At 67.5% G+C, this 55,516-nt stretch carries 52 protein-coding genes, 3 pseudogenes and 1 riboswitch (1 of these 56 cut by a window edge); of the genes and pseudogenes, 29 read left to right on the top strand and 26 right to left on the bottom strand.

Annotation, left to right across the window (positions count from 1 at the left end; translation table 11 throughout):
* From mltA to BN1263_RS06185, 7 genes are all read left to right on the top strand, one after another.
* Positions 1-572, top strand: the 3' portion of a protein-coding gene (gene mltA / locus BN1263_RS06215; protein ID WP_058980264.1) for a murein transglycosylase A. The gene continues 604 nt to the left of window position 1, outside the view; only the last 572 of its 1,176 coding nucleotides appear in the window; its start codon lies beyond the left edge, outside the window; it ends in the stop codon at positions 570-572.
* An 84-nt stretch (positions 573-656) separates the two neighbouring features.
* The gene (locus BN1263_RS06210) at positions 657-983 is read left to right on the top strand and encodes a hypothetical protein (RefSeq protein ID WP_058980246.1); all 327 of its coding nucleotides are present in this window, start codon (positions 657-659) and stop codon (positions 981-983) included.
* A gap of 103 nt (positions 984-1,086) precedes the next feature.
* Positions 1,087-3,129 carry a TonB-dependent receptor gene (locus tag BN1263_RS06205; protein ID WP_058980243.1) on the top strand — a complete coding sequence of 681 codons (2,043 nt, stop codon included), beginning with the start codon at positions 1,087-1,089 and terminating at the stop codon, positions 3,127-3,129.
* 115 nt (positions 3,130-3,244) lie between these two features.
* Complete coding sequence (locus BN1263_RS06200; RefSeq protein ID WP_058980241.1) at positions 3,245-4,306, top strand: two-component system sensor histidine kinase NtrB; 1,062 nt, start codon at positions 3,245-3,247, stop codon at positions 4,304-4,306.
* A complete protein-coding gene (ntrC, locus tag BN1263_RS06195) occupies positions 4,299-5,747 on the top strand; it encodes a nitrogen regulation protein NR(I) (RefSeq protein WP_058980239.1) in 1,449 nt (482 codons plus the stop codon). Before BN1263_RS06200 ends, ntrC begins: the two co-directional genes overlap by 8 nt.
* 93 nt (positions 5,748-5,840) lie before the next feature.
* A complete protein-coding gene (locus tag BN1263_RS06190; RefSeq protein WP_058980237.1) occupies positions 5,841-6,410 on the top strand; it encodes a superoxide dismutase family protein in 570 nt (189 codons plus the stop codon).
* Positions 6,411-6,442: 32 nt separating this feature from the next.
* Complete coding sequence (locus BN1263_RS06185; RefSeq protein ID WP_058980236.1) at positions 6,443-7,069, top strand: superoxide dismutase family protein; 627 nt, start codon at positions 6,443-6,445, stop codon at positions 7,067-7,069.
* Between the two features lie 212 nt (positions 7,070-7,281).
* On the opposite strand, the gene BN1263_RS06180 is transcribed toward BN1263_RS06185, so the two are convergent.
* The gene (locus BN1263_RS06180; protein ID WP_058980234.1) at positions 7,282-8,169 is read right to left on the bottom strand and encodes a hypothetical protein; all 888 of its coding nucleotides are present in this window, start codon (positions 8,167-8,169) and stop codon (positions 7,282-7,284) included.
* Between the two features lie 93 nt (positions 8,170-8,262).
* Between BN1263_RS06180 and BN1263_RS06175 the strand changes: the two genes are divergently transcribed.
* Entirely contained in the window at positions 8,263-9,558 is a 1,296-nt protein-coding gene (locus BN1263_RS06175; RefSeq protein WP_026347250.1) for an acetyl-CoA C-acetyltransferase, read from the top strand.
* 92 nt (positions 9,559-9,650) lie between these two features.
* Here the strand turns inward: BN1263_RS06175 and BN1263_RS06170 are convergent, their stop codons facing one another.
* The 3 genes from BN1263_RS06170 to BN1263_RS06160 all read right to left on the bottom strand — a co-directional run bounded on the left by BN1263_RS06170 (position 9,651) and on the right by BN1263_RS06160 (position 12,844).
* Entirely contained in the window at positions 9,651-10,946 is a 1,296-nt protein-coding gene (locus BN1263_RS06170; RefSeq protein WP_019661926.1) for a heme biosynthesis HemY N-terminal domain-containing protein, read from the bottom strand.
* A 6-nt stretch (positions 10,947-10,952) separates the two neighbouring features.
* Complete coding sequence (locus BN1263_RS06165; RefSeq protein WP_058980231.1) at positions 10,953-11,930, bottom strand: uroporphyrinogen-III C-methyltransferase; 978 nt, start codon at positions 11,928-11,930, stop codon at positions 10,953-10,955.
* Between the two features lie 104 nt (positions 11,931-12,034).
* Positions 12,035-12,844 (bottom strand): uroporphyrinogen-III synthase, encoded by an 810-nt coding sequence (locus BN1263_RS06160; RefSeq protein ID WP_058980229.1) that lies wholly within the window; start codon positions 12,842-12,844, stop codon positions 12,035-12,037.
* A gap of 35 nt (positions 12,845-12,879) precedes the next feature.
* Between BN1263_RS06160 and BN1263_RS06155 the strand changes: the two genes are divergently transcribed.
* The 5 genes from BN1263_RS06155 (at position 12,880) to BN1263_RS06135 (ending at position 15,964) form a co-directional block, all read left to right on the top strand.
* A complete protein-coding gene (locus BN1263_RS06155; RefSeq protein ID WP_008266702.1) occupies positions 12,880-13,347 on the top strand; it encodes a YiiD C-terminal domain-containing protein in 468 nt (155 codons plus the stop codon).
* A 32-nt stretch (positions 13,348-13,379) separates the two neighbouring features.
* Entirely contained in the window at positions 13,380-13,805 is a 426-nt protein-coding gene (locus tag BN1263_RS06150) for a hypothetical protein (protein WP_058980224.1), read from the top strand.
* A 57-nt stretch (positions 13,806-13,862) separates the two neighbouring features.
* Positions 13,863-14,300: a rhodanese-like domain-containing protein gene (locus BN1263_RS06145; protein WP_058980222.1), complete on the top strand. Its 438-nt coding sequence runs from the start codon at positions 13,863-13,865 to the stop codon at positions 14,298-14,300.
* A gap of 99 nt (positions 14,301-14,399) precedes the next feature.
* A complete protein-coding gene (secB, locus tag BN1263_RS06140) occupies positions 14,400-14,918 on the top strand; it encodes a protein-export chaperone SecB (RefSeq protein ID WP_005407596.1) in 519 nt (172 codons plus the stop codon).
* A 20-nt stretch (positions 14,919-14,938) separates the two neighbouring features.
* Positions 14,939-15,964, top strand: coding sequence for an NAD(P)H-dependent glycerol-3-phosphate dehydrogenase (locus tag BN1263_RS06135; RefSeq protein WP_058980220.1), 1,026 nt, complete (start codon positions 14,939-14,941; stop codon positions 15,962-15,964).
* Between the two features lie 142 nt (positions 15,965-16,106).
* Here BN1263_RS06135 and BN1263_RS20845 read toward each other — a convergent pair.
* Positions 16,107-16,393: pseudogene (locus BN1263_RS20845) on the bottom strand (YybH family protein); the annotation flags it as partial.
* Between the two features lie 59 nt (positions 16,394-16,452).
* On the opposite strand from BN1263_RS20845, the gene BN1263_RS06125 reads away from it, so the two are divergent.
* Positions 16,453-17,127, top strand: coding sequence for an Ivy family c-type lysozyme inhibitor (locus BN1263_RS06125; protein WP_058980218.1), 675 nt, complete (start codon positions 16,453-16,455; stop codon positions 17,125-17,127).
* Between the two features lie 60 nt (positions 17,128-17,187).
* Here BN1263_RS06125 and BN1263_RS06120 read toward each other — a convergent pair whose 3' ends face one another.
* The 5 genes and pseudogenes from BN1263_RS06120 to BN1263_RS06105 form a co-directional block, all read right to left on the bottom strand.
* Positions 17,188-17,562, bottom strand: coding sequence for a hypothetical protein (locus tag BN1263_RS06120; RefSeq protein ID WP_058980216.1), 375 nt, complete (start codon positions 17,560-17,562; stop codon positions 17,188-17,190).
* 490 nt (positions 17,563-18,052) lie between these two features.
* Positions 18,053-19,084, bottom strand: a complete 1,032-nt coding sequence (gene arsB, locus BN1263_RS06115; RefSeq protein ID WP_058980214.1) for an ACR3 family arsenite efflux transporter — start codon at positions 19,082-19,084, stop codon at positions 18,053-18,055.
* Positions 19,085-19,092: 8 nt separating this feature from the next.
* Positions 19,093-19,596, bottom strand: a complete 504-nt coding sequence (locus tag BN1263_RS20840) for an arsenate reductase/protein-tyrosine-phosphatase family protein (protein WP_058980263.1) — start codon at positions 19,594-19,596, stop codon at positions 19,093-19,095.
* A 36-nt stretch (positions 19,597-19,632) separates the two neighbouring features.
* A pseudogene (gene arsN2 / locus BN1263_RS20835) lies at positions 19,633-20,052 on the bottom strand (arsenic resistance N-acetyltransferase ArsN2); the annotation flags it as partial.
* A 1-nt stretch (position 20,053) separates the two neighbouring features.
* Positions 20,054-20,383: an ArsR/SmtB family transcription factor gene (locus BN1263_RS06105; RefSeq protein ID WP_058980212.1), complete on the bottom strand. Its 330-nt coding sequence runs from the start codon at positions 20,381-20,383 to the stop codon at positions 20,054-20,056.
* A gap of 17 nt (positions 20,384-20,400) precedes the next feature.
* Here BN1263_RS06105 and arsH point away from each other — a divergent pair, with 17 nt between their 5' ends.
* Positions 20,401-21,129 carry an arsenical resistance protein ArsH gene (gene arsH, locus BN1263_RS06100; protein ID WP_058980210.1) on the top strand — a complete coding sequence of 243 codons (729 nt, stop codon included), beginning with the start codon at positions 20,401-20,403 and terminating at the stop codon, positions 21,127-21,129.
* Between the two features lie 21 nt (positions 21,130-21,150).
* Here arsH and BN1263_RS06095 read toward each other — a convergent pair whose 3' ends face one another.
* From BN1263_RS06095 to BN1263_RS06085, 3 genes and pseudogenes are all read right to left on the bottom strand, one after another.
* On the bottom strand, positions 21,151-21,843 hold the full coding sequence (locus BN1263_RS06095) for a L,D-transpeptidase (protein ID WP_021204019.1): 693 nt from the start codon (positions 21,841-21,843) through the stop codon (positions 21,151-21,153).
* A gap of 157 nt (positions 21,844-22,000) precedes the next feature.
* Positions 22,001-22,273 (bottom strand): hypothetical protein, encoded by a 273-nt coding sequence (locus tag BN1263_RS06090; RefSeq protein WP_005407606.1) that lies wholly within the window; start codon positions 22,271-22,273, stop codon positions 22,001-22,003.
* Between the two features lie 274 nt (positions 22,274-22,547).
* A pseudogene (locus tag BN1263_RS06085) lies at positions 22,548-23,132 on the bottom strand (DUF2268 domain-containing putative Zn-dependent protease); the annotation flags it as partial.
* 215 nt (positions 23,133-23,347) lie between these two features.
* Between BN1263_RS06085 and BN1263_RS06080 the strand changes: the two are divergent.
* The 5 genes from BN1263_RS06080 (at position 23,348) to BN1263_RS06060 (ending at position 26,944) form a co-directional block, all read left to right on the top strand.
* Entirely contained in the window at positions 23,348-23,923 is a 576-nt protein-coding gene (locus tag BN1263_RS06080) for an OmpO family porin (protein ID WP_021202106.1), read from the top strand.
* Positions 23,924-24,044: 121 nt separating this feature from the next.
* Positions 24,045-24,812 carry a helix-turn-helix transcriptional regulator gene (locus tag BN1263_RS06075; RefSeq protein WP_058980208.1) on the top strand — a complete coding sequence of 256 codons (768 nt, stop codon included), beginning with the start codon at positions 24,045-24,047 and terminating at the stop codon, positions 24,810-24,812.
* A 67-nt stretch (positions 24,813-24,879) separates the two neighbouring features.
* On the top strand, positions 24,880-25,248 hold the full coding sequence (locus tag BN1263_RS06070; RefSeq protein ID WP_058980206.1) for a VOC family protein: 369 nt from the start codon (positions 24,880-24,882) through the stop codon (positions 25,246-25,248).
* A 121-nt stretch (positions 25,249-25,369) separates the two neighbouring features.
* Positions 25,370-26,344, top strand: a complete 975-nt coding sequence (locus tag BN1263_RS06065) for a Dyp-type peroxidase (RefSeq protein ID WP_058980203.1) — start codon at positions 25,370-25,372, stop codon at positions 26,342-26,344.
* Between the two features lie 180 nt (positions 26,345-26,524).
* Positions 26,525-26,944, top strand: coding sequence for a hypothetical protein (locus BN1263_RS06060; protein ID WP_058980202.1), 420 nt, complete (start codon positions 26,525-26,527; stop codon positions 26,942-26,944).
* A gap of 105 nt (positions 26,945-27,049) precedes the next feature.
* Here the strand turns inward: BN1263_RS06060 and pnuC are convergent, their stop codons facing one another.
* The 7 genes from pnuC to BN1263_RS06025 form a co-directional block, all read right to left on the bottom strand.
* Positions 27,050-27,619 carry a nicotinamide riboside transporter PnuC gene (gene pnuC, locus BN1263_RS06055; RefSeq protein ID WP_058980262.1) on the bottom strand — a complete coding sequence of 190 codons (570 nt, stop codon included), beginning with the start codon at positions 27,617-27,619 and terminating at the stop codon, positions 27,050-27,052.
* A gap of 8 nt (positions 27,620-27,627) precedes the next feature.
* Positions 27,628-29,817, bottom strand: coding sequence for a TonB-dependent receptor (locus BN1263_RS06050; protein ID WP_058980200.1), 2,190 nt, complete (start codon positions 29,815-29,817; stop codon positions 27,628-27,630).
* Positions 29,818-29,887: 70 nt separating this feature from the next.
* A riboswitch (TPP riboswitch) is annotated at positions 29,888-29,983 on the bottom strand.
* 43 nt (positions 29,984-30,026) lie between these two features.
* Positions 30,027-31,151 (bottom strand): phosphotransferase enzyme family protein, encoded by a 1,125-nt coding sequence (locus BN1263_RS06045; protein WP_058980198.1) that lies wholly within the window; start codon positions 31,149-31,151, stop codon positions 30,027-30,029.
* Between the two features lie 128 nt (positions 31,152-31,279).
* On the bottom strand, positions 31,280-31,687 hold the full coding sequence (locus BN1263_RS06040; protein ID WP_049480481.1) for a glycine zipper 2TM domain-containing protein: 408 nt from the start codon (positions 31,685-31,687) through the stop codon (positions 31,280-31,282).
* A gap of 246 nt (positions 31,688-31,933) precedes the next feature.
* The gene (locus tag BN1263_RS06035) at positions 31,934-33,925 is read right to left on the bottom strand and encodes a peptidoglycan-binding protein (RefSeq protein ID WP_058980196.1); all 1,992 of its coding nucleotides are present in this window, start codon (positions 33,923-33,925) and stop codon (positions 31,934-31,936) included.
* A gap of 112 nt (positions 33,926-34,037) precedes the next feature.
* Complete coding sequence (locus tag BN1263_RS06030; RefSeq protein ID WP_058980194.1) at positions 34,038-34,808, bottom strand: hypothetical protein; 771 nt, start codon at positions 34,806-34,808, stop codon at positions 34,038-34,040.
* A 378-nt stretch (positions 34,809-35,186) separates the two neighbouring features.
* Positions 35,187-35,825: a response regulator gene (locus BN1263_RS06025; RefSeq protein ID WP_019661903.1), complete on the bottom strand. Its 639-nt coding sequence runs from the start codon at positions 35,823-35,825 to the stop codon at positions 35,187-35,189.
* Between the two features lie 75 nt (positions 35,826-35,900).
* Here BN1263_RS06025 and BN1263_RS06020 point away from each other — a divergent pair, with 75 nt between their 5' ends.
* The gene (locus BN1263_RS06020) at positions 35,901-39,500 is read left to right on the top strand and encodes an ATP-binding protein (RefSeq protein WP_058980192.1); all 3,600 of its coding nucleotides are present in this window, start codon (positions 35,901-35,903) and stop codon (positions 39,498-39,500) included.
* Here the strand turns inward: BN1263_RS06020 and BN1263_RS06015 are convergent.
* Entirely contained in the window at positions 39,494-39,895 is a 402-nt protein-coding gene (locus tag BN1263_RS06015) for a c-type cytochrome (RefSeq protein ID WP_021202094.1), read from the bottom strand. The genes BN1263_RS06020 and BN1263_RS06015 overlap by 7 nt on opposite strands.
* Before the next feature lie 64 nt (positions 39,896-39,959).
* Positions 39,960-41,636: an electron transfer flavoprotein-ubiquinone oxidoreductase gene (locus tag BN1263_RS06010; protein ID WP_058980190.1), complete on the bottom strand. Its 1,677-nt coding sequence runs from the start codon at positions 41,634-41,636 to the stop codon at positions 39,960-39,962.
* 258 nt (positions 41,637-41,894) lie between these two features.
* Here BN1263_RS06010 and BN1263_RS06005 point away from each other — a divergent pair, with 258 nt between their 5' ends.
* On the top strand, positions 41,895-43,058 hold the full coding sequence (locus BN1263_RS06005) for an acyl-CoA dehydrogenase family protein (RefSeq protein ID WP_058980188.1): 1,164 nt from the start codon (positions 41,895-41,897) through the stop codon (positions 43,056-43,058).
* A gap of 376 nt (positions 43,059-43,434) precedes the next feature.
* Here BN1263_RS06005 and BN1263_RS06000 read toward each other — a convergent pair whose 3' ends face one another.
* Positions 43,435-43,914 carry a tRNA (cytidine(34)-2'-O)-methyltransferase gene (locus tag BN1263_RS06000; RefSeq protein ID WP_058980186.1) on the bottom strand — a complete coding sequence of 160 codons (480 nt, stop codon included), beginning with the start codon at positions 43,912-43,914 and terminating at the stop codon, positions 43,435-43,437.
* Between the two features lie 69 nt (positions 43,915-43,983).
* Positions 43,984-44,460 carry an XAC0231 family protein gene (locus tag BN1263_RS05995; RefSeq protein WP_014035556.1) on the bottom strand — a complete coding sequence of 159 codons (477 nt, stop codon included), beginning with the start codon at positions 44,458-44,460 and terminating at the stop codon, positions 43,984-43,986.
* Positions 44,461-44,875: 415 nt separating this feature from the next.
* On the opposite strand from BN1263_RS05995, the gene BN1263_RS05990 reads away from it, so the two are divergent.
* From BN1263_RS05990 to BN1263_RS05975, 4 genes are all read left to right on the top strand, one after another.
* Positions 44,876-47,725: a M16 family metallopeptidase gene (locus BN1263_RS05990; RefSeq protein ID WP_058980184.1), complete on the top strand. Its 2,850-nt coding sequence runs from the start codon at positions 44,876-44,878 to the stop codon at positions 47,723-47,725.
* Between the two features lie 194 nt (positions 47,726-47,919).
* A complete protein-coding gene (locus BN1263_RS05985) occupies positions 47,920-48,237 on the top strand; it encodes a DUF4156 domain-containing protein (protein ID WP_005407628.1) in 318 nt (105 codons plus the stop codon).
* Positions 48,238-48,339: 102 nt separating this feature from the next.
* Complete coding sequence (locus BN1263_RS05980) at positions 48,340-49,356, top strand: 3-oxoacyl-ACP synthase III (protein WP_014035559.1); 1,017 nt, start codon at positions 48,340-48,342, stop codon at positions 49,354-49,356.
* A 140-nt stretch (positions 49,357-49,496) separates the two neighbouring features.
* Positions 49,497-50,387: an alpha/beta fold hydrolase gene (locus BN1263_RS05975; RefSeq protein ID WP_058980183.1), complete on the top strand. Its 891-nt coding sequence runs from the start codon at positions 49,497-49,499 to the stop codon at positions 50,385-50,387.
* 114 nt (positions 50,388-50,501) lie between these two features.
* On the opposite strand, the gene BN1263_RS05970 is transcribed toward BN1263_RS05975, so the two are convergent.
* Positions 50,502-50,933 carry a YkgJ family cysteine cluster protein gene (locus BN1263_RS05970; protein WP_005407630.1) on the bottom strand — a complete coding sequence of 144 codons (432 nt, stop codon included), beginning with the start codon at positions 50,931-50,933 and terminating at the stop codon, positions 50,502-50,504.
* 104 nt (positions 50,934-51,037) lie between these two features.
* Between BN1263_RS05970 and oleC the strand changes: the two genes are divergently transcribed.
* The 3 genes from oleC to BN1263_RS20015 all read left to right on the top strand — a co-directional run bounded on the left by oleC (position 51,038) and on the right by BN1263_RS20015 (position 53,922).
* Entirely contained in the window at positions 51,038-52,696 is a 1,659-nt protein-coding gene (oleC, locus tag BN1263_RS05965; protein ID WP_058980181.1) for an olefin beta-lactone synthetase, read from the top strand.
* Complete coding sequence (oleD, locus tag BN1263_RS05960; RefSeq protein ID WP_058980179.1) at positions 52,693-53,685, top strand: 2-alkyl-3-oxoalkanoate reductase; 993 nt, start codon at positions 52,693-52,695, stop codon at positions 53,683-53,685. Before oleC ends, oleD begins: the two co-directional genes overlap by 4 nt.
* An 81-nt stretch (positions 53,686-53,766) precedes the next feature.
* Positions 53,767-53,922 carry a DUF1328 domain-containing protein gene (locus BN1263_RS20015; RefSeq protein WP_005407633.1) on the top strand — a complete coding sequence of 52 codons (156 nt, stop codon included), beginning with the start codon at positions 53,767-53,769 and terminating at the stop codon, positions 53,920-53,922.
* A 175-nt stretch (positions 53,923-54,097) separates the two neighbouring features.
* Here BN1263_RS20015 and ddlA read toward each other — a convergent pair whose 3' ends face one another.
* A complete protein-coding gene (ddlA, locus tag BN1263_RS05955; RefSeq protein WP_058980178.1) occupies positions 54,098-55,192 on the bottom strand; it encodes a D-alanine--D-alanine ligase in 1,095 nt (364 codons plus the stop codon).
* Between the last annotated feature and the right edge of the window lie 324 nt (positions 55,193-55,516).

Genomic DNA, 55,516 nt, shown 5'->3' with positions numbered 1-55,516 from the left:
CCGACCCGATGGACCTGCAGCTGCTGCAGATCCAAGGGTCCGGCCGCGTGCGCCTGGCTGATGGCACGCAGGTGCGGCTGGCCTATGCCGAGCAGAACGGCCACCCCTATCGCGCGATCGGTCGCTGGCTGGTGGACCAGGGCCAGCTGAAGAAGGAAGACGTCACCATGGACGCGATCCGCGCCTGGGCCCGGGCCCATCCCGCGCGCGTGCCGGAACTGCTGCGCAGCAACCCCAGCTACGTGTTCTTCGTGCGCACTCCGGACAGCCCGGAAGGTCCGCGTGGTTCACTGAACGTACCGCTCACCGCCGGCTACAGCGTGGCGGTGGATCGCACCGTGGTACCGCTGGGCAGCCTGCTGTGGCTGTCCACCACGCGCCCGGACGGCAGCCCGGTGGTGCGCCCGGTGGCCGCGCAGGACACTGGCGGTGCCATCGCCGGCGAAGTGCGCGCCGACCTGTACTGGGGCAGCGGCGAAGCCGCCGGCAAGCTGGCCGGCGACATGAAGCAGAAGGGCAACATCTGGATGTTGTGGCCGAAGGGCGTGGCGTTGCCAGCGCCGGCCCGCTGAAGCGCCCACCTGCGCGCTGCGAGGTCGGGCGATAATGGCGCCATTCCGCACTTTCCGGCCGCGCCAGCGGCCAGGGCTCCTGCAATGACCTACTCAAAGCACAACGCAAAAACCGGCGCGAAGTCCGCCGCGAAGTCCGCCGCAAAGAAGTACTACAAGCACTGGGCCGAATCGGGCCTGGGCAAGGGCAACGTGCTGATGGAAGCGCGCGGCGAGAAGATCGTGCGGCAGGTGGAAATCTACGGCACCAGGATGGTCTGGGCCGACGAGCATGCCCACAGCGACGACCGCTTCCTGCTGGCCGACCAGCCGGTGTCGTTCCTGGATTTCGACGAGGACGACGAAATCTCCGCGCGTGAATTCGAAGCCGCCTGGAAGAAGGCACGGGAAGCCACCGGCTACCCGGTGTAATCCCCCCGGCTCCCGCCCTTGTAGCGCCGAGCTTTGCTCGACGCTGCAAAAGCGGGCACGTGAAATGTTATATGATTACATTTCACCGTAACCGCCCCTTCCCATGACTCCCACCCTTTTGGCCGCCTTGGCGGCCGTGCCGTTCGCCCCTGAAGCTTTCGCACAGTCCGCCGATGCCGCGCTCACCCTCGGCAAGGTGCAGGTGCACCAGCACGGCGAAGGCCAGCTCAGTGCACACCAGGTACTGACTTCGGTGGACGTGCTCGGCGCGGACCAGATCGAAGACCGCAACGTCTCGCACAGCTGGGAGCTGCTGGGGCAGATGCCCGGCATCCAGCTCACCGAAACGCGGCAGGGTGCCGAATCGGGCAAGGTCAGCTTCCGCGCCTTCAACGGCGAGGGCTACCTCAACGCGATCAAGACCCTCATTGACGGCATCCCCAGCAACGTCAACAGCGGCAACCAGCGCTTCATCGACATGCTGTTCCCGCTGGACATCAGCTACATCGAAGTGGTGCGCGGTACCAACGACCCGCGCTACGGCCTGCACAACATCGGCGGCAACGTGAACTTCGGTACGCGCCAGGGCGGCACCTACACCGACGCGCGACTAGCCTATGGCAGCTACAACACCCGAGATGCACAGCTGGCAGTCGGCCGCGAAGCCAATGGCTTCGCGCAGAACTATTTCTTCGGCACCCAGGCCAGCGATGGCTACCGCGACCACGACACCTCCAGGAAGTACTCACTGGGCGGCAAGTGGTTCTTCGGCACGCTGGACGAAGGCCTGCGCGTGGGCCTGACCGCGCGCGCCTACCACCATGAGGCCGACGAACCGGGCTTCATGACCGCCGAGGAACTGCGCACGCACCGTCGTGGCAGCGAGCTGCGCAACGGCAACGATGGTGATGACCGCGACATGCGCCAGATCGCCGCGCACCTGGACATGAAACTGTCCGACGCGCTCACCTTCGGCACGCGGCTCTACTACAACCGCTATGAAGACGACCGCCGCGTGACCTTCAGCGACGTGCCCAACGGCAACCTGCCGCGCCAGCGCCGCGTGTGGGACGAGCGGCAGCATGGCCTGCTCAGCACGCTCACCTGGCAGGCCAGCCCCACGCTTACCGTAGAGGGTGGCCTGAACTACGAGCAGCAGGACAACGGCTACATCCGCGAGCGCTATGCCTACGCCGAACCCACCGACTTCAGCCAGCCACCGGCGCGGGTGCAGAACAATGATCGCCACAGCTTCGACAACTGGGGCGCCTACGTGCAGGCCGTCTACCAGCCCGTCGAAGCCTGGAAGGTCGTGCCGGCCTATCGCGTCGACCGCTTCAGCGGCCGCACCCACCTGGTGAACGGCGTCAGCGGCCGCCTGCAGGACTACGGCACGATCGGCCAGCCCAAGCTGAGCATCATCCACAGCCTGGGCCAGACCACCCACGTCTACGCGAACTGGGGCCGCACCTTCCAGGTGCTGACCGGGTCCACCGCACCGGCCTACCTCACCCCGGGACAGGCACCGATGCAGCCGTCCACCAACACCGGCATGGAGCTGGGCCTGAAGTTCCAGCCGTTCGCGGGCGCCCAGGCACGTCTGGCGGCATGGCAGCAGGACGCGGAAAACGAGGTATCCAACATGCCGGCCACCGGCACCACGGTCATTCTGGGCAAGACCCGCCGGCGCGGCGTGGATGCGCAGTTGAGCCTGCAACTGGGCGACGACTGGACGGTGTGGGCGTCGCACGCCTACCAGGAAGCGAAGATCACCCGCGACGACCGCGATGCCGGCGTTTCCCTGCAGGGCCGGGAAGTGGCCGCCACCCCGCGCCACATCAGCAATCTGGGCGTGGATTACCGCGCCGGTGATGCGCTGCGGCTGGGCCTGCAGGCGCGTGCGCAGGGCGATTACTACCTGGAAGAGCGCAACGTAGCCGGCAAGTTCGGTGGCTTCGCCGTGCTCGACCTCAGTGCTGCCTACCAGCTCACCCCGCGATTCAGCGTGGACCTGCAGCTGAAGAACGCCACCAATCGCCAGTACGCCTACGCCTGGTACGACAGCTTCTTCTGGGACAGCGCCCGCCCGATGTTTTCGCCGGCCCCGGGACGCAGTGTGTTCGTCGGCCTCAACATGAAGCTGTAACCGGCCACGCATCTGGTAGTGGTCGAGCTCGCTCGACCTGCGGCAGGGGCCGGAGCCCTTTTCTGGCGGAACGTGCTCTGACCCCGGCCCCCGCGTTTTGCACTACATTGGTGCAATGTCCGACCCCGCACCACCGCCGACCCTTGAAGCCCTGGGCACGCCACTGGCGTGGGCCGGGGCCGATGGCCGCATCATCGGCTGCAATCCGGCCTTCGGCCGCTGGCTGGGCGTCAGCGGGCGCCGCCTGCTGGGCCAGCCGCTGGCTGCACTGGAAGTGCAGGGCGAAGCGCTGGCCCATTTCCTGGCACGCGATGAGCGCGACAGCCTGCGCCTGAACCGGTTGGCGCTGGCGGTGCCCGGCGAGGCGCCGCGCTTCGCCGAGGGCTGGATGAGCCGCCGCGACGATGGCGGCTGGTTGCTGGAGGCACATCCGGTCGACGAATTCCCTGGGCTGGACCCGACGCAGGCCCTGCCCAGCGCGCTCAGCGCGGCGCTGAAGGGCCTGGCCCACGAGCTGCGCAACCCGCTGGCCGGGTTGAAGGGTGCGGCCCAGCTGCTGGCCCGCCGCGCGGCCCAGCGCGAGGCCAGCGAACGCGAACTGATCGAACTGATCGGCTCGGAGATCGAGCGCCTCAACGGCCTTCTCGACCAGCTGCTGTCGCCGGCCCCGGCCGCACCCCACGCAGAACTGAACATCCATGCCGCGCTGGAACGCGTGCTGCGCCTGGCCGAGAACGAGGCCGGCTGGGCAGTACGCCTGCAGCGCGACTACGACCCCAGCATTCCCGAATTCCGTGGCGACGCCGACCGTCTTACCCAGGCGGTGTGGAACCTGGTGCGAAACGCAATCCAGGCCGATGCCGGCAGCATCACCCTGCGCACCCGCGTGGAGCATGGCGCGCGCATCGCCGAGCAGCTGCACACGCTGGCGTTGCGCCTGGAAATTGCCGACGACGGCCGTGGCGTGCCCGAGGAACTGGCCGAGCACCTGTTCCTGCCGCTGGTCAGTGGCCGCGCCGAAGGCACTGGCCTGGGCCTGGCGCTGGCCCAGCAGGTGGCGCGCGAGCACCGCGGCACGCTGACCTACCGCTCGCGCCCGGGCCACACCGTGTTCACCCTGCTGCTGCCGATCGTCAGCGGCGCCGCCCCGGCCGAGGAGGCCCCGCGCGATGTCTGAGTCTTCTTCGTCCCCGCAGCGCATCTGGGTGGTCGATGACGATCGTGCCGTGCGCTTCGTGCTGTGCACCGCGCTGCGCGAGGCGGGCTACCAGGTCGTCGATTTCGACAGCGCTGCGGCAGCCCTGCAGGCCCTGGGCGAAGGCGCGCCGCCGGCGCTGCTGTTCACCGATGTGCGCATGCCTGGCGACGATGGCCTGGTGCTGCTGGACAAGCTCAAGGCCGCGTTGCCGCAGCTGCCGGTGGTCGTGATGTCGGCCTATACCGATGTGGCCAGCACGGCCGGTGCGTTCCGCGGCGGCGCGCATGAATTCCTGTCCAAGCCGTTCGACCTGGACGATGCCGTGGCGCTGGCGCAGCGGGTGCTGCCAGCGGTGGCGCCCGCGCTGGCCGCTCCCAGCCCCGCCGCCGAAACGCCCAGCGACCAGCCGCCGCAACTGGTGGGTGATACGCCGCCGATGCGCGCGCTGTTCCGCGCCATCGGTCGCCTGGCGCAGGCACCGCTGGCGGTGCTGATCACCGGCGAGACCGGCACCGGCAAGGAGCTGGTGGCCAATGCGTTGCATCGCGAATCGCCGCGCGCGCAGGGTCCGTTCGTCGCGCTCAATACCGCTGCAATCCCATCCGAGCTGCTGGAAAGTGAGCTGTTCGGCCATGAAGCCGGCGCCTTCACCGGCGCGCAGCGCCGCCATACCGGCCGCTTCGAGCAGGCCGATGGCGGCACGCTGTTCCTGGATGAGATCGGCGACATGCCGCTGCCGTTGCAGACCCGGTTGCTGCGCGTGCTGGCGCAGGGCGAGTTCTTCCGCGTCGGTGGCCGCGAACTGATCCGCGTCGATGTGCGCGTTGTGGCCGCCACCCACCAGGACCTGGAAGGGCTGGTCGCGCAGGGGAAGTTCCGCGCGGACCTGCTGCACCGCCTCGACGTGGTGCGCCTGCAGCTGCCGCCGCTGCGCGAGCGCCGTGAAGACATCGCGCAACTGGCCAGCACCTTCCTGGCCGCCGCCGCACGCAGGCTGGACACGCCGCCCAAGCGCCTGACCGCCGCCGCACTGCAGGCGCTGCGCGAGCACGACTGGCCCGGCAACGTGCGCGAACTGGAAAACGTGTGCTGGCGGATGGCCGCGCTGGCCGCCGCCGACACCATCGGCGTGGCCGACGTCGATACCGCGCTGAACCGTTCGCGGGGCCGTCGCGGCAGCACCAGCAGCGCCGATCCAGGCCAGTGGGAAGCGCTGCTGGCCGAATGGGCGCGCCGCCAGCTCGCCGAAGGCGTGGAAGGGCTGCATGCGCAGGTGCGCGAGCGGGTCGACCATGCGCTGCTGGAAGCGGCGCTTCAGATCACCCATGGCCGCCGCGCCGAAGCCGCTGCCCGCTTGGGCCTGGGCCGCAATACCCTTACCCGCAAGCTGGGCGCTGGCCGCCGCCGCGGGGGCCATTGAACGGTCCCTGCACGCGGTCCTCGCGCCCGCTTGCCGAACTGTTGATCGTTCATGGACGATGCAACGCTTAGTGTCATCTGCAAGGAGTCTTTGATGCGTCTGTCCTTTGCCATCCTGCCGTTGTCCGCCGCCGTGCTGCTGTCTGCCTGCGGCAGCGCGCCGAAAAAGACCGAACCTACTCCGCCGCCGCCGACCGTGGTCAGCGCAGCGAAGCAGGGCGAGGCCAATCTTGCGCCGGCCTCGGCCAGCATTGTCAGTGGCCGCATCGCACTGATGGTGGAGCCCGGCGGCATGCACATCACCGGCCTGGTCGGTGGCCTGCAGCCGATGCAGCAGGCCGGCTTCCACATCCACGAGCGCGGCGACTGCAGTGCGGTGGATGCCAGCAGTGCCGGCAATCACTTCAATCCCGGTGGCGCTGCGCATGGCCGCGCTGGCACCGGCAAGCACCACCTGGGCGACATGGACAATCTGCGTGCCGACGCCCAGGGCCGCGCCAACGTCGATATCCACCTCAAGGGCGTTACCCTTGGCGGAGGCGCCGCCACCGATATCGCCGGACGTGCACTGGTCGTGCATGCCAACGCCGACGACTATCGCAGCCAGCCCGCCGGCAATGCCGGCGTTCGCATCGCCTGTGGCGTGATCCGGGTCGTCCGCTGATCACTGCAGGCAACATCCAGGGAGAGATTCCAATGCGTCTGATCCACACTTCGCTGTTTGCAGCCATCGCCGCGCTGGGCCTGGCGGCCTGCGGCCAGCAGCCGGCCGCTCCGCAGACGGAAACCCCGCCGGCCGCCCCGGCCGAGGGCGCCACCACCGAACCGGCCACAACGCCGGCACCCGCTGCCGCCCCGGCAGCCGATGCGTCGGCCACCGCCGAACTGGCACCGACCCAGGGCAACGAGACCAAGGGCAGCGTCACCTTCAAGGTGGTTGATGGCAAGGTGCACGTGACCGGCCAGGTTACGGGCCTGAAGCCGGGTAGCGAGCACGGTTTCCACATCCACGAGAAGGGCGACTGCAGCGCGCCGGACGGCATGAGTGCCGGCGGCCACTTCAACCCGGGCAAGCAGGACCACGGAAGCGTGGCGGCCGATCCGCACCACGGCGGCGACATGCCCAACATCAAGGCCGACGACAAGGGCGTGGCCACCATCGACGGCCCGGTGTCGAGCAACGTCAACATCGGCAAGGGTGATGACTTCGACATCATCGGCCGCGGCCTGATCGTCCACGCCGATGCGGATGACTACAAGACCCAGCCGACCGGCAACGCCGGCGCGCGCCTGGCGTGTGCGGTGATCCAGAAGGTCCCGTAAGGGCGCTTTTGCTGGAAACGGAAAACGCCGGCGCAAGCCGGCGTTTTTCTTTGCATCGCTTCCTGTAGAGCCGAGCCCATGCTCGGCTGCTCTTCGGTGGACCTGAGCCGAGCATGGGCTCGGCGCTACAGCAATACGCACGGCGGTCGCGCCCCGGCGAAACGCAATTGCACGGTAGCGCCGGGCCATGCCCGGCGGTGCGCATCCGCAGATCAGCGCGACAGCAACTCGCGCGCGTCCTGCCCGGCCTCGCAGTGCACGAACAGCACCGGCACGCCGTGTGCCTCCAGCACCGCAGCCATCTGCCGCTGGCGCATCAGGAACTGTTCGTAGATGCCCTTCAGGCGGTCGCAATCGTTCTTGCTGTGGTTGTAGTGCGCGCACCAACCGGCCGGGTCGAACAGTGCCATGCGTGCTTCGCCGTGCGTATAGCGCAGCAGCGGCTCGGGCGCGGCATTGAGCCACTCGTCCTCGCCCGGCGCCATGATCGCTGTCTCGATCAGCGGCCACAGCGCGGCCAGGCCCTGGTTGTCGTACTGCATCGACATCATCGCGGCCAGATCGTTCACGGTGAAGTAGCGTGCGTGTTCGATCCGCGCACCGAAGCTGTTCTGCGCCATCAGCGCGGTGTCGGCATGCGCCATGCCGTTGGCGAGCAAGGTGTCTTCCAGCGCATGCGCGACCGCATTGGTGGTGGCCACATCGCTGCCGGTCAGCAGGATCGGCACCACGCGCAGGCCACCGCCAACCAGGCTGGCATCGGCCTGGAACGGCAGCGGCACGTCACCCTCGGCATCGGTACCGAAGGCCAGCAGGCGCGGGCCCTGGTTGCGGCCCGGAGCACGCATCTGCAGTTCTTCCAGGCGGCGATGGATCGGCCAGCCCGGGCGCAGCACTTCGGCCGGGTCGAAATGGGCGGCGGCGAACACCAGGTCCAGCTCGGCTACCTGTGGCACCAGCTTGGACAGGTCACGGCCGACGCGTTCGGCCAGTTCACCGGCCTGTTCTGCGCTGAGCACCGCCTGGCGGGGGATTTCACCGCCGGCCAGTTCCAGGGCCAGCACGCCAAGGGCATTCATCGCGGGGTCGGGTTTGCTCATGGTTCCACGGTTGGCCCATCACAGGGCGGCAGCTACACTTGGCTCCATTATGCCTGCTCCGCCGTGCAGGCCATGTTGCAGACACCCTCATCCATGCCAGGTATCTCCATGCCCAACGCTCGTCCCGTCGCCATCCTCGGTGGCGTCCGCATTCCGTTCTGTCGCCAGAACACCGCGTATTCGGATGTCGGCAACCTCGGCATGTCGGTCCGTACGCTGGGTGCGCTGGTCGAACGGTTCGGCCTGCATGGCCAGCAGCTGGGTGAAGTGGCAATGGGTGCGGTGATCAAGCACTCCAGCGACTGGAACCTGGGCCGCGAAGCCACGCTGTCCTCCGGCCTGTCGCCGCTGACCCCGGGCATCACCCTGCAGCGCGCCTGCGGTACCTCGCTGGACAGCATCATCACCGTGGCCAACAAGATCGCGCTGGGCCAGATTGAATCGGGCATCGGTGGTGGTTCGGACACCACCTCCGACGTGCCGATCGTCTACGGCAAGAAGCTGCGTGCACGCCTGCTGGCCGCCAACCGCGCCAAGAGCACCGGCGACAAGATCCGCGCACTCACCGCTGGCTTCAAGTTCTCCGAGCTCAAGCCCGAGTTCCCGGGCGTGGCCGAGCCGCGCACCGGCAAGAGCATGGGCGACCACTGCGAGGACATGGCCAAGGAGTGGAACATCTCGCGCGACTCGCAGGACGAGTGGGCTGTGTCCTCGCACAAGAAGCTGGCTGCCGCCTATGAGCGCGGATTCTTCAACGACCTGATCGCACCGTTCCGTGGCGTCGAGCGTGACAACATCCTGCGCCCGGATACCTCGCTGGAAAAGCTGGCGACGCTGAAGCCGGCGTTCGACAAGGTCTCCGGCCGTGGCACGCTCACCGCCGCCAACTCCACCCCGCTGACCGACGGTGCCGCTGCGGTACTGCTGGCCAGCGAAGAGTGGGCACGTGCGCACGGCCATGAGCCGCAGGCCTATCTGCGCGATGCGCATGTCTCTGCGGTGGACTTCGTGCATGGCGAAGGCCTGCTGATGGCACCGACCGTGGCCGTGCCGGAGATGCTCAAGCGCAATGGCCTGACCCTGCAGGACTTCGACATCTACGAGATCCACGAGGCCTTCGCCGCGCAGGTGCTGTGCACCCTGCGTGCGTGGGAGAGCGAGGATTACTGCCGCAACCGCTTGGGGCTGGACGCACCGCTGGGTCGCATCGACCCGGACAAGATCAATCTGCTGGGTTCGTCGCTGGCCACCGGCCACCCGTTCGCCGCCACCGGCGCCCGCGTCATCGCCACCGCCGCCAAGCAGCTGGCCGAACGCGGCGGTGGTCGCGCGCTGGTGTCGATCTGCACCGCCGGCGGCATGGGCGTGGTGGCGATCATCGAACGCTGATCGCTGCGACTACCGGGTTCCACATATGAAAACGCCGCCCGGTGGGCGGCGTTCTTTTTCTCCGGTGGGTGCCGACCGTTGGTCGGCACGCTTCACGGCAACCGCGGGTTGCCGAATTCGTCGCGCTCTTCGTTGGCGTCATACACCGGGGGCTGGACCGCGATCGGCTGCTCTTCCACCGTGGCACGCAGCGGCGCTTCGCTGCCGCGTACCAGTTCCACGCTGTCCTCGCCGCGCTGCAGGCGCAGCGCATTGGCCAGGCACTGTGCCGCCAGCGCGTGTTCGCCACGCTGCGCGAACAGTTCACCCAGTGCCTCCCACGCTGGGGCACCGGCGCCGGCGGCGATGGCCTCGTGCAGGAACGTATCGGCGGCATCCCACTGCTGCTGGGCCAGGGCCACGCGGCCCTGCGCCAGATGCAGTGCGGCCGAGCCATCATGCACATTGCGCCAGCGCGCCAGGTTGGCCTGGCGGGTGGCCAGGCGCTCGGCCGGCAGGCGGCCGTACAGCGCCACCAGTTCGTCGTCCCAGCGCTGGTCCAGCGCCTGTTCCAGCGCCAGCAGCGCCGGCTCATCCCAGTTCAGGGCCACCGCGCGGCTGGCATAGGCGCCCACCACGTCCGGGGTCGGCCGCAGCGCCTTCGGCGTGGCTTCCCACTGTGCGGCCAATGCGTTGACGTCGGCCGCTTCCAGCAGCGCCTGTGCGGCCAGGCGGGCTTCCAGTTCGCTGTTTGATTCGGCCGGCAGTACCTTGCTCTGGCGCAGCGCACCCAGCTGGCCATAGGCCTCGTGTGCGCGGCCGGCACGCGCCAGCGCTTCGGTACGCAGCCACAGGCCGCGCGGCGGCAGCGGCTGGATCGCGGCTACGTCCAATGCGTTGATCGCATCCACCGGCAGGTCGCGCGCCAACAGCTGTTCGGCGCGCAGCAGCGCCTGCAGCGTGGCATCGCTTTCGCCCAGGCGCTGCAGCAGTGCTTCACCGGCGGGGCCGTCGGCGCGCGCCTGTGCGCTGCGCACCGCATTGGCCAGCGCCACCGCGCTCACCTCCGGGTCCTTGGCCGCACCGTCCAGCAGTTTCTCGGCACGCTGCCACTGGCCATGCTCGTAGGCCTGCAGGCCGTCGATCAGGCGCACCCTGCCCTGCTTGCGGCGGTAGCGGCCCCAGGCACGGAACGGTGCAGCGATCAGGCTCCACAGCAGCCACAGCACCAGGACCGTGATCACCGCCAGCAGCGCTACCTTCGGCAGGTTGCTGTGATAGTCGTAGCCGCCGTAGCGCAGGGTCACCTCGCCGAAGCGGTTCAGGTCATCGGCGCCGAGCCATTGCGCGGCGACCACGCCGATGGCCACGGCCAGCAACAGCACGACCAGGGATTGCAGGGGTTTCATGCGGGCTTACCTCCGGTCGGTCTGGGTGCGCAGTTGTTGCAGGGTGCTGCCAAGGACAGCGTCGTTGGCCTGCAGTGGAAGTTCGCGCAAGGCCTTCAGTTCAGCACGTTGCGCGCGCAGGGCCGGTGAATCCGGCCAGCGTCGCTGTGCCCAGTGTTCCACCCGGTCCAGGGCGGAGTTGCGGCCCGCGCGGTCGCCACGCTCGATGGCGGCACGTGCCAGCGTCAGTTCCAGCTGAAGTGCATCGTCGGCGTTGCGCTGTTCGGCGGCCGTCAGTGGGCCGTTCTGGCGGCTGGGGGTGATGTCCACGAACGGGGCCAGGGTGGCCTGCCACCACGGCTTGGCAGCATTGCCGCCGGTTGTGCCGGTGATCTGTGACGGTAGGCCCTGCAGCGCCCGGGCCACAGCATCCAGACGCTGCAGCGACTGCACGCGCGGGCCGCTGCCGAGCGCGTCCAGTGCCTCGCGCTCCTGCACCAGCGCCTGGCGCAGGTTCAGCCCATCAGCGTCGGGCAGTTCGGCCAGTGCGGTGGCCGCCTGTGCGTACAGGCGGCGTGCGCCCTCCACGTCGTCGGCGTAGTTCAGGCGCTGCGCGGCCTGGGTCAGCAGCAGCTCGGCTTCATCGCGCTGCACCGCCTGGCGGCCCTGGTTGGCGCTGTCGGCCAGCTTGGCCAGGTTCTCTTCCAGCAACGCGCTGCGCTGGGAGAGGCCCAGCATCTCGTCGCGCAGCACGCGGTTGGTGGTGGCCGCGTCCTGCAGGCGCTGGCTGGTTGCGCGCTGGTCACGACGCAGCGCATCCAGCGTGGCCTCCAGGCCCTTCAGCTGGACGGCCGTGGTCTGTGCCTGCGCTTCCTGCTCATGCTGTTGCTGCTGCCAGACGTACCAGCCGGCATAGCCGCCCGCGCCGACCACGACCACAGCGGCCAGCGGCAGCAGCCAGCGCACGGGTCGATGGGGTGGGGGAGCGGGCGCAGTGTCGTTCATCGGGCTTCCTTGTCGGCAGCGTCGCCGGTGGAAGTCCGGCAGGCCGCGTTGTGCACAGCATCACTGTTGCCGACGACAGCGGCAAGCGTGATCCACGTCCCTGTTCAGGTCGCTGCCGGGACGGTGAGCGTGGCGTGTGCAGCGGCCACCAGCTGCGCAGCAGTGGGGCCGGCGCTGCGTGAGATGTGCCGCAGGCCGAGCGACCGCGCCTGTTCGCCGAGGCGGTCGCTGGCAACCACCACGCGGACCTCTGCCCGCAGGCGCTGCTGCCAAGTCGGCGGAAGCTGCTGCCAGAAATGCAGCAGCGCCTCGCCACTGCTGACCGCCAGCACCCACGGCCGCGCTGAATGCGCCAATCGCGCCAGCGTGCGGGGCGAAAGGCGCAGCAGGCGACGCTGGTAGACATCGGCACGTTCGATCGCGGCGCCGGCGGCCTGCAGGTGTGCAGCAATCAGGCCGCGTCCGCCGGGCGCGGTGACCAGTCCGATGCGCAGGCCGCGGACGTCCGCCAGTACCGGCAGCGCCAGCAGCCCCTCGCTGTCCATCCGCTGCGGCGCATGCACCCCGGCGACGCCGTGCTCCCGCAGCGCGCGCGCGGTGCCTTCGCCCACGGTCAGCCACGGGCTGCGTTGTGCCTTGGCCAGCGCCAGCAGGGTGGCGGCCGCGGTAACCGCGGCCGGGCTGGTGAACACCACCCGGTCGCAGTTCAGCGCGCGTTGCAGCTGACGCACCACTGGCATGCCGTTCAAGCGCTGCAGGCGCCAGGGCGGCAGGGCCACCACATGCCCGCCCAGCCCAGCAACGGCGCGGCGCAGCGCGGAATTCTGGCCCTGCGGTCGCAGCGAAATGAAGGTCCAGCCCGGCTCGGAACCGGCGGCGCCAGTGGGTATCGTATGGTCGGCCATTGCCTGCATTATGCGGGCCCTTCGTTGTCGTGGTCGCTGCTCCGATGTCCGTTGATGCTCTGACTTCCTCGCTGGCCGCCCTGCAGGACGTGCTGGACTGCATGCCGGCGGTGCGCGCCATGCAGATCCAGCTCGATGGCTATGCCGATGGCGTGCTGCGCATCACCGCGCCGCTGGCCGCCAACGTCAACGACAAGGGCAACGCCTTCGGTGGCAGCCTGGCCTCGGTGCTGACCCTGTCCGGCTGGGCACTGGTCAGCCTGCGCCTGCGCCTGGCCGGCCACGATGCCGAGGTCTACGTGGCCGACAGCAACCTGCGCTACCTGGCCCCGGTCTACGAAGACCTGCATGCCCATGCCGAAGCGGCCGAAGCCAGCGGCTGGGATGCCTTCCTGAATACCTTCCGCCAGCGCCGCAAGGCCCGCATCAGCATCATCGCCACCCAGCCCGGCGCCGATGGCAAGCCGGCCGCCGAGTTCAGCGGTCGCTTCGTTGCCTTCGCCAAAGGGTAGGATGGCAGGCTGACGTCCTGGGGAAACCACCGATGCGCCGCCTCATCCAGTTCCTGATGTGTTCCCTGCTGCTGGTCAGCGCCGTGGCTTCGGCCGACGACCTCAGCCGCAAGCAGCGCAAGTTGCTGGAAGAGACCCAGATCGCCTACGGCGCCACCATCCGCTGGGGCAGCATGGACGATGCGATCGGCTATCTGGACCCCAAGCTGCGCAAGGAAAAGCCGCCGACCGAGTTCGAGCTCAACCGCTACGCACAGCTGCGCGTGTCGTCCTATCGCGAGCGCAGCAGCGCCGCGCTGGATGGCGGCCTGGTCGAGCGCCGGGTCGAAATCGGGGTGATCAACCAGAACACCCAGGCCGAGCGCACCGTGGTCGTGGTCGAGCGCTGGCGCTGGGACCCGGAGGCCAAGCGGTGGTGGCAGACCGCCGGCCTGCCGGACCTGTGGAAGGGGCAGTGACGGGCCGCGTCCGGCTTGTGCGACAATCGGCGCCCGCTTAATCGACCCGTGACCTGAGTGAATTACGAAGAGTTGCTGGCCTTTGCAGGCCGAAACCCGATGCTGTCCGCGGCCCTGGTCGGCCTGACCGTGGCCATCATCGTCACCGAGATCCGCCGCCTGTTCCGGGGCTTCAAGGGCATCAAGCCCGCCGAACTGACCCAGCTGATCAACGCGGGCGGCACGGTGGTGGTCGACCTGTCGGCCAGCGGTGACTTCGAGAAGGGCCACATTGCCGGCAGCCGCAACGCCCAGGCCAGTGCCTTCGGCCCGGAGCACAAGCTGGTGGCCAACGCCAGGCAGTCTCCGGTGGTGCTGGTGTGCCGCAGCGGCAACGCCTCGGAAACCGCCGCCAAGGCGCTGAAGAAGGCCGGCTTCGAGAAGGTCTACGTGCTCGACGGCGGCATTCCTGCCTGGCAGCAGGCCGAGCTGCCGCTGGTCAAGGGCCGCAACTGATTGCCGCAGGTGGCGGATCCGGCCTTGTATGGGCCTGATCCCGCCCCCATCGCAGTAATTCGACCATCGTTTTCATTGCATTCATTGGAGTTACTGGAAATGTCCGAAGAGATCACCAACGGCGCTGCTGCGCCGGTCGATGCCGCCACCGGCCCCGCTTTCACCGTCGAGAAGATCTACGTCAAGGACGTCTCCTTCGAGTCGCCGAACGCCCCGACCATCTTCAATGACCAGGTGCAGCCGGAGCTGCAGCTGAACCTGAACCAGCAGGTGCAACGCCTGGGTGAGAACGCCTTCGAAGTCGTGCTGGCCGTGACCCTCACCTGCCAAGCCGGTGAGCGCACCGCCTACGTGGCCGAAGTGAAGCAGGCCGGCGTGTTCGGCCTGGTCGGCCTGGACCCGCAGTCGATCGACGTGCTGCTCGGCACCCAGTGCCCGAACATCCTGTTCCCGTACGTGCGCCAGCTGATCAGCGACCTGATCCAGGCCGGCGGCTTCCCGCCGTTCTTCCTGCAGCCGATCAACTTCGAAGGCCTGTACGCAGAAACCCTGCGCCAGCGCCAGGAGCAGGGCGACGCACCGTCGCTGGCTGACTCCGAGCCGGCCGGCAACGCCTGATTCCTGCCGCGACGTCACGGATGAGCACTCCCGCTGACAAGATCGCCGTGCTGGGCGCCGGTTCCTGGGGAACCGCGCTGGCCAGCCTGCTCGCACGGCACGGTCACCCGACCGTGCTGTGGGGGCGCGATGCTGCCGTGGTCGAAGCCATCGACCAGCGCCACGAGAACCCGCGTTACCTGCCGGGCATCCCGCTGCCGGACAACCTGCGTGCTACCACCGACCTGGCGTCGGCGGTGGAGGGCGCGGCCTGGATCCTGGTGGTGACCCCCTCGCATGCCTTCGGCGAAACCGTGCGTGCGCTGGCGCCGCTGCGTCCTGCCGGTGCCGGCGTGGCTTGGGCCACCAAGGGCTTCGAACCCGGTTCGGGCCGCTTCCTGCATGAAGTGGCGCGCGAAGTGCTGGGTGAGGACGTGCCGCTGGCCGTCGTCACCGGGCCGTCGTTCGCCAAGGAAGTCACCCAGGGCCTGCCGACCGCGATCACGGTGCACGGCGACGTGCCCGAGTTCGCGCAGACGGTGGCCGAGGCGATGCATGGCCCGGCGTTCCGCGCCTATACCGGCGACGACATGGTCGGTGCCGAGCTGGGCGGCGCGATGAAGAACGTGCTGGCCGTGGCCACCGGCGTGGCCGATGGCATGCAGCTGGGCCTCAACGCCCGTGCCGGCCTGATCACCCGTGGCCTCAACGAGATGCTGCGCCTGGCCGCTGCCATCGGTGCCAAGCCGGAAACGCTGATGGGCCTGGCGGGCCTGGGCGATCTGGTGCTGACCTGCACCGGCGACCTGTCGCGCAACCGCCGCCTGGGCCTGGCCCTGGGCCGTGGCCAGACGCTGCAGGATGCCGTGCGCGAAATCGGCCAGGTGGTCGAATCGGTGCAGACCGCCGACGAAGTGATGCGACAGGCGCGCCGCCATGGCATCGACCTGCCGATCTCCGACCGCGTGCGAGCCGTGCTGCATGGCGAGCAGACGCCGGAAGAAGGCCTGCGCGCATTGCTGGCGCGGGAACAGAAACCGGAATACCCGGACACGCTGTTCAAGTGAATCGAAAACCCCGGCCACGCGCCGGGGTTTTTTTATGCGCGCCTCATCCACGCATGGCGTAGATCCAGGACGGAACCCGCTTCTGGTAGCTGCCAACCTTGGTTGGCGCCCGGTAGCGCCGGGCCATGCCCGGCGGCATTCATCACCGCGCGCGCGGCCGCGCGTTGCTGTTGTCCATGTCCGAGAAAATCAACCACGGCCCATCCCACTCGCGCTTCAGCATGAGCGTGAACTTGCCTGTATCACCCACGTTATTGCCGTAGCGGTACGTATCGATAATGTAGCTCTGTTCCCCTCCACCGCGTACGCCAACGCACGCAGCCGCAATGGGCCGCCACCCCGGCCGGCATACGCGGCCTCGATCGCGCTGCGGCCGCGCATCGGCGGCTGGTTGCTCTGCAGCACAAAGCCATCTTCGGCGAACAGCGCATTAGAATCACGCGGCCGCCGATTCGGCGGACGCAGCGCAGATCAGACAAGGACACGGAATGAAGATGCGAATCACAGGGATGGCGATGATGGCCGCGCTGCTGGCAGCCTGCGGACAGGCACCGGAAAAGACTGGCGAGACTGCACCTGCTGTGGCGCCAGCGCCGACCACCGAAGCGCCGGCCGCCGTGGCGACGGTGGTCGAGAAGGAACCGTCCGCCGAAGACGGTGTGGACCCCTCGGCGTGGGACAACGAAGGCGAACCGGAAGACCCGAGCGCCGGCGGGGAACTCACCTGCGCGGACAACCCGCTGGCGACGCATTTCTTCACCCTGGTGGGCGGCAATACCGTGGACGACTGCGGCCGCAAGGATCCGAAGGTGCTGGCCGCGTTCAACGCCCTGATGAAGAACACGGCCGCAGCCGAATCCGCTGACAAGGAGATTCCATCGCTGCGCGAACGCCTGTTGAGCGGGCCCAGCGGTCCTGGCGAACTGGTAGTGCTGCAGGGTGAGCCGTGGTGGTTCTACACCGCCTGCCAGGCCCACGACTGCCCTGGCACCGCGTTGGCGATGTTGTACTCGCCCGATCAGTCGAAGCTGGTCGGCCGTCTTACCGCGCGCTGCCGTGTGTGGTGGCTGGGCGAGCCGACGGCGGAACAGCGTGCGCAGATCGAACAGCGCCAACCACTGCAGGATGCCGCGTTGAAGGAAGACAGCGCGCTCTGCGAGTGATGTGGCGCGCGCCGCAGCGCCGGGCCGTGCCCGGCGTTGCAGTGAGCATTGTTCCCCGTATCACCCTTCCGGCCGCATGCGTGCGCTGACCTGTGCTGTCAACGACAGGCTGGCCATCATCAGGCCCTCCATCACCCGGTCGCCCACGTACTCCTCGTCGGGACCGTTCTGGCGTACGCGCTCGGCAGCCAGGAGCATTTCCAGCGCCACGCGCAGCCCGGCCAATGCGCAATCCGCGTCGGCCAAGGCCATGCGGCGGCCGGGCATCTGATGACGTTCGGGCCAGGGCTGGCCGTCGGCGGCGGCGCCCTTGCCGATGCGGTCGAGCGTGGCGATGAAACCGTGCGGATCATGCGGGTGCGGTGTTTCCGAGGGCGCGTCCGCGTTGGCGGGCACGTACTGCGCGTGCAGGCGGGAGGATTGGGGTGTGCTCATGGCAAAGGCTCCGTGCAGGACAGACGGTAACCGCCACATAGAGGTGGCGGGCGGAGACGTGGCTCGAAAACCGGGAGATCACGAACAAGACCGGCAGGCGCAAGGCCTCCACGCTCCGCCCGCCATAGCCGGCAGACGGAATGCCAGCCGGCGCCACGCGGGGTGACGCCGGCTGGCAAGCGCAAACAACGTTCGTGATCTAACGGGTTTTCGAGGCCCGGCCACCCATTTTCCGGCGGCCCACCATCTGTACCGCCGTCGCTGCGCAACGCCAATCAGAAGAGTTGCATTCAACGCTGGATCAAAGACGCTTGTGGCATTTTTGCATGCTGTTAAGCCGTCGCAGACGCAGGCGCCGCAACGTCCGTAGCGGCATGGGGAATATGCGACATGGGTCGAAGTTGATGACGTGGCGTACGGGTACCCCACCAGGCCGATGACGACAGTGCGGGGCGAAGGACGTAAATAGACTTCGGCGCACTCCGGTCTGTCAGTGCTCTTCGCGTCTCTCGTACCAGGCTTGAGTACGGTTTACGATCCGCACCACAGACAACATGACCGGCACCTCGATCAGCACACCAACTACCGTCGCCAGCGCAGCCCCCGAATGCACGCCGAACAGCCCCACCGCGGTGGCAACCGCCAATTCGAAGAAGTTGCTGGCACCAATCAGTGCTGAAGGGCCGGCCACGCAATGCGCCACGCCCAGGCGACGATTGAGCAGGTAGGCCAGGCCGGAAGTGAAATAGACCTGGATCAGGATCGGCACCGCAATCAGTGCGATCACCAGCGGTTGCTTCACGATCTGCTGGCCCTGGAAGCCGAACAGCAGCACCAGTGTGAGCAGCAGCGCGCACAACGAGACGGGCCCCAGATGGCGAAGCACCCGCCGCAACGCCGCCTCGCCACTACGCATCAGGATCCAGCGCCGCAGCAACGCAGCCAGCAGCACCGGCACCACGATGTAGAGGCCAACGGACAGCAGCAGGGTATCCCACGGCACGGTGATCGCCGACAGGCCCAGCAGCAGTGCAACCACCGGCGCGTAGGCCACCACCATGATCGCGTCGTTCAACGCCACCTGGTTCAAGGTGAAGTTGGCATCGCCACGGCACAGGTTGCTCCACACGAACACCATGGCGGTGCAGGGCGCGGCCGCCAGCAGGATCAGCCCGGCGATGTAGCTGTCGATCTGTGCTGCGGGCAACCAGTCGGCGAAGGCATGGCGCAGGAACAGCCAGCCCAGCAGCGCCATCGAGAATGGCTTGACCGCCCAGTTGATGAACAGCGTTACGCCGATGCCTTTCCAGTGCTGCTGCAACTGGCGCATCGCAGTGAAGTCGACCTTCAGCAGCATCGGGATGATCATCAGCCAGATCAGTACCGCAACCGGCAGGTTGACCTTGGCGATCTCTGCGGATGCCAGCGCGGCAAAAGCACCGGGTAGGAAGTGGCCCAGCAGCGTGCCGACCGCAATGCAAAGCCCGACCCAAAGCGTCAGGTGGCGTTCGAACAGATTCATGCGGGAAGTCACGGCACGCTGTCGGTCGGCTGCAACTGTCCAATCTGATCCAGCGCGTGCTGCAGCGCTTCGCGGTCGGACCACAATGAGTCAGGCAAGGCGAGCAATGCACGCAGTCGCAGCTTCACGATGGCATGGGCCTGCGCGAATGCCGCGGCCTTGTCGGCATCGTTACCCGCTACGGCCGCCGGATCGGGCAGGCCCCAGTGGCTGCGGATGAAGTCACCGAACACCACCGGGCAGGCCTCCGCTGCGGCTGAATCGCATACGGTGATCACCAGGTCCATCGGGGCTGCACCCACGAACTCATCCCACGACTTGCTGCGCAGCCCTTCAATGGGCATTCCTTCGGCCTGCAACTGGGCCAGCGCGAAGGGGTTGATCTGGCCAGTGGGCTGGCTGCCCGCACTGAATGCGCTGAAGCGATCGCCGCCCCAGGCGCGCAGGGTGGCTTCAGCAAGCACGCTGCGGGCGCTGTTGCCGGTGCAGAGGAACAGGACATTGCGGGTCATGTGGCTTCCGTGGTCAGTGAGTGGCTTGGACATGCAAAGCGCGCTGGCCGGGCAGAGACGAGTGAACTCGGCAGAGCTGCGGATCGGCGCCGCTACGTGGGCGCGATCGCATCCCGCAAAGCCGTGCCGCGCGAACCACGGGCCTGCCGACGTTGTCAGCAGCACCAGTTCCCTGACCTGCATGCGGCGGGCCATGTCTTCGGCGGCTGACAGCAATGCGCGTCCAAGGCCGGTGCCGCGTCGGTCATCAGACACCACCAGGGAGCGGAGCAGCGCCGAGGCGCCGAAAACCTGCAATCCAACGGCGCCCACGGGGACGCCGTCGAGGTCTGCCACGAAAAACACGACCTTGCTGCTTTCCAGATCGGCCACGGGTAACTGCGCCTGCTGCAGAAGGTCCCGGATGGAGCACAGGTCGTCGCGCGTGCCGGCACGGATCACCGGGTGTCGTTTCATCTCAGCACCTGCATGCCGGTTCGCTTGCCGCGCACTGCTGGTCAGGCGAACCCGCGCAGCAGTTATGGGTGAGGTACTCGATCAAGCCGTTCATGGCATCGAAGTTGGCGCGGTAGCAGACGTGGCGGCCCTGGCTTTCGCTCTCCACCAGCCCGGCCTGCACGAGCTCCTTCAGGTGGAAGCTGAGCGTGGCTGGAGGCACCTGCAGGGCCATGGCGATGTCTCCGGCCATGCGGCCCGCTGGGCCAGCCTCCACCAGCAGGCGGAAGGCAGCCAGGCGGGTGGCATGGCCGAGGGCGGTCAGGGCGACAATTGCATTCGACGTTTCCATATTTTTAGAATAGTCGAATGAATGAGCCAGTCACAAGTCCCGACCTGCCCAACCTGGTGGAATCGTCATTGCCCCAGCCCAGTCATCACCAGCTCGCCGCAGCAGATCTGGGGCCGCCACGCATTCTCCTGCTCTATGGCTCGCTGAGGCCGCAATCGTTCAGCCGGAAGCTGGCGCTGGAAGCGGAGCGACTGCTGCGCCATCTCGGGTGCGAAACCCGGGTGTTCGATCCACATGCGCTGCCGATGCTGGACAGCGTGGGCCCGCACCACCCTGAAGTGCAGCGATTGCGCGAATGGTCGCAGTGGTCGGAAGGCCAGGTCTGGGTCAGCCCCGAGCGGCATGGCACGGTCACCGGCGTGTTCAAGAACCAGATCGACTGGTTGCCGCTGGAAGATGGCAGCGTGCGGCCCACGCAGGGCAGGACGCTGGCGGTGATGCAGGTGAGCGGCGGCTCGCAGTCGTTCAACAACGTCAACACGTTGCGCGTGCTCGGTCGCTGGATGCGCATGCTGACCGTTCCCAACCAGTCGTCGGTGGCCAAGGCCTGGCAGGAATTCGATGACGACGGCCGGATGAAACCCTCGCCGTACTACGACCGGGTGGTGGACGTGATGGAAGAGCTGGTGAAGTTCACGCTGCTGACGCGTGGCCGGTCGGACTACCTGGTGGACCGCTACAGCGAGAGGAAGGGCGACGCGCTCGCGGCCGCATTGGCGCAGGCTGCTGGCGCTACCGCCTCCTGAGTTCCGCTACGCAAACGCGCTCTATTTGCTCGCGCGCCGCGCGCCCTTCTCGTCTTCTTCCTTCGCATTCCCACGGCTCTGTGCGAACTCCGGGAAGGTCTTCGCGATCGAATCCTTGTCCGGCAGGATGTAGAACACACCGCCCTTCTCGAACGTGGAGTGCACGATCTGCTCGTAGAACGCAGGCGAAACGTTGATGCAACCGTGGGTGACGCGGTTGTCGTCCGGCGAGGGCGATGCCAACCGCTCGGCGCGCTTTTCCTTCGGGCTGCCCGGCGGCAGCGGGTGCATCGAGACTGCGGAATCGTAGTCCACCCACAGCACGCGTCCGGCATCGTCGGACGGGCCGTAACCGCCAATGAAGCGGCCAGCCGGCGTGGTGCGGTCGTGGCCGGGAATCGCGCTCAGTGCGAGCTTGGCGACGCCCGGTGCGGAGTGGTCGCCGATCGCCGACCCAAACAGCGCCGGTGCTGCGCCGCGCAGCTTGCCGTCACCGCCGAAGACCAGAACCTGCGCCGCCGCCTTGTCCATGACCGCAAACGGATAGCCCTGGTTGTCCTTGCTGGCGACCACCCAGCCGGCAAGCTCGATCACTGTTTCGGACACGCTCTGGTCGGGCGGAAGTTCATCAACGGCGGCAATGCGTTGTTCAGGCGCTTCCTTGTCCTTGCCCTTGGCGCTGGCTGCGCCGCTGCACGCAACGGCCAGTGCCAACGCCAGTGCGGCATGGAAGACGCGGCGTGCAGGGGAGGAGGAGGTACGAATGGGACGGCTCCTTGCAATGCAATTCTGGGTGGAAGGATGCCAGTGGCCGGCGAAGGCCACTGGTTCCCGATACAGAGGTGGATCAATTCAAAGGGTGAGAGAGCTATCAGCCGCGCGGCTTGCGACCGGCCGGTGCCCTTTCAAGCTGCTGTACGCGGCCTTCGATCTGGTCCAGACGCTGGTTGGCCTGCTGCGCCGACTGGTTGGCGGACTCGGCACTCTGGGCAGCGCCCTGCACCTTTACGTCGAGCTGATCGAGGCGCGAGTTGATGGTTGCGAACTCGTCCTTGTAGGTGGCGCAAGCGCCGAGGCTTACGGTGGCCACGATGGCGACGGTGATGGCGCGTGCTGCGTTGATGTGCTGCTTGGTCAGTTTCATTTCCAACTCCCTCCTTCGTCTGGGGAAGCTGGAATATAGCGGCGTTTGTTCCCGGCGCTAGCCCGTGCTTTCAGCTGGAATTGGAAGACGTGGAAGCGCTGTGAAGACGTTCGATCAACAAAACTTAACAAGCAGGATCACGCGGGTGGACGTGCATCGGCCGGCTTGCCTTGTGCCTGTTCAGAAGCACGTATTCATCAGCATGAAGCGGATTTCATCGAAGTGCCGTCGGCACCGCCTCGATGCCAGCGCACGCGGGCCGCCACCGGCTGGCTTCCAGCAGCGCCTGATAGAGCAGGGTGGGCTGCTCGACTTCCACGCGTGCACCTGGCTGTTGCACGTGCACGTACTCATGGGCAATCAGGTGCACGAAACGGTCGCCGACATCGGCCTGCATCCAGTCGGCGTCGCACAGCGCTTGCAGTCCAATGACCACGCCTGCTTCGGCGGTCACGCCACCACTGTTGCCGCGGCCCACCAGTACGGTGACCGGGGAAAGCGCCGCAGACGGCAACAAGGTGCCCAGCTGATCGACGGCAGCGGCGACGCGCATGCGGATCGATGGCAATGCTGTCGCGCAGGTTCTCGCTTTCGCAAACAATGCCGGCGTGTCCTGGATGGCCCTGGCCAGCCGCTCCATCGAGCCGATACGGCTGTCGGTGAAGCTGCGCAGAGCGTCTGTGCCAGCATCCAGATAGCCGCGCTGCAGATCGTCGGCACTCGGCTTTCCAGCGCTGGCATCCAGCACATGGAAGAAACGCGTGACATCGTCCGTCTGAATCACGATGCGCGCAGGAGGCTGGCTGCGCTCGGCCGCCTGCAGCATCATCGCAAGGATGATGAGCAGCAGCTCGCGCACCCTACGGCGGGCACGTCCCCGCAACAGCAGTGACGCGGCGGATGTGTGCGGCATGCGGAGTTCCCTGAACGTCGCCCATATTTATATACCAGTCAGTTCAATATTCAGGGTTGATTAGACCCCCTAACGGATAATTCACACCTGTCGATCGCCTCCTCTCTCTCCCCCTCCCGGGAGGCGGCCGACGAAACCAAAATAATTAAAGGTGTGTCCCGATGAACAAGAATTCGCTGCTCGCCCTGGGCCTTCTGGCTGCCCTGCCATTTGCTGCATCGGCAACCGACGGCCTGTCGTACAACTACGTTGAAGGCGGCTACGTGAACACCGACGCCAAGGGCGGCGACGCCGATGGCTGGAAGGTGAAGGGTTCCGTTGCGGTGCACCCGAACTTCCATATCTTCGGCGACTACAGCGCGCAGGAGACCGACAAGTTCAAGAACGATGTCGACCAGTGGCGCATCGGCGCCGGCTACAACTACGGCATCGCACCGAACACCGACCTGGTGGCTCGCGTTGCGTACCAGAAGTACGACATGAAGCACGGCCTGGACTTCAACGGCTACTCCACCGAAGTGGGCGTGCGCACCGCGTTCAACCCGTACGTGGAAGGCTATGTGATGGCCGGCTACGAAGATTTCAGCAAGAAGCATGGCTACAACCCGGACGGCGAGTTCTACGGCCGTGTCGGCGCCACCGCCAAGTTCAACCAGAACTGGGGCCTGAGCGGCGAAGTGAAGCTGGCCAAGGCCGGCGACCGCGAGTGGTTCGTGGGCCCGCGCTTCACCTGGTAACAAACGCCTGTCGTTAGTGCGTGTTGTGCTGGCGTGTGACTCTCTCTCTCCCACACGCCAACCGAAGCCCGGCCCCGCGCCGGGCTTCACTTTTCTGGGCTCCGTGGCGCCACAATGCGACATGGGCGACCCTTCTTCCCTCGCAGGCACTGGCACGGCCTACCAGGAGCATCTGGCACCCGCGCCGCTGCGCGGCCACTTTGGCCAGCTGTGGCAGAGCCAGCTTCCTGCCGATGCCGATGGGCACATCACCGTATTGCCCGATGGCTGCGTGGACATTCTCTGGCGCGACGGCGTGCTGTTCGTGGTCGGGCCGGACCGCGTGGCCGCGCACCCGGGGCTGGCACCCGGTGCGCAGGTGCTGGGCGCACGTTTCCGTCCCGGCCAGGCACTGGCCGCGCTGGGCCTGCCCCTGGCCGGGATCATCGGCCAGGCCGTGCCCCTGGCTGACCTGAAGGGCGCGTGGGCGAACAAGGCGGCGGCCTCCATCGGCGACACCGCGCCTGCACAGCGCCTTCAGCGAATGGCGCACTGCCTGCAACAGCACATGGGTGCGGCCGCGCTCGATACGCCGGCGCAGCGCGCCCATGTCCTGTTCCAGGCGCTCGCCGCGGGTAATGCCACGCTGGATACGCTGGCGGCGCACCTGGGCCTGAGCCCGCGCAGCCTGCGGCGTTTCAGCCAGTCGCAGTTCGGCTACGGCGCCAAGACGCTGGAGCGGATCCTGCGGCTGCAACGTTTCCTGCGCCAGAGTCGCGCGCTGCCACTGCATTCGTTGGCGATGCTGGCCGCTGATGCCGGCTATGCCGACCAGGCCCATCTCAGCCGCGAGGCGCGTGAACTGGCGGGCATGACCGCCAGCGAGCTGCGCCTGGAGTGGGGACAATGATGGCCGTTTTGTTCAAGACCACTGTGCTGCATTGATCGATGCTGGGCTCCCACCACGGAGCCTCGCCATGAATCCTGCCGCGCCCCACGATGCCGAACGCCGCATCGACAACATCGAATTCAACGTCGCCGACGTCGCCCGCAGCAAACGCTTCTACGGCGAGGTGTTCGGTTGGCGCTTCACCGACTATGGCCCGGCCTACACCGAATTCGACGATGGCCGCCTGAAGGGCGGCTTCGTGGCCGACGTGCCGGTGCGTGCCCACGGAGGGCCGCTGGTGATCGTGTATCGCGCGGACCTGTCCGACGCGCAGCAGCGCGTAGTCGCTGCCGGTGGCGAGGTGGTGCGGGCGGTGTTCGCATTCCCCGGCGGCCGCCGCTTCCACTTCCGCGACCTGGATGGCTACGAGCTGGCGGTGTGGAGCGATCTGGATTGAGTCTTCGTACCATTGCCGGTGGACGGAACGAGAACCGCTCCGTCCACGGTCAGGCGGTTCCGCTATGATCGCCCGCACATCGCCACACGCGACGCGCCCGCCTCAAGCCCGCAGGAATACCGTGAACACCCAGCCCGCCCAGATCACCGCCGTCAACCACACGCTCGACAACGAGCCGCAGCAGATCACCGCGCCACTGACCCATTCGGCGGCGTTCCTGGTGCTGAAGGTGAAGGACGATGAGGCGTCGATCGCCAGGGCGCGCGAGGTGCTGGCCAGCACCGATGACCTGATCAAGAACACCGCCATCCGCGAGATCGAGCGCACCTTCACCTGCAACGTGGCCATCGGCCACCGTGTGTGGCAGCCGCTGGTGGGCACCACGCCGCCGCGCGAGCTGAAGCCGTTCCGCGAGATCAAGGGCGCCACCCACACCGCCGTGTCCACGCCGGGCGACCTGCTGTACCACATCCGGGCGCGCACGATGGACCTGATCGTGGCGTTCGAGCGCAACCTGCTGATGGCCTTCGGCGATGCGGTGGAAGCGGTCGATGACGTAGCCGGTTTCCGCTATTTCGATGGCCGCGACCTGCTCGATTTCGTCGACGGCACCGCCAACCCGGAAGGGCTGTCGCTGCCGGAAGCCACGATCGTTGGTGAGGAAGACCCGGAACATGCCGGCGGAAGCTACGTGGTGGTGCAGAAGTACCTGCACAATCTCGATGCCTGGCGCGCGCAGAAGACCGAGGCGCAGGAGGCGATCATCGGCCGCACCAAGCACGACAACATCGAGCTGGACGATGCACCGGCCGATGCGCAGAAATCGCACAAGACCCTGTGCACCATCGAGGACGCCGACGGCGAGCATGAGATCCTGCGCGACAACATGCCGTTCGCCAACCCGGGCCGCGGCGAATACGGCACCTACTTCATCGGCTACACGCGCCGCCTGTGGGTGATCGAGAAGATGCTCGAGCGCATGTTCATCGGCAATCCCGCGCCGCTGCACGACCGCATCCTCGATTTCTCCACCGCCACCACCGGCGTGACCTTCTTCGCGCCCTCGCGCAAAGTGTTGGCCGATCTGGGCGATTGATCGCGGCTCCCGTCCTTGCGCACGCTACTGGCCGCTCTGTTCCAGTAGATCCACGCCACGCGTGGATGGTACGCACGTTGCCCGTAGCAGCCACGCATGGCGTGGCTCTACTGTGCCGCCATCTGCCTGTCATCTACCGCCCCGACCATCAGCCGTTGGATGAGAGCGCAGGGGCGGGCGATGGCGATGGCAAGGAACACAACCGGCGCACGCCGCTGGTGGCGGCCGCTGGCCGCGGTGTTCGGTGCGCTGGCACTGGGGAGCGCCGCGGTGTCCGCGCAGGACGCCCCTGCGCATTGGATGGCCTACGCCGCTGCGGTCGGTGGCCAGCTGCAGCAGCGCCTGCAGCAGGAGCAGGACCCGCAGGCGCAGCGCGTGCTGGCATGGCTGCAGGCACATCCGGACGCACCGACGCCGCTGCCGGTGAGCGTGTGGATCGCGGCGGATGGCCGCATCTCGAAGCTGGAATTCGACAGCCTGGGTGACGCCCAGGTCGACGCAGACCTGCGCGCGACGCTGCAGGGCGCGCCGTTGCAGGCAGCCCCGCCGGCCGACATGCGCCAGCCGCTGCGGTTGGGCCTGTTGCTGGAACCGAAGTAGATCCACGCCATGCGTGGATGTGGTGGGTAGATGCCGACCTTGGTCGGCAGGCGCGCGCCAACCCAGGTTGGCGACTACCGGTAGCCCGCCACGCATGGCGTGGCTCTACCGGGTTGCCACCTGTGGCTCGCGCGCGGCGGCGCTCCATGCGCGCAGGCCGAACACGGCCAGGCCGAGGAAGAACACGTACAGCGCGGCGGTCACGTGCAGCGACTTGAACAGGTACGCGCCCACGTAGACCACGTCCACCGCGATCCACACCCACCAGCAGGCCACGTGGCGGCGCGCCTGCCACCACTGCCCGACCAGGCTCAGGCCGGTCAGCAGCGCGTCCAACCACGGCAGTGCGGCATCGGTGAAGGTATGCATGGCCGCACCCAGCGCCACGCCACCACACAGGCCGATGGCCAGGTCGCGCAGCAGCTTGCCGCGCGCCAGCGGCACGATGCGGATGCTGCCCTCATCGGCGGCATGCTGCCGCCAGTTGAGCCAGCCGTAGACCAGGAAGCCACCGAAGGCGACCTGCAGCAGGGTATCCGAGTACAGCTTGGCCTCGGCGAATACCAGCCCGTACAGCGTCACCGACAGCAGGCCCACCGGCCACGCCACCAGCCGGCGCCGGGCCATCAGCCAGACGCCAAGGATGCTGCACAGTGCGGCGGTCCACTCGAGCATCACGCCGCTCACAGCGCGAACGTCACCGACAGGCGGGCCTGTCGCGGTGCGCCGGGGAACAGGTAGTAGTCACCGCCGCTGCTGCCGGTATCGCGCCAGTAGAAGCGGTTGAACACGTTGTCCACCGACAGGTTCCAGGTCACCGCACGCTCGTGCAGGCGATGCTGGAAGCGCAGACCAGCGTCGAACACCGAGTAGTCCGGTGCGCGCACGCCGCCGTCGGCACGTGCGACGTTGGCACCGGCATAACGCCAGCCGCCAGTGACATCCAGGCCCTGCACGAACGGCAGCGCATAGGCCACATGCACGCTGGCCCGCACCTTCGGCACATTCACCAGCTGATGGCCTTCATAAGCCGGCGTGCCGGTGTCGCGCGCACGCGCCTGCAGCACGCTGGCACTGGCCACGATCTGCAATGCATCGGTCAGCTGGCCGTTGGCGGTCAGCTCCAGGCCGGTGTGGGTCTGGGTGCCTTCCTCGACGAAGGTGTAGCCCACGTCGCTGTTGTCCGGCCTGGCGTACTGGTACGGCTGCGAAATGCGGAACACGGCCGCACCCAGGGTCAACGCCTCGACCGGCACGTACTTCACGCCCACTTCCAGCTGGCGCGACTGCACCGACGGCAGGAAGGTGTCGGCATTGCTGGTCCAGAACGGCGCTTCCTGGCCCAGCGAAATGCCGCGCACGTAGCTGGCATAGGCATTGAGCTGGTCGGTGGCCTTCCACACCACCGCGGTCTGCGGCAGGAAGCGCGACAAGCGGCTGTGCCGCTGCGGGGTGCCACGCTTGTCGTAGGCGCGCTCATCGAGGCGCACGAAGCGGCCACCGGCCAGCCACTGCCAGTCGTCACCGAAGCTCATCCGGTCCAGCGCGAAGAAGGCGGTCTGGCGGCTGTCCAGGCGACGTGCGGATGGGCCGGGCATCTTCGGCGACGGCTCGAACACCGGCACCGGTGCCTCGTGGATGTTGGTGGTGCCGACGTACTCGTTGACGCTCGGGCGCCTGTCCACGGTGCGGCGGAAGTAGTCGGCGCCGAGGGTCAGCTCATGGCCGACGCTGGCGGTCTCGAAACGGCCACGCAGCTCGGCACGGGCCTGCTGGTTGCGGCGGGTATCGTCCGGGCTGCGGTAGTCGTAGACGTCGTAGTCGCCGTTGGGCGCGAAGTAGTTGCCCGGCACGCTGCCATCGGCGCATTGCACGGCGTAGTAGCAGCCGTAGGCGAAGGCGACGTTGTCATCGATTACCGAGCGGCTGTGGCCGACCGAGACGCGCGACTGCCAGGCCTCGTTGAAGTCGTAGGTGTGCAGGGCGGTGATGTTGGTGCTGGCGATATCCACCGGACGCTGCCACGGCTGGTAGCCGAGCAGGTGCTCGCGGTCGACGCCGCGCGGCAGGTCGCGTGCGCCCAGCAGCTGGTAACCGGACACCGAACGCTGCGAGCTGGTCTGGTAGTTGGCATCCACTTCCAGCTTGCCGCGTTCGCCGATCAGCCAGTCGGCCGCCAGCGAGTAGAAATTGCGGCGGCCATCGGCGTGCTCGACATAGGAATTGCTGGAATCCCACGCGGCATTCAGGCGCAGGCCGAAGCGCGGGGTGATCCAGTGGCCGACATCGACGGCGACGTAGCGCGAGCCTTCCGAATCGGTGCCGAGCGTGGCGGTGCGCACTTCGGCCGGGCGCTTGCCGATGTAGTTGATGATGCCACCCGGTGCCATCACGCCTGCGGCCAGGCCGGCTTCACCCTTGAGGATCTCCACCGACTGCACGTTCTCCAGCGCCAGGCGCTGTTCGCCGGCGATGGACAGGCCGTTGAAGCGGTAGCCGGTGGCGGCGTCCAGCGCGAAGCCACGGATGGCGATGTTCTGGTAGTAACCCACCGGCGCATACGCATCACCGAGCGAGGCATCGTTGCTGGCCAGCTCGGACAGCGAACGCACCTGGCGACGGTCGAGATAGTCGCGCTCGAGCACGTTCACCGAGGCCGGCGTGTCCTTCCAGCTGCCGCCACCGAAGGCGTTCACGCGCGAGGTATCGGCTTTCGGTTTGCCGGCCTGCACGCGCACCGCTGCCAGTTCGGTCGGCGAATGCTCGGCGCCGGTGGCAGCCGCATCGGGGGACGCTTCGGCCTCGCTGGCGTGCAGCGGCAGCGCGGCGCAGAGGGCGAGGGAGAGCAGGGTGGGGTGCAGGCAGCGGTTCATTCGATTCGTCTTCGGACAACAAGGGAGACGAAGCGACGGCGCGCAGGTGCACCGGCCCATGACGGGGGTGTGGCTGCGGCTCAAAGCTCCCTACGCCGGTGCAAACCGGATCAGGTTCCAAGGGACTCTCTCAGCCTGGCAGATCCAGGCACCCCCGCTTCAGGTGACCATTTCACTACAAATGGTACGGATTTGCGAGCCGGCGCCCTTCAGGCTGCCGCGTGCAGGGCCTGCAGCAGTGCCTGTCCCGGCGCGCTGTGGAACCACGCCGGGTGCCCCAGCATGAAGGGCCGCCACGCTACATCGGCGTTGGCGGTCGAGCCGGTGACGCCTTCGAAGTACTCCACTTCGGACAGTGCGAAGTCGAAATGGACCATCGGCAGCAGGTCGGCCAGCAGGTGCACGCGTGCCGCCGACAGCGGCAGCGCCTGACGGTAGCCGTCGAGCAGCGCCAGCGCGATATCGATGCGCACTGCCTGCATGCCGCGCTCCAGTTCCAGCCACGCCACCGCGTTGCGCTCGATCGCGGTGGCGAGGTCGAACAGTGCGCTGGTAGGCGACGCCAGGCCGAAGTCCAGCACGGTACTGATCTGCCCATCGCGCCACAGCAGGTTGGACACATGCCAGTCGTTGTGGGCCCACAGCCGGGGCTCGTCGCGCAGGCGCTTGGCCAGGCCGGCATGCCACGGCAGCACGTCACGCTGCAGCTGCGCCTCCCACGGAATGCGCGCGAGATAGCGGGCCAGCGCGGGGCGCTCGTGCAGCCCTGCCTTGATGGCCGCGACCGGATCGTCGCTGCGGATCAGATCATCGCGCGCGACCAGCACATGGGTACTGCGCTGGGGCGCGTGGTAGCTGGCGGCGGCACGGTGCAGCTGTGCGAGTGCGCGTCCGGCTTCACGGGCCTGCGCGATATCGGTCAGCAGCGACCACGACACCGCGTCGCGATACAGGTCCTCACCGACGCCAACCGCATGCAGCTCGAAGGTCCATTCGCCATGCTCGACGGCGCTGTGGCCATCGGCCGCTGGCAGCACCTGCACCACCGGCAGGCCCGCTGCGGCGAGATGGGCGATGAAGCGGTGTTCTTCTTCCAGGCAGGCCGCGCTGCGCACGCTGTGGTGGTGGCGCTTGATGAACACCGCGCCGTCCCTGCCATTGACGATGGCAGCGGCCGACAGCGGCCGTGGGCTGTGCCAGCGGGGCTGGCTGTGCTCGCCCAGCTGCGGGTAGCGCTGGCGCAGCCACGCAATGTCCGCCGCGCTGATCGGTGGCCAGTCGGCAGCAACCTCGTCGTTGTTCAGGCCCTGCACGCGGTGGGAGGAAGAAGTCATGCCGCAGCCCCGGTGGGGAAAGTCACATCCAAGGCTGCGCATTCAACGCCATGCACGCGGCCAACGCAAACGGGCGGGTCATCGACCCGCCCGTCCGTGCATCAGCTGCGGTGATGCCGCCGCGCTGCTTACCAGCCGCGATGGCGGCCGCGGTCGTGGTAGTAGCGGTTGTCGTAGTAGCGCTCGCGCTGCCAGCGACGGTCGTCACCGCGGTCGTAGTAGCCGCTGCGGTAGTAGCCACGGTCGTAACGGCGATCGTAGCGGTCGTCGTAACGGCGATTGTCGTAGTAACGACGGTCGCGGCGGTCGGAGGTGGTCAGGTTGCCGATCGCGCCGCCGGCCACGGCGCCGCCCACGGTGGCGGCAGGATCACCGTTGGAGAGCAGGTTGCCGGCCACGCCACCCACCACGGCGCCGACCAGGGTGCGCTTGTCCTTCCTCGACATCGCGCTGGCATCGCTGACCACGGCCACACTGGCCACCAGCGCCAGAGCCATCGCCAGACCACGGAAGCTGAGTGCGGAAGTACTGAGCATGTTCGTTCTCCTGTGAGGTGCATGCCACGCTGGGCAGGGAGGGCGCGGGGCGCCCCGGCTGCCGTGGTGTCCACGCTGGCGTTCCAACATTGCCGGAACATTGCCTGGTCCACCGTGCGGCTTGCGCATTCATCTAGCGGCAGGCGGCATGAAGCAAGGCTGAAAGCGGCCCCGGCCGCTCAGCTGGCAGAAAGGGAAAAGGCCACGCGGACGTGGCCCTCCCTTCTCTGCCAAGGCGCTGCGGGCTTAGACGCCCATCGCCTTCTGTGCCTGCCGGGCCTGCTCCTGCTGGGCATCCTGCTGCTGGTGCAGCACGTTTGGGGCGCCCTGCACGGCACCACTGCTGAGCGCCAGGCTCTGCTCGCTGGCGGCACGGGTCTCCACCGCCACGCGGCTGGCCGCCGGGTCACCGATCGTGCCCTGCACGGCGAACAGGCGCTCACCGTTCGGGCTCGGCACCACCGTGTCGATGCGTTGCAGGCCGGCGGCATGCGCCTCCTTGGTCAGGGCCGCGGCGGCGCTTTCCAGCGCGTGGCGATCCTTGAAGGTACCTGCCGGCAGCCGCTCCAGGCCTTCGGTGGCCTGCAGGTACATCGGATTGCGTGGGTGCCGCTCGTCGTTCAGCAAGGGTCGTTCGCGTGCTTCCTTGATTGCTTCCAGCGTCTTCGGACCGACGATGCCGTCGACGACCAGGCCGTTGTCCTTCTGCAGCTGGCGCACTGCCGCGTCGGTGTTGCGGCCGAAGCGGCCATCCTCGACCAGTGGCTTGCCGTCGGCGCCGACGTAGCCCAGGTGGCCCAGCTGCTCCTGCACCTTGCGCACGCCCTCGCTGTGTGCGCCCTGCTTGTACAGTTCGGCGTGCGGCGTGGCGGCCGCCTTGTGCTCGGCGTTGGCCTTGCCCTGGGTCTGCTCGTGCGATTGGGTGCGGTTTTCCAGCAGGTCACGGGCCTTGGACAATGGATCGGACGCGAACAGCTTCCAGTGCGGGTGGTCCTTCACCTGCTTGAGGTAGTCCTCCACCGGCATGGTGTGCACGCCCTTGCTGCCGGTGGACTGGCTGATCAGCAGCTTGTCGGTGTTCGGGTCGCGCACCACCATCACGATGTGGTCGATGCCGTTCCAGTGTTCATGGCGGGTCCTGGCCGTATCCAGGCCGATGATCATGCCTTCCTTCAGCGCACCGGGCTTGAGGATCGCGTCGCGGTCAAGCAGCACGCCGGACTGGTCGAATGCCTTGCGCACGATGCCGCCGGAACCCAGGTTGCCCAGGTCGATGCGATCGGCCTTGCTGAACACCGCATGCCCGGCCTTCTGGTTGATCTCGTCCATGGTCCGGTTCTGCAGCGTGCCGACCCAGCCGGAGCAATCGATGTAACCCTGGTCCACGTTCTTTCCGGTCTTGCCCGGTACGTACAGCGCGTGGCCCGGAATGTTGATGGCGTACTTCACATCGTCGTACTTCACGCCGGCCTCGTAGGCGGCCTGCAGTTCGATGCCCGGTTTCGGCGCGGCAGCGGCTGTTGCGGTTGCCGCCAGCGTGGCAGCACCGGCCGCCACGGCTGCGCTGGCCTGTGCAGGCGCGGCCGGGGCCTGGCCCTGGCCCTGCGCCACCGCCTGCGGTTCGATGTTCTTTTCCGGGATGCTGATCGCTGCGTACTTGTGGATGTAGTAGCTGGAGAAGGCCCGTGCCAGGTCGCCATCGTTCATGCCGCGCATTTCGGCCAGGCTGTGGCCGGTCAGCGCCTTCGCGTCCGACCCGATCTGGTTCAGCACGTTGCGGCGCATGTTGATCTCGTCGCCGTGGCTGTTGCGGACCACGCCGAAGGTGCCGGTGGCAATGGCGGTCTGCACCGAGCCATAGCCGGCACTGCCCTGCTGGTGGGCCAGGTACAGGTCCAGCCCGGTCGGCGTACTGCCGCCGGACAGGTACGGGTGGCCGGTGCGCTCGTTGCGGCGTGCCATCGAGTCCAGGTTGTCCTGGTACATCTGCGCGGCCGCTTCGGTGTTGCGGGTGGGGTCGAACTCGTGGCCGGTCAGGTGGTACTGGCGTGCGGACCCGGGCACGAACTGGAACAGGCCCTTGGCGCCGGATGACGCGTTGTGGGCGCGCTCGTTGAACGTGCCACCGGTCTCGATGTACGCGAAGCGCATGAAGTCGTCGACCGGAATGCTCTTCTGCCTGGCGACCTGCTCGACGATGTCCAGGACTTCCTTTCTGCTGTAGTCATGCTGTGCCATGACGTTTTTCCTCGGGGTTGATGGAGCGGCGCATGCCGCGAATCGCCAACCGGACTCATCCGTGAGTCAAGAACATGTCGGTCAACAGGGAACCCGCGCGTGGCGGGTGCTTTCAGCGCGCGAGGTACTGCTGGGTCGCGCTGTCGAAGGTGTAGTGCACGGTGTCGCCGGCACCCAGGGTGCGGGTCCTGCCGGGGCCTTCGAGGGTGGTGCCCTTGAAGGTCACGGTCAGTCGCGGCAGGCCGTTGCCGTTGGCAGCGAAGGCCAGTTCGCCGTCGCTGCCGGTGCAGGGCATCACGTTGCCTTCGTCGCAGGCGGCGCTGTTGTCTTCGCCTGTGCGCACCGTACCGACATAGCGCCAGACCTTGCTGTCCACGTCGTCTTCGCTGCGCCTGGGGTTGAACAGCAGCAGTGCATAGCCGGTGCTGCTGATGCCGCGGTCGAAGCTGCTGGTCGGCACCGCCAGCAGCAGGCGGCCGTCGACGGTGCGATGTTCAAGCGGCTTGCGCCGGGTATCGACGTCGTCGGCCTTGTCGTACGCGCCCAGTGCGCCGATGGTCCATTCCTGGCCACGGAACTTCCACGGCTTCTTCGCGTCGGTGCCGGCCAGCACGAAGGTGGCCTCGGCGAGGTTGGCGCGGTCGTCCGGACCGGCCTGCGTCTGCTCGCCAGGCTTGCCGTAGTGCTCGCGGGTATCCCAGGAGAAACCCGTGTAATACGTGGTGCCGTCGAGGGTGAAGGTATGGCCGAACCAGAAGGTCGCCACGCTGCCGTTCTGGACCTCATAGGAGGTCGCGCCATCGCCATCCACTTGATAGGTGAAATACATCACGGTCGGCGCGTCGGGCGGGGCAACGGCGGTGTCGGGAGAGGTGTTCTGCATCGTGGCAACATCCTGTCGGGGCGCATTGGCAGCCTGCGCAGGGGCGCCGGGCTGGGAGGACGAGGGGACCGGATCGGCGGCGCTGCAGGCGGCAGCGGAAAGAGAGACGAGCAGGCACGCCGCGAATGCGCGCAGAGGCCGCAACGGCAGGGTCCAGCGTAGCTTGGGGGGATGTTGCATGCGCCTCTCCATGGTCAGCGTTGCCGGGCCAGACGGCCGGCAGGGAACCGCGCCACGTCCACCAGGGACGGGAGCGAGGACATGAGCCGGTCGATTCCTTCGACCTCGCATTGGGAACTCATGCCCCACCATCTTGGCACAGATCGGCGGCCCGTCAAAGAGGGCAGTGCCAGATGCCCTTCTTGTGCGATCTGGCTCTCAGATCTTGCCGTCGCGCAGGTAATCGAACAGCTCGGCGTCGCCCTTCAGGCCCAGTTTGAGCATGGCATCACCTTTCTGCCGGCTGATGGTGCTGACGCTCTTGTGCAGCTGAAGCGAGATTTCCTTCACGGTCATGCCGGTGCCGAGCAGCCGCAGCACCTCCACCTCGCGTGGCGACAGCGGCTTGCCGTCACCCTCGCGCATGCGCCAGCTGCCGGCAGCCTCGACCCGCTCGCGCAGGCTGCGGCTGATGTAGGGCTGGCCGCGGTAGACCGACTGGATGGCCTGCGGCAGCTCGTCCATCGACGAACTCTTGTCGACCAGGCCGAGCACGCCGCTGTCGAGCACCATGCGCAGGATCGCCAGATTGCTGGAGACGCTGAGCATCAGCACCGGCAGGTCTGGATGACGGCGGCGGATCATGCCGATCATGGCGAAGCCGTCGGCCTGCGGGCTGCCCGGCATGGAGTAGTCGGTCACCAGCAGGTCGCAGGGCTGGCTGCCGAGCAGGGCCATCAGCGCCTGCGCGCTGTCGGCTTCGCCGACCACGCGGCCCACCCCGCTCGATTCGATGACGGCGCGGGTACCGATACGGACCACCGGGTGGTCGTCTGCGATGATGATGCGCAAGCTCATGCTCTAGTATGGCCACCGGGCTGGCTGGGCCGCGACCATCGCGGTCCCTGGCAGGATTCTAGGAGATCGACGCCGATGCGTAGCTGGGCTGTTCGCGGGCTGGTCCTGCTGCTGGTCGTACTGGCGCTGCCGGCAGCGTTGGCGCAGGCGGTGCCCGGGCCGTTGCCGCTCAGCCCCCTGCAGCGCGAGTACCTGGCCGCCCATCCGAGCATCGTCGTGGGTCAGTATGACAGTGGCTGGCCACCGTTCGAGTCCCTCCGTGATGGCCAACAGGTTGGCCTGGGTCCGGATTATCTGTCGCTTCTTGCCCGTCAGTTGGGCGTGAAGGTGGAGGCAAGGCGCTACTCCGACTGGACATCCGTGCTGGATGCGGCATGTCGTGGCGAGATTGATGTGGTGATGAACGTCGGGCTCAGTGCCGACCGCACCCGCTGCATGGTCTACACCGCCGCCTATGGCGAGGCCCCGCTGGCCCTGGTGGGGCGCCCGGATGACCTGCGTGCCTCCGACAATCCCGATCTGGACGGACTGCGGGTGGTGATCGAGCAGGACTTCCTGACCGGGCCCCAGGTGCGCGCCCGCTTTCCGCATGCGCGCCAGCTTGTCGCAAACAACTCGTTGGCGGCCTTGGAGATGGTCAGAGACGACAAGGCCGACGTTTACATCGGCAATGCCTATGTGGCCACCGAACTGATCGCCCGCGAGGACCTGCAGGGCGTCGTGCTGCTGCGCCCCAGCGATCTCCCGCCGGAGCGACTGCACTTCGGCATTCCCAACGGCAAGCAGCCACTGGCCGAAGCGCTGGACCTGGCGCTGGCCGCGACCAGCCAGGCCCAGCGCGATGCGCTGGCGCAGCGCTGGCTGCCACCTCCGCGGTGGTCGGCATCGGCACAGCTGGCGCTGAGCCAGGCCGAGAAGCGGGTACTGGAGCAACCGTTGAGGATTGGCTTCGCGCCGAACGCGGCGCCACTGTCGTTCGCCGACCAGGATGGCAACCCCAGCGGCCTGGCCAGCGAATACCTGCGCCGCCTGCTGCAGGCCGGCGCCAACCTGCAGGTGGAAAACAGCCATGACTGGTACGAAGTGCGCGAGAAGGCGCGCCGCGGCGAGCTGCAGGCGGTAATGGGCATTCCGGCCGATTCGCGCTACCTGGGCCCGGACTGGGTGTTCAGCCAGCCCTTCATCAGCGTGCCGAACGTGATCGTCAGCCGGCGCGACAGCCCGGCGCTGCTGGGCCTGTCAGACCTGCAGGGCAAGCGGGTGCTGCTGTCCGATCCGGAGCGCGTGCGTGGTTATGTGCTGCAGCAGGCACCGCAGGCCCGGATCATCGCAGCGCGCAGCGCGGAACAGGCCCTGCAGCGCCTGATCAATGGCGACGCCGACGCCTATATAGGCAATCTGGCCGTGGTGGACCACCTGCTGCGCAACCGCTTCCCGGGGCGCCTGCAGGTGGCCGCACCGGCCGGCTTCAACGATCAGCTGGTGCTGGCTGTCGAGCGTCGCCATGCCGCCCTGGCCACCACCTTCGACCGCCTGCTGCTGCAGATGACCCCACGCAAGCGCGAAGCCCTGCGCGGCGACTGGCTGGCCGTCGAATACCGCAACGGCCTCGAGTGGACCCGCGTGGCGCGCTGGGGCGTGCCGCTGCTGCTGGTGCTGCTTACCGCGCTGCTGGTGCACGCCATCGGGCATTGGCGGCTGCGCCGTGAGGTAGCCGGGCGTCGCCATCTGGAACAGCGCCTGGCCGAAGTCACCGACAACCTGCCCGCCGTGGTCTATCAGGCACGCCGTGCGGCTGACGGAACCCTCAGTTTCCCGTTCATTGCCGGTGACCTGCAGGCGTTGTTCGGGATCAGCCGGCAGCAGGCCGAACAGGATGCAACCTGCCTGCTGGAGCGCATCGAGGAAGATGACCGCGAGCACATCCTGCATGCGGTCGAGCAGGCGGCGCGGCAGTTCGCGCCGCTCATTCTTGAGTTCCGGCTGCGTCCTGAAGGCACCGGCGCGCGCTGGGTGCGCAGCCAGGCCCATCCCTATGCTGCGGAAGCGGGCGCGGTGATCTGGAGTGGTTACTGGGTGGACGTCAGCGAGGCGCGTGCGCAGGCCGAGGCCCTGACTGCGGCCAAGGCAGAGGCCGAACAGGCCGCGGAGGCGAAGTCGCGTTTCCTGGCAACCATGAGCCATGAGATCCGCACGCCGATGAGCGGCGTGCTGGGCATGCTTGAGGTGCTGGCCCATTCGCCGCTGGATGCCGAGCAGCAGCGCATTCTCAACGTGATCGAGGATTCCGCGCAGATGCTGCGGCAGATCCTCGACGATATTCTCGATTACTCGCGGCTGGAGGCCGGCGCACTGCGCCTGGAACCGGTGCCGCAGCCGCTGCGGCCCTTGCTGGAGAGCGTGTGCCGGTTGCTGTCGGCGCAGGCCAGTGCACGTGGGCTGGACCTGCACGTGCAGATCGACCCACAGCTGGCAGCGGCGCACGAAGTGGATGGCGTGCGCCTGCGCCAGATCGTGTTCAACCTGCTCAGCAACGCCATCAAGTTCACCGTGCGCGGCGAAGTGCGGTTGCAGCTGGAAGTGCTGGGGCCGACCGCCGAAGACGGCAGCCAGCCGCTGTGCCTGAGCGTCACCGACACCGGCATCGGAATCGCGCCGGAACAGTTGCAGCACCTGTTTGCGCCGTTCACCCAGGCCGGTGCATACATCCAGCGTGACCATGGTGGTACCGGCTTGGGCCTGAGCATCTGCCAGCGCCTGGTGCAGATGATGGACGGCGAACTGGAGCTGCACAGCACGCTGGGCGAGGGTACCCGCGCCGAGGTGCGGCTGTCGCTGGTGGAAGCCGGCCGTGGCGATGTTGAAGCGCTTGCCGCCGAGGAGGAACAGGCGGCGCTCCTGCCGCCGGCGTTGCGCGAGGCACGCGTGCTGGTGATCGAAGATCATCCGACCAACCAGGCGATGATGGCCTGGCGCCTGCAGCAGCTGGGTGTGCCGCATGTGCTGGTCGGCGATGGCCAGCAGGGGCTGGACCGGTTGGCGTCGGAGCCGTTCGATCTGGTCATCACCGATTGCCGGATGCCGGTGCTGGATGGCTTCGCCTTCACCCGCCTGCTGCGCGAACGCGAGGGTCGCAACGGCCAGCCGCGGCTGACCGTACTGGCGCTCACCGCCAGCGTACTGGACGACGATGCACGGCGCTGTCGCGAGGCCGGCATGGACGAAGTACTGTCCAAGCCGCTGTCGCTGGCAACCCTGCGCGCCGCGCTGCTGCGCTGGTTGCCGCAGGCGCAGGGACTATCGGTTGTGGAGCCGCAGGCCGGACCCGCTGCCGACGATGGCGGGACGCTGCCTGATCTGGCCAGCCTGCAGCGGCGGTTCGGCTCACGCGTGGTGGCCGAGCAGCTGCGCGACAGCCTGTTGCAGGCCAGCGAGGGCGATCTGGCGACCGTGCAATGCGCCGTGCAGGCCGGCGACCGCGAAACCGCGGCGCTGCACCTGCATCGCCTGGCCGGCGGCATGGGTGCGGTTGGGGCGACGGTGCTGGCCGGGCAGGCCAACGCACTGGTCGAGCGCCTGCAGGATGCGGGCGAGACCGATCCGGCACCGGTGTTCGCCGCCGTAACGGCGTTCGTGGCACGGCTGCAGCACCAGCTGCAGCGATTGGCTCACTGAGCCGACTGCTGTTGCAGGTAGGCGATCACCAGCGCGCGGCGTTCGGCGCTGGGAAAGGCGTTGTACATGCGGGTGCCGGGCACCACGTGGGTGGGCGACTGCAGGAAGGCATCCAGGGTCTGCGCGCTCCAGGTGATGTCGGCGCGGCGCATGCCCTCGGAATAGCCGTAGTCGGGCAAGCTGCCGGCGCGGCGGCCGATCACGCCATGCAGGTTCGGCCCGAAGCGGTGGATGCCGCCGGGCTGCACGGTGTGGCAACCGGCGCACAGTTCGAACGCGCGCTGCATGGCCTGCTGCCGGGCCTGTTCGGGCGTGGCGGGCGCAGCAGGCGGGCGCTGGCAGGCCGTGGCGAGCAGGGACACGGCAATGGCAATGAGCAGGCGGTCGGCGCGCATGGGCGGCAGGATAGCGGTGCGGTCGAGCCGCCGGGCTGCGACACGCGGTCGCAGCCCGGGGCGATCACATGCCCGAGTAGTTCGGGCCGCCGCCGCCCTGCGGGGTCACCCACACGATGTTCTGGGTGGGGTCCTTGATGTCGCAGGTCTTGCAGTGCACGCAGTTCTGCGCGTTGATCTGCAGGCGCGCGCTGTCGGCTTCGCCGACGAACTCGTACACGCCGGCCGGGCAGTAGCGCGCTTCCGGACCGGCGTACTCGGCCAGGTTCACCTTCACCGGAATGCTCGGGTCCTTCAGCGTGAGGTGGCTGGGCTGGTTCTCGTCGTGGTTGGTGCTGCTCAGGAACACCGAGCTGAGGCGGTCGAAGGTCAGCACGCCATCCGGCTTCGGGTAGGCAATGCGGGTGTGCTTGGCCGCCGGCTCCAGGCAGGCATGATCCGGCTGGGTGCGATGCAGGGTCCACGGCGGGTTGCGCACGCCCAGTTTGGGCAGCAGCCACTGCTCCACGCCGGTCATCAGCGTGGCCACGGTCTGGCCCTTCTTGAACCACTGCTTGAAGTTCTTGGCCTGCTGCAGTTCGGTGAACAGCCAGCTGGCTTCGAACGCCTTAGGGTAGGCGCTCAGTTCATCGTGCTGGCGATCAGCAGCCAGCGCGTCGAACGCGGCGTCGGCGCACAGCATGCCGGTCTTGATTGCGGCGTGGCTGCCCTTGATGCGGCTGGCGTTGAGGTAACCGGCCTCGCAGCCGACCAGCGCGCCCCCGGGGAACACCGTCTTCGGCAGCGACAGCAGGCCACCGGCGGTGATCGCACGGGCGCCGTAACCGATGCGGGTGCCGCCCTCCAGGTGCTTGCGGATGGAGGGATGGGTCTTGAAACGCTGGAACTCCTCGAACGGGCTCAGCCATGGGTTCCTGTAGTCCAGGCCGACCACGTAGCCGATGGCGACCTTGCCGCCGTCGGCGTGGTACAGAAACGCGCCGCCGTAGGTGTCGCTGTCCAGCGGCCAGCCGGCCGCATGCACCACCAGCCCCGGCTCATGCCTGGCCGGGTCGATCTGCCACAGTTCCTTGATGCCGATGCCGTAGGCCTGCGGGTCCTTGCCTTCGTCCAGTTTGTAGCGGGCGATCAGCTGGCGGCCGAGGTGGCCGCGCGCGCCTTCGGCGAAGACCGTGTACCTGGCGTGCAGCGCCATGCCGCGCTCGAAGGCCGGGCCGATGCTGCCGTCCTTCTCGATGCCCATGTCGCCGGTGGCCACGCCGATCACTTCACCGTTGTCGCCGAACAGCACTTCGGCGGCGGCAAAGCCCGGGAAGATCGCCACTTCCAGCGCCTCGGCCTGCTGCGCCAGCCAGCGGGTCAATTCGCCCAGGCTGATGATGTAGTTGCCTTCGTTGTGGAAGCACTCCGGCAGCAGCGCGTTGGGCGTGCTGCGTGCGCCGGTCTCGCTGAGGAACAGGAATTCGTCGCGGGTGACCTTCTGCTTCAGCGGTGCGCCGCGTTCGGCCCAGTCCGGGAACAGTTCGGTCAGTGCGCGCGGGTCCATCACCGCACCGGAGAGCACGTGCGCGCCCGGTTCGGAGCCCTTTTCCAGCACGCACACCGACAGCTCGCGGCCGGCTTCGATCGCGCGCTGGCGCAGGCGGATCGCGGTGGCCAGGCCGGCAGGACCGGCGCCGACGATCACCACGTCGAACTCCATTACTTCACGCGGGGGCAGGGCGTTGGCTTCAGCGCTCATCGATTGCATGACTCGTGGGTAGGGCCGGCATCGGGGCCACCGGCGGTGCCTGGGAATCGCGCGTGCGGCCACGGGCGAAACGGTTGTTTGAATGTGTCAGGGTACCGGGACGCGCGTGATCGAGCTAGATAGACGCCGTTCACCGCACGATTGCTGCAGCGCAGCGTAGTGCCTCAGCCCTGGTGGTGGGCCAACCCTGGTCGGCACGCGCTGCCCGGATGACCGACAATGGCCGGGTCCTGACTGCGTGTGAGTGCCATGGCTTTGCATCCGTACGATCTGTTCGATGTCCGTTCCCTGCTCAATGAGGAAGAGCGTGCGGTGCAGGAGAGTGTCGCCCGCTTCACCGACGAGCGCGTGCTGCCGATCATCGGCGATGCCTTCGACCAGGCCCGTTTTCCGTCTGAACTGGTGCCGGAGATCGCGTCACTGGGCCTGCTCGGCGCAACGCTGCCGACCGAGTACGGCGGCGGTGGCCTCGGCGCGGTGAGCTATGGCCTGATCTGCCAGGAGCTGGAGCGCGGCGATTCCGGCCTGCGCAGCTTCGTGTCGGTGCAGAGCTCGCTGTGCATGTACCCGATCTACGCTTACGGCAGCGAAGAGCAGCGCCAGCAGTGGCTGCCGGCGATGGCACGCGGCGAACTGATCGGCTGTTTCGGCCTGACTGAAGCGCACGGTGGTTCCGATCCGGCCAGCATGAAGACCCGCGCGGTGCGCGACGGCAATGACTGGCGCATCAGCGGCAGCAAGATGTGGATCACCAGCGGCCCGGTGGCCGACCTGGCCATCGTCTGGGCGCAGACCGAGGACGGCATCCAGGGCTTCGTGCTGGAGAAGGGCATGGCCGGCTTCACCACGCAGGAAATCAAGCACAAGATGAGCCTGCGCGCCTCGCTCACTGGCGCGCTGTTCTTCGATGACGTGCGCGTGCCCGACAGCCACCGCCTGCCGAACGTGAAGGGCCTGAAGGGGCCGCTGGGCTGCCTGACCCAGGCCCGCTATGGCATCAGCTGGGGCCCGATCGGTGCGGCCATCGCCTGCCTGGATGAGGCGCTGGGCTACGCCAAGGAGCGCGTGCTGTTCGGCCGCCCGTTGGCGGCCACGCAGAGCGCGCAGATCAAGCTGGCCGAGATGGCCCGCCGCATCACCACCGCACAGCTGCTGGCGCTGCAGCTGGGCCGCCTGAAGGAAGCCGGCCAGCTGCAGCCGCAGCAGGTCAGCCTGGCCAAGTGGAACAACTGCCGCATGGCCATCGACATCGCCCGCGAGTGTCGCGATCTGCTCGGTGGGGCTGGCATCACCACCGAGCATGTGGCGATCCGGCATGCGTTGAACCTGGAATCGGTGATCACCTATGAAGGCACCGAGACCGTGCACCAGCTGGTGATCGGCCGCGAGCTGACCGGCATCAACGCGTTCTGAGTGCACCGGTAGTGCCGGCCGCTGGCCGGCATTGTCCAGTAGCGTATTCGCAGGCGAGCGATCGGTGTGCCGAACCGCGCACCGGACCGCGATGGGTTCAAGGACAGCCTGTACCGCGCGGCTGTCGGGTCCGCCTTGAAGCGAGCCGAGCACCGCAGGTCCGGCGGGGGCGAAGAGGCGCGGGTGTCTGAGCGCAGCGAGTTCCGCGCCGTCCCCCGGCGGGCCGAGGAGCGTAGGGTACCGGTGCGCAGCACCGGCTCGCGGATGGCGGCGCGTTTCTTTTGGTTACTTTTCTTTCCGCGCGGAAAGAAAAGTAACGCCCATGAACGCATGCGCCCGCCACAGCAACAATCAGGCAGAAGAGAGGCGCGTGGCGCTACGCGCCGCCGGCAAACCCATGCTGCCGCCACGCCTCGTACATCACCACCGCAACGGTGTTGGAAAGATTGAGGCTGCGGTTGCCCGGCCGCATCGGCAGGGGCAGGCGGCGGCCGTCGGGCAGGGCATCGAGCACGTCCTGCGGCAGGCCACGGCTTTCCGGCCCGAACAGGAAGGCATCGCCCTCTTCAAAGGCCACGCTGTCGTAGCGCACGCTGGCGCGGGTACTGAGTGCGAACAACCGATTCGGTGCGATCCGCGCCAGCGCGGTGTCCAGGTCGGGGTGCACCTGCAGGCGTGAATACTCGTGGTAGTCCAGCCCGGCGCGCTTGAGCTGCTTGTCTTCCAGTGCGAAGCCAAGCGGCTCGACCAGGTGCAGCTGCGCGCCGGTGTTGGCACAGAGCCGGATCACATTGCCGGTGTTGGGCGGGATTTCCGGTTGGAACAGGATCACGTGGAACTGGGGCGCGGCATTCATCGGCGCAGTGTACCTGCGACGGCGGCCGCCTTTACGGCGCACGCCCTGCGCGAGGCAGGGCGGCACCGGTTACGGACGCAGCAGGACCTGGGCGGTTTCGGTGGCCAGGGCCTGCAGGTCGGCGGCGCTCGGACGCACCTGCAGGGCCGGCAGGTTGACGATGACCGAGTTGGCGACGTTGGTGGCGGCGGCAGCCAGGGTCGCGGCGTAGCGCTGGGCTTCCAGCTCGGCGGCCAGGGCGACGCGCTGTTCCAGGCTCGGGCGCACTTCCACCGAGGCCAGGGTGGTGATCGGCATCGCGGCCGCAACCGGGGCGGCGACGTAGCCGTTGCGCTCGGCCAGCTGGTCGGCGCTCGGGCGCACTTCCACGGTGGCCAGGGTCGGGATGCCGCTGGCCTGTTCCCAGGCCTGCTGGGCCAGCTGGTCGGCGGCAGGGCGGACCTGCACGGTGGACAGCGTCTTGATGGATTCGGAGGCCTGCACCGACGAAACAACCGCGGTGCCGGCAATCAGGGCGATGGCGATGGCAATGGTCTTGGCGTTCATGACGGGGCCTGTTTAGTGTTAGTGATCAGTGGTGTGGTAGTAAGGTAGTACACCAATTCTGGGCGTGCAAGGAAAATTTCCGATTTCCTGCATTTGTTCAGTCTTCAGTCAGCTTTCGTCTGAAGCCCTTCCTGGCGCAGGAATTACCAAGCAATCCGCGTGCCAACTTTTAGTTATTGATTTAGAAGGAGTTTGTTCGGATAGAGAAGTGTCCGGTGGGCGGACACCTGTCCATTCCTCGGGCCGCGGACACTGTCCGGGCGTTGCCTGCGGGCGCTTGTGACCGCCCCTCCCGGGCCGCAAAGCAGGGGTGGAGGGGCAAGGAGGCAAACACCCCCAGTGACTGCTGGCCGATTCCGGCCGTTGCGCGCGCACGCTAGGATCGGGGTTCACCTATGTGACCAAGGATCCGGATATGTCTCTCGCCCTTCGCCCGCGCACTGCGCTGCTGGCCGTTGCCCTCAGCACCGCCCTGGGCACGCTTGTGCCTTCCCATGCGCTGGCGGCAAAGCCGGCCGCACCGGCCAAGGTCGATATCCCGTATGAGCAGTTCACCCTGCCCAACGGCCTGCGCGTGATCGTGCACACCGATCGCAAGGCGCCGATCGTCGCGGTCAACGTCTGGTATCACGTCGGCAGCAAGGACGAACCGGCCGGCCGCACCGGCTTCGCGCACCTGTTCGAACACCTGATGTTCCAGGGCAGCGAAAACCACGACGGCGAGTTCTTCGAGCCGTTCAAGCAGGTCGGCGCCACCAACCAGAACGGCACCACCAATACCGACCGCACCAACTACTTCGAGAACGTGCCCACCACTGCGCTGGACATGGCGCTGTGGATGGAATCGGACCGCATGGGCCATCTGGTCGGTGCGATCGACCAGGCGGCGCTGGACGAGCAGCGTGGCGTGGTGCAGAACGAGAAGCGCCAAGGCGAGAACCAGCCCTACGGCCAGGCCTGGGACCAGCTCAACAAGGCGCTGTATCCGGTGGGCCACCCGTACCACCACGGCGTGATCGGTTCGATGAACGATCTGAACGCGGCGTCGCTGGACGACGTGAAGACCTGGTTCCGCACCTGGTACGGCCCGAACAACGCGGTGCTGGTACTGGCCGGCGACATCGACCTGGCCACCGCCAAGGAAAAGGTCTCCAGGTACTTCGGCAGCATCCCGGCCGGCCCGACCATGGCGCAGCCGGCGGTGAACGTGGCCAAGCGCAGCGCCGATACGCGCGAGACGATGACCGACAAGGTGCCGCAGGCGCGTATCTACCGCGCCTGGAACGTGCCGCAGGTCGGCACCACCGAGGTCGATCAGCTGCAGCTGTTCGCGCAGGTGCTGGGCGGTGCCAAGTCCTCGCGCCTGAGCCAGCGCCTGCAGCACCAGGACAAGCTGGTGGACAGCATTGCTGCCGGACTCTCTACCTCGCAGCTGGGCTCCAACTTCGTGATCATGGCCACGGTCAAGCAGGGCCAGGACCCGGCCAAGGTCGAGAAGATCATCGACGAGGAGTTGGACCGGCTGATCAAGCAGGGCCCGACCGCCGCAGAACTGGAGCGCGCCAAGACCGGCGCCCGCGCCGGCTTCATCCGCGGCATCGAGCGCATCGGTGGCTTCGGCGGCAAGGCCGACGCCCTTGCAGAATGTGCGGTGTTCACCGGCGACCCGGGCTGCTTCCGCACCTCGCTGGCCAACATCGAGAAGGCCAGTGCCGCCGATCTGAGCCGGCTCGGCGCACAGTGGCTGGACAAGGGCAGCCACACCCTGGTGATCGCACCGGGTGAGCGCGTGGCGCTGAAGGAAGATCCGAGCCAGGCGCCGAAGCCGTTCACCGTGCCAGCGGTGGACCCGAAGTACAGCACGCTGCCGGAGCAGGTCGACCGCAAGGCCGGCGTGCCGCAGACCCGCGAGTTCCCGCAGTTGAAGTTCCCGGCGCTGCAGCGCGCGACACTGAAGAACGGTACCCAGGTGATCCTGGCCGAGCGCCATGAGATTCCGGTGGTGCAGTTCAGCTACCAGTTCCCGGGCGGCTTCAGTGCCGACCAGGGCCGCAAACCGGGCACCGCCAACTTCACCATGAGCCTGATGACCGAGGGTGCCGGCAAGCTCGGCTCGCTGGCCTTCGCCGATGCGGCGGATGCGCTGGGCGCCAGCCTGGATGCCTCGGCCGGCCTGGACTCGATGAGCGTGGACCTGTCGGCGCTGAAGGAAAACCTGGTGCCGTCGCTGGCGCTGTACCGCGACCTGCTGCGCGAACCGCGCTTCGAGCAGGGCGAGATCGACCGGGTCAAGGCGAGCTGGATCGCGGGCATCCAGCAGGAGAAGGTCAACCCGGGTGCGGTGGCGATGCGCGTGCTGCCCCCGCTGCTGTACGGCAAGGGCCACCCGTATGCCATTCCGTTCACCGGCAGCGGCGACGAGGCGGCGATCAACGGCCTGACCCGCGAGGACCTGGTCGACTTCCATCACGACTGGCTGCGCCCGCAGAACGGCACCCTGATCGTGGTCGGCGACACCACCCTGGCCGAGATCGTGCCGCTGCTGGACAAGCGGCTGGGCGACTGGAAGGCTGCCGGCGATGCCCCGCAGGTGAAGGCGGCCACCGACGTGGCGCTGCCGAAGGGCCCGCGCGTGTTCCTGATCGACCAGCCGGGCGCGGTGCAGGCCAACCTGTTCGCCGGCCAGGTGGTGGCACCTTCCAGCGCCACCAGCTCGACCCGCTTCGACATCGCCAACGGTGTGATCGGCGGCGACTTCACCTCGCGCCTGAACATGAACCTGCGTGAAGACAAGCACTGGTCGTACGGTGCGCGCAGCAGCGCGGTCAATTCGGTGGGCCAGCGCCCGTGGATGGCCAGCGCGCCGGTGCAGATCGACAAGACCGGCCCGGCACTGGCGGAAATGCGCAAGGAAATCGCCGCGTTCGCCGATGGCAGCAAGCCGGCCACCGCTGCCGAGGTCAACCGCATCCGCAATATCCAGACCCTGAGCCTGCCCGGTGCCTACGAGACCGCCAGCGCGGTGGCCTCGACCATCGGCTCGATCGTGCAGTTCAAGCGCCCGGACGACTACGTGCTGCGTCGCAAGGCCGAGATCGAGGCGATGACCCCGGCGCAGGTGCAGCAGGCCGCCGCCGAGATCAAGCCGCAGGCGCTGACCTGGGTGGTGGTGGGTGATCTCAAGCAGACCGAAGCGGCCGTGCGCGCCTTGAACCTGGGCGAAGTGACCGTGATCGATGCCGAAGGCAACCCGGTCAAGAAATAAGGGATGTGCCTGCCCGCCACGGCGGGCAGGTCTCCCGTGGTAGCGCCGGGCCATGCCCGGCGGCTTTCCGGCGGCCAGCCATGCCGCGCTGTGCGCTCGCCAGGCATGGCCCGGCGCTACCTGGGCTCCGCCCCGGCTACCCCCGATTCAGGCTGTTCAGGCAGAATCCCTCCATACCCTTCCAGGATCTGCCCATGCGCGTTCTGCTGCTTTCCTCCCTGCTGCTCACCGTCACCGCCTGTACCTGGGTGCCGATCGAACCGGCCGGCAAGGCGACCCGCGTGCTGCCGGCAGGCCCGGTTCCCGCTGGCTGCATCGCCAAGGGCGAGGTGGTGGTGACTGTGAAGAGCAAGGTCGGCTTCTACAACCGCAACCCGCTGCGCGTGCAGGAAGAGCTGGAAACCCTGGCCCGCAACGAGGCCCCGAGCGCCGGCGCCAATGCCGTGCAGGCCGCCGCGGCCCCGGCCGATGGCAGCCAGCGCTTCGCCGCATTCCAGTGCCCGCCGCGCTGAACGCTTCACCATACGGCCAAGGCTGAATTCGTAAAGATGCGGTGAAGGCCCGGGGGTTATAGAATAGCGCCCCCTTTTGCCTGAGCCTTGGCGCTAACCTCGATGCTCTTCAAGAATGTCTCGATCGCCGGCCTGGCACACGTCGACGCACCGCATACGCTGACCACCAAGGAAATCAACGAACGCCTGCAGCCGACGTTGGATCGCCTGGGCATCCGCACCGACGTGCTCGGCGATATCGCCGGCATCCACGCGCGCCGCCTGTGGGACAACGGCGTGCTGGCGTCCGACGCTGCCACCATGGCCGGCCGCAAGGCGCTGGAAGACGCTGGAATCGATGCGACGCAGGTGGGCCTGCTGGTCAATACCTCGGTCAGCCGCGACTACCTGGAGCCGTCCACCGCCTCCATCGTGTCGGGCAACCTCGGCGTCAGCGACGAATGCATGACCTTCGACGTCGCCAACGCCTGCCTGGCCTTCATCAACGGCATGGATATCGCCGCGCGCATGATCGAGCGCGGCGACATCGACTACGCGCTGGTGGTGGACGGCGAGACCGCCAACCTGGTGTACGAGAAGACCCTGGAGCGCATGACCGCCCCGGACGTCACCGCTGACGATTTCCGCAACGAGCTGGCGGCCCTGACCACCGGTTCGGGTGCCGCGGCGATGGTGATGGCGCGCTCGGAGCTGGTGCCGGACGCGCCGCGCTACAAGGGTGGCGTCACCCGCTCGGCGACCGAGTGGAACCAGCTGTGCCTGGGCAACCTGGACCGCATGGTCACCGACACCCGCCTGCTGCTGATCGAAGGCATCAAGCTGGCACAGAAGACCTTCACCGCCGCCAAGATCGCACTCGGCTGGGCCGTGGAAGAGCTGGACCAGTTCGTGATCCACCAGGTGAGCCAGCCGCACACCGCTGCGTTCATCAAGAACTTCGGCATCGACCCGAAGAAGGTCATGACCATCTTCGGCGAGCACGGCAACATCGGGCCGGCCTCGGTGCCGATCGTGCTGAGCAAGCTCAAGCAGCTGGGCAAGCTGAAGAAGGGTGATCGCATCGCGCTTCTGGGCATTGGTTCCGGCCTGAACTGTTCGATGGCTGAAGTGGTCTGGTAAGCAGCCCGCTGCCCGACCTCCTGTAGAGCCGAGCCATGCTCGGCTCACGCGCACAGCGCGGTTCTTCCGCGGCCTGACCGGAGAGCCGCCGAGCATGGCTCGGCGCTACACCGCGCCGCGATTCTTCCAAGGTGCTCCGCATGCGCGATCTTCCCGGTTACCCCGCCCACCCGCAGCGCTTCGAAGTGCGCCCGGGCCTGTCGATGAACTATCTCGACGAAGGCCCGCGCGACGGCGAGGTGGTGGTGATGGTGCACGGCAATCCGTCGTGGAGCTATTACTGGCGCACGCTGGTGGCGGGCCTGTCGGACATCTACCGCTGCATCGTGCCGGACCACATCGGCATGGGCCTGTCGGACAAGCCCGATGACAGCCGCTACGAGTACACGCTGCAGTCGCGCGTGGACGACCTCGATGCGCTGCTCAAACACCTGGGCATCACCGGACCGGTGACCCTGGCCGTGCACGACTGGGGCGGCATGATCGGTTTCGGCTGGGCGCTGTCGCACCACGACCAGGTCAAGCGCCTGGTGGTGCTCAATACCGCTGCATTCCCGATGCCGGCGGCGAAGAAGATGCCGTGGCAGATCGCGCTGGGCCGTCACTGGAAGATTGGCGAGTGGATCATCCGCACCTTCAACGCGTTCTCCTCCGGTGCCTCGTGGCTGGGCGTGGAGCGGAAGATGCCGGCCGACGTGCGCCGCGCCTACGTGTCGCCTTACAACAGCTGGGCCAACCGCATCAGCACCATCCGCTTCATGCAGGACATCCCGCTGTCGCCGGCCGACAAGGCGTGGTCGCTGCTGGAGCGTGCCGGCAAGGCGCTGCCGTCGTTCGCCGACCGGCCGGCCTTCCTCGGCTGGGGCCTGCGCGACTTCGTGTTCGACCACCACTTCCTGAAGGGCTTCCAAGCCGCGCTGCCGCGGGCCCAGGTACATGCGTTCGAGGACGCCGGCCACTACGTGCTGGAAGACAAGCACGAAGTGCTGGTGCCGGAGATCCGCGCGTTCCTTGACGCGAACCCGATCTGATCGGTGTGCCGACCAACGGTCGGCACCCACCCCTTCCTCTTCCGGTGGGTGCCGACCGTTGGTCGGCACACCCGAAGGGTTGATGAGGTTGCCGGCCAGCGGCCGGCACTACCATTACGCGGCGACCGGCGCCTGCGGCGGCGAGGAAGGGCTGTTGCCGTTGTCGTCCGGATGGTCGTCGTCATTGTCGGCGTCATCGCGCCAGCGCCAGTCGGCCGGCGTCAACGGATCCAGGCCATAGGCGATGCGCGCCTTGTCGCACTGCGGGCTGGCCTTGCCATACTCCCACGATGCATCCACCTCGCGGCACACGCTGGGCCGGTTGGGGTGGATGGTGCAGCGTGAATACACGCCGATCTGCGCATCCAGCGCGACGCAGCGCACCGGCTTGGAATGGGTGCCGCGCATGCACAGGCGATGCGGGTCCAGCACCTCGGTAAGCTGGTGCGGCACGCCGCCGGGGGTGACCTCGTCCGATTCCATCCAGTGGAAGGCCACGCGGTATTGGGTGCAGCAGGCGCCGCAGGTCATGCAGGGATGTTGCATGGGCAAGCCGCCTCGGGCGGCAGTCGGAATCGGGAACGAGGGTGCGGATTTTCCACGAAGTCGGCCGCCGCGCAAGAAATTCCGTAAGCGGCGACAATGAACAGATGAACCGACCCTGCAACATTGCCGCGCGCCTGCCTGAACTGGCGCGTGAACGCCCCGATCAGATCGCCATCCGCTGCCCGGGCCGCCGAGGCGCCGGCAACGGCATGGCCGCCTACGACGTCACCCTCGATTACCGCCAGCTTGACGCCCGCAGTGACGCCATGGCCGCCGGCCTGGCTGGCTACGGGATCGGCCGCGGGGTGCGCACGGTGGTGATGGTGCGGCCCTCGCCGGAGTTCTTCCTGTTGATGTTCGCCCTGTTCAAGCTGGGCGCGGTGCCAGTGCTGGTCGATCCGGGCATCGACAAGCGCGCGCTGAAACAGTGTCTGGACGAGGCGCAGCCGGAAGCCTTCATCGGCATTCCGCTGGCCCATGTGGCGCGGCTGGTGCTGCGCTGGGCGCCGTCGGCGGCGCGCCTGGTGACCGTCGGCCGCCGCCTCGGCTGGGGCGGAACCACCCTGGCCGCGCTGGAGCGCGCCGGCGCCAACGGTGGGCCGATGCTGGCCGCCACCGATGGCGAGGACATGGCGGCGATCCTGTTCACCAGCGGCTCCACCGGCGTGCCCAAGGGCGTGGTCTACCGCCATCGCCACTTCGTCGGGCAGATCCAGCTGCTGGGCAGCGCCTTCGGCATGGAAGCGGGCGGGGTGGACCTGCCGACCTTCCCGCCGTTCGCGCTGTTCGATCCGGCGCTGGGCCTGACCTCGGTGATCCCGGACATGGACCCGACCCGGCCGGCGCAGGCCGACCCGGCGCGCCTGCACGACGCCATCCAGCGTTTCGGCGTGACCCAGTTGTTCGGCTCGCCGGCGCTGATGCGGGTGCTGGCGAAGCATGGCCGGCCGCTGCCGACGGTGACCCGGGTGACCTCGGCCGGTGCGCCGGTGCCGCCGGACGTGGTCGCCACCATCCGCAGCCTGCTGCCGGCCGATGCGCAGTTCTGGACGCCGTATGGCGCCACCGAGTGCCTGCCGGTGGCGGTGGTCGAGGGCCGCGAGCTGGAGCGCACCCGTGCTGCTACCGAAGCAGGTGCCGGTACCTGCGTGGGCAGCGTGGTTGAGCCGAACGAGGTGCGCATCATCGCCATCGATGACGCGCCGCTGCCGGACTGGTCGCAGGCACGCGTGCTGGCCACCGGCGAGGTCGGCGAGATCACCGTAGCCGGGCCGACCGCCACCGACAGTTATTTCAACCGCCCGCAGGCCACGGCGGCGGCAAAGATCCACGAGACGCTGGCCGATGGCAGCACCCGCGTGGTGCATCGCATGGGCGACGTCGGTTACTTCGATGCGCAGGGCCGCCTGTGGTTCTGCGGGCGCAAGACGCAGCGCGTGGAGACCGAGCGCGGTCCGCTGTACACCGAACAGGTCGAGCCGGTGTTCAACACCGTGGCCGGGGTGGCGCGCACGGCGCTGGTCGGTGTCGGCGCCCCGGGTGCACAGGTGCCGGTGCTGTGCGTGGAACTGCAGCGTGGGCAGGCAGACAGCCCGGCGCTGCAGGAAGCGCTGCGTGCGCATGCCGCAGCGCGCACGCCTGAGGCCGGCGTGCAGCACTTCCTGGTGCATCCGGCGTTCCCCGTCGATATCCGTCACAACGCCAAGATCGGCCGCGAGAAGCTCGCCGTCTGGGCCAGCGCCGAACTGGAGAAGCGCGCATGAAGATCCTGGTCACCGGTGGTGGTGGTTTCCTTGGCCAGGCGCTGTGCCGCGGGCTGGTCGAACGTGGCCACCAGGTACTGGCGTTCAACCGCAGCCATTACCCGGAGCTGCAGGTGATGGGCGTGGGCCAGATCCGTGGCGACCTGGCCGACCCGCAGGCGGTCCTGCATGCAGTGGCCGGCGTCGATGCGGTATTCCACAACGGTGCCAAGGCCGGCGCGTGGGGCAGCTATGACAGCTACCACCAAGCCAATGTGGTCGGCACCGACAACGTCATCGCAGCCTGCCGCGCGCACCGCATCGGCAGGCTGGTCTACACCTCCACGCCCAGCGTGACGCACCGTGCCACCCATCCGGTGGAAGGCCTGGGCGCCGATGAAGTGCCTTACGGCGAAGATTTCCAGGCACCGTATGCGGCGACCAAGGCGATTGCCGAACAGCGCGTGCTGGCCGCCAACGACGCCTCGCTGGCGACGGTGGCGCTGCGCCCGCGCCTGATCTGGGGCCCGGGCGACCAGCAGCTGGTGCCGCGCCTGGCCGAACGTGCACGGCAGGGCCGCCTGCGCCTGGTGGGTGATGGCAACAACAAGGTGGATACCACCTACATCGACAACGCCGCGCTCGCACACTTTCTCGCCTTCGAGGCACTGGCGCCGGGTGCCGCGTGTGCGGGCAAGGCCTACTTCATTTCCAACGGCGAACCGCTGCCGATGCGCGAGCTGGTCAACAAGCTGCTGGCCGCTGTGGGTGCGCCGGCGGTGGACAAGGCGATCAGCTTCAAGACCGCTTACCGCATCGGTGCGGTCTGCGAGCGCCTGTGGCCGCTGCTGCGCCTGCGCGGCGAGCCGCCATTGACCCGCTTCCTGGCCGAGCAGCTGTGCACGCCGCACTGGTACAGCATGGCGCCGGCACGCCGTGACTTCGGCTACGTGCCGCAGGTCAGCATCGAAGAGGGGCTGCGCAGGCTGAAGGCTTCATCTGCTGCATAGATCGCCGTCACTGGTTGCACACCGCAGGATCGGGAGGATGGACCCACGCCATCCAAGGCTCGACCACCCGCGAGGAGCGCCATGCTGCACTACGCCATCATCTTCTTTGTCATCGCCATCATCGCCGCCGTTCTGGGTTTCTCCGGCATTGCCGGCGCCGCAACGAACATCGCTTGGATCCTGTTCGTGGTGTTCCTGATCCTTGCGGTGATCTCGATGTTCCGCAAGCGCGGCTAGAGGGCCGCAGGGTAGTGCCGGCCGCCGGCCGGCACTGCTCTTTCCGGTGGGTGCCGACCGTTGGTCGGCACCCACCTTTGTAGAGTCGAGCGTGCTCGACTGCTTCTCGTGAGTCGAGCATGGCTCGACTCTACAGAGGATCATCGAGCATGGCTCGACGCTACACACAGCGCCGCTACACGGCGCTGTGCAATCCGCGATCGGCTTCATGGCGCTCCAGCGCCAGTTCGATCAGCCGCGTGATCAGCGTGGTGTAGTCCACACCGCTGGCGCCCCACAGCTTCGGGTACATGCTGATGCGGGTGAAGCCCGGCAGCGTGTTGACCTCATTGATGACTATCTCACCGTCTGCGGTGAGGAACACATCCACGCGCGCCATGCCCGCACACTCCAGCGCCTGGTAGGCCCGCAGCGCGGTCTGCTGGATCCGCGCCTGGGTTGCAGCATCGATATCCGCCGGCACCACCACCTCGGCACCATCGGCGTTGATGTACTTGGTGTCGTAGGCGTAGAACTCGTCGTGCACCACCACCTCGCCGCACAGGCTGGCCTGCGGATGTTCGTTGCCCAGCACCGCGCACTCGATCTCGCGGCCGACCACCGCCGATTCCACCAGCACCTTGTGGTCGTAGCGCAGCGCCAATGCCAGCGCCTCGGCGAAGCCCGCTGCATCCTTGACCTTGCTCACCCCCACCGACGAACCCTGGTTGGCCGGCTTCACGAACAGCGGCAGGCCGAGCTGCGCGATCACTGCATCGACATCGACGTCAGCGGCCTGGTGACGCCTGATGCACAGCCACGGCGCAACCTTCAGCCCGGCGTCGCGCAGCAGGCGCTTGGTCACGTCCTTGTCCATCGCCACCGCCGAGCCCAGCACCGGCGAACCGACGAAGGGCAGGTTGGCCATGCGCAGCAGCCCCTGCAGCGCACCGTCCTCGCCCAGCGGCCCGTGCACGATCGGCAGCACCACATCGATCTGGCCCAGCGCGCTGGTCGCATCGGAGGGCTGCAGCTGTGCCTGTTCCACACCCGGGCGCACCGCCAGCGACGTACCGGACCGATGCAGCGCGATGCGCGACGGATCATCGGCATTGATCAGGAAGGTATCCGGCTGGCTCAGATGCCACTGGCCCTGCTTGTCGATACCGACCAGCACCGGCTCGAAGCGCTCGCGATCAAGCGCATCGAGGATGTTCTTCGCCGACTGCAGCGAAACTTCGTGCTCGGAAGACTTGCCCCCGAAAATGATGCCGACCCGGGTCCGTGCCATGGTGTTGCGATGTCCTGTGCGTTGCGTGGCCTCTTAGCATGAACCTTCATCGGCCCTCCGCGTGAGGCACAGATGAACCAGAAATCCATCCACACATGGCGTGGATCTACCGTGTCGACCAAGGTCGACACCCACCACAGCAACACAGAAAGCCGCACTGACAGCAGCGGGAAACTGTCGAAGGCGGGGTGGGTCCGGTTGTGGGGGTGTCCGCGGCATGGATGCCGCGGCCAAGCCCCCACGGACGGGTTTACGGCGTCCCCCGCAACCGGACCCATCCCGCCAACCCACGGAATGCCCGCTGTTGCTGTTGCTTCGGCTATT

It is taken from the genome of Stenotrophomonas thermophila (assembly GCF_001499715.1).
Taxonomy (GTDB): Bacteria; Pseudomonadota; Gammaproteobacteria; order Xanthomonadales; family Xanthomonadaceae; genus Stenotrophomonas; species Stenotrophomonas hibiscicola.
Note: the sequence above shows the minus strand (reverse complement) of the source record. Positions and strands in the feature narration are given on the sequence as shown.

Excerpts from the sequence above, each read along its gene's own strand:
- BN1263_RS06205 (WP_058980243.1), top strand. The coding sequence starts at position 1,087 with ATGACTCCCACCCTTTTGGCCGCCTTGGCGGCCGTGCCGTTCGCCCCT.
- BN1263_RS06090 (WP_005407606.1), bottom strand. The coding sequence starts at position 22,273 with ATGAAACTGACCAAGCAGCACATCAACGCAGCACGCGCCATCACCGTC.
- BN1263_RS06070 (WP_058980206.1), top strand. The coding sequence starts at position 24,880 with ATGAATCCTGCCGCGCCCCACGATGCCGAACGCCGCATCGACAACATC.
- BN1263_RS06155 (WP_008266702.1), top strand. The coding sequence starts at position 12,880 with ATGTCCGTTGATGCTCTGACTTCCTCGCTGGCCGCCCTGCAGGACGTG.
- BN1263_RS06020 (WP_058980192.1), top strand. The coding sequence starts at position 35,901 with ATGCGTAGCTGGGCTGTTCGCGGGCTGGTCCTGCTGCTGGTCGTACTG.
- BN1263_RS06035 (WP_058980196.1), bottom strand. The coding sequence starts at position 33,925 with ATGGCACAGCATGACTACAGCAGAAAGGAAGTCCTGGACATCGTCGAG.
- BN1263_RS06025 (WP_019661903.1), bottom strand. The coding sequence starts at position 35,825 with ATGAGCTTGCGCATCATCATCGCAGACGACCACCCGGTGGTCCGTATC.
- BN1263_RS06160 (WP_058980229.1), bottom strand. The coding sequence starts at position 12,844 with ATGCAGGCAATGGCCGACCATACGATACCCACTGGCGCCGCCGGTTCC.
- secB (WP_005407596.1), top strand. The coding sequence starts at position 14,400 with ATGTCCGAAGAGATCACCAACGGCGCTGCTGCGCCGGTCGATGCCGCC.
- ntrC (WP_058980239.1), top strand. The coding sequence starts at position 4,299 with ATGTCTGAGTCTTCTTCGTCCCCGCAGCGCATCTGGGTGGTCGATGAC.
- BN1263_RS06170 (WP_019661926.1), bottom strand. The coding sequence starts at position 10,946 with ATGAAACCCCTGCAATCCCTGGTCGTGCTGTTGCTGGCCGTGGCCATC.
- BN1263_RS05980 (WP_014035559.1), top strand. The coding sequence starts at position 48,340 with ATGCTCTTCAAGAATGTCTCGATCGCCGGCCTGGCACACGTCGACGCA.
- BN1263_RS05970 (WP_005407630.1), bottom strand. The coding sequence starts at position 50,933 with ATGCAACATCCCTGCATGACCTGCGGCGCCTGCTGCACCCAATACCGC.
- BN1263_RS05995 (WP_014035556.1), bottom strand. The coding sequence starts at position 44,460 with ATGAACGCCAAGACCATTGCCATCGCCATCGCCCTGATTGCCGGCACC.
- pnuC (WP_058980262.1), bottom strand. The coding sequence starts at position 27,619 with ATGCTCGAGTGGACCGCCGCACTGTGCAGCATCCTTGGCGTCTGGCTG.
- arsB (WP_058980214.1), bottom strand. The coding sequence starts at position 19,084 with ATGAATCTGTTCGAACGCCACCTGACGCTTTGGGTCGGGCTTTGCATT.
- BN1263_RS06200 (WP_058980241.1), top strand. The coding sequence starts at position 3,245 with ATGTCCGACCCCGCACCACCGCCGACCCTTGAAGCCCTGGGCACGCCA.
- oleC (WP_058980181.1), top strand. The coding sequence starts at position 51,038 with ATGAACCGACCCTGCAACATTGCCGCGCGCCTGCCTGAACTGGCGCGT.
- BN1263_RS20840 (WP_058980263.1), bottom strand. The coding sequence starts at position 19,596 with ATGACCCGCAATGTCCTGTTCCTCTGCACCGGCAACAGCGCCCGCAGC.
- BN1263_RS06040 (WP_049480481.1), bottom strand. The coding sequence starts at position 31,687 with ATGCTCAGTACTTCCGCACTCAGCTTCCGTGGTCTGGCGATGGCTCTG.
- BN1263_RS06030 (WP_058980194.1), bottom strand. The coding sequence starts at position 34,808 with ATGCAGAACACCTCTCCCGACACCGCCGTTGCCCCGCCCGACGCGCCG.
- BN1263_RS06105 (WP_058980212.1), bottom strand. The coding sequence starts at position 20,383 with ATGGAAACGTCGAATGCAATTGTCGCCCTGACCGCCCTCGGCCATGCC.
- BN1263_RS06190 (WP_058980237.1), top strand. The coding sequence starts at position 5,841 with ATGCGTCTGTCCTTTGCCATCCTGCCGTTGTCCGCCGCCGTGCTGCTG.
- BN1263_RS06180 (WP_058980234.1), bottom strand. The coding sequence starts at position 8,169 with ATGAGCAAACCCGACCCCGCGATGAATGCCCTTGGCGTGCTGGCCCTG.
- arsH (WP_058980210.1), top strand. The coding sequence starts at position 20,401 with ATGAATGAGCCAGTCACAAGTCCCGACCTGCCCAACCTGGTGGAATCG.
- BN1263_RS06210 (WP_058980246.1), top strand. The coding sequence starts at position 657 with ATGACCTACTCAAAGCACAACGCAAAAACCGGCGCGAAGTCCGCCGCG.
- BN1263_RS06080 (WP_021202106.1), top strand. The coding sequence starts at position 23,348 with ATGAACAAGAATTCGCTGCTCGCCCTGGGCCTTCTGGCTGCCCTGCCA.
- BN1263_RS20015 (WP_005407633.1), top strand. The coding sequence starts at position 53,767 with ATGCTGCACTACGCCATCATCTTCTTTGTCATCGCCATCATCGCCGCC.
- BN1263_RS06015 (WP_021202094.1), bottom strand. The coding sequence starts at position 39,895 with ATGCGCGCCGACCGCCTGCTCATTGCCATTGCCGTGTCCCTGCTCGCC.
- BN1263_RS06175 (WP_026347250.1), top strand. The coding sequence starts at position 8,263 with ATGCCAGGTATCTCCATGCCCAACGCTCGTCCCGTCGCCATCCTCGGT.
- BN1263_RS06125 (WP_058980218.1), top strand. The coding sequence starts at position 16,453 with ATGAAGATGCGAATCACAGGGATGGCGATGATGGCCGCGCTGCTGGCA.
- BN1263_RS05985 (WP_005407628.1), top strand. The coding sequence starts at position 47,920 with ATGCGCGTTCTGCTGCTTTCCTCCCTGCTGCTCACCGTCACCGCCTGT.
- BN1263_RS06045 (WP_058980198.1), bottom strand. The coding sequence starts at position 31,151 with ATGACTTCTTCCTCCCACCGCGTGCAGGGCCTGAACAACGACGAGGTT.
- BN1263_RS06000 (WP_058980186.1), bottom strand. The coding sequence starts at position 43,914 with ATGAATGCCGCGCCCCAGTTCCACGTGATCCTGTTCCAACCGGAAATC.
- BN1263_RS06005 (WP_058980188.1), top strand. The coding sequence starts at position 41,895 with ATGGCTTTGCATCCGTACGATCTGTTCGATGTCCGTTCCCTGCTCAAT.
- BN1263_RS06050 (WP_058980200.1), bottom strand. The coding sequence starts at position 29,817 with ATGAACCGCTGCCTGCACCCCACCCTGCTCTCCCTCGCCCTCTGCGCC.
- ddlA (WP_058980178.1), bottom strand. The coding sequence starts at position 55,192 with ATGGCACGGACCCGGGTCGGCATCATTTTCGGGGGCAAGTCTTCCGAG.
- BN1263_RS06060 (WP_058980202.1), top strand. The coding sequence starts at position 26,525 with ATGGCGATGGCAAGGAACACAACCGGCGCACGCCGCTGGTGGCGGCCG.
- BN1263_RS06075 (WP_058980208.1), top strand. The coding sequence starts at position 24,045 with ATGGGCGACCCTTCTTCCCTCGCAGGCACTGGCACGGCCTACCAGGAG.
- BN1263_RS05990 (WP_058980184.1), top strand. The coding sequence starts at position 44,876 with ATGTCTCTCGCCCTTCGCCCGCGCACTGCGCTGCTGGCCGTTGCCCTC.
- oleD (WP_058980179.1), top strand. The coding sequence starts at position 52,693 with ATGAAGATCCTGGTCACCGGTGGTGGTGGTTTCCTTGGCCAGGCGCTG.
- BN1263_RS06010 (WP_058980190.1), bottom strand. The coding sequence starts at position 41,636 with ATGAGCGCTGAAGCCAACGCCCTGCCCCCGCGTGAAGTAATGGAGTTC.
- BN1263_RS06120 (WP_058980216.1), bottom strand. The coding sequence starts at position 17,562 with ATGAGCACACCCCAATCCTCCCGCCTGCACGCGCAGTACGTGCCCGCC.
- BN1263_RS05975 (WP_058980183.1), top strand. The coding sequence starts at position 49,497 with ATGCGCGATCTTCCCGGTTACCCCGCCCACCCGCAGCGCTTCGAAGTG.
- BN1263_RS06185 (WP_058980236.1), top strand. The coding sequence starts at position 6,443 with ATGCGTCTGATCCACACTTCGCTGTTTGCAGCCATCGCCGCGCTGGGC.
- BN1263_RS06135 (WP_058980220.1), top strand. The coding sequence starts at position 14,939 with ATGAGCACTCCCGCTGACAAGATCGCCGTGCTGGGCGCCGGTTCCTGG.
- BN1263_RS06165 (WP_058980231.1), bottom strand. The coding sequence starts at position 11,930 with ATGAACGACACTGCGCCCGCTCCCCCACCCCATCGACCCGTGCGCTGG.
- BN1263_RS06150 (WP_058980224.1), top strand. The coding sequence starts at position 13,380 with ATGCGCCGCCTCATCCAGTTCCTGATGTGTTCCCTGCTGCTGGTCAGC.